43 protein-coding genes and 1 riboswitch (2 of these 44 running past the window's edge) are annotated in these 57,671 nt (G+C 67.2%); of the genes, 20 read left to right on the top strand and 23 right to left on the bottom strand.

The window, feature by feature from the left end; all coding sequences use genetic code 11:
* Both AC07U0_RS03215 and AC07U0_RS03210 read right to left on the bottom strand, forming a co-directional pair.
* Window positions 1-14,379, bottom strand: the 5' portion of a protein-coding gene (locus AC07U0_RS03215; RefSeq protein WP_494718582.1) for a YDG domain-containing protein. The gene continues 318 nt to the left of window position 1, outside the view; 14,379 of the gene's 14,697 nt are visible here — the first part of the coding sequence; its start codon is at window positions 14,377-14,379; the stop codon falls past the left edge of the window.
* A gap of 147 nt (window positions 14,380-14,526) precedes the next feature.
* Window positions 14,527-16,587 (bottom strand): M13 family metallopeptidase, encoded by a 2,061-nt coding sequence (locus AC07U0_RS03210; RefSeq protein ID WP_494718581.1) that lies wholly within the window; start codon window positions 16,585-16,587, stop codon window positions 14,527-14,529.
* Window positions 16,588-16,656: 69 nt separating this feature from the next.
* Between AC07U0_RS03210 and AC07U0_RS03205 the strand changes: the two genes are divergently transcribed.
* Window positions 16,657-17,163 (top strand): PadR family transcriptional regulator, encoded by a 507-nt coding sequence (locus AC07U0_RS03205; protein WP_494718580.1) that lies wholly within the window; start codon window positions 16,657-16,659, stop codon window positions 17,161-17,163.
* Window positions 17,164-17,166: 3 nt separating this feature from the next.
* Here AC07U0_RS03205 and AC07U0_RS03200 read toward each other — a convergent pair whose 3' ends face one another.
* From AC07U0_RS03200 to AC07U0_RS03185, 4 genes are read right to left on the bottom strand one after another with little or no spacing between them, the layout of a single operon-like run.
* Window positions 17,167-17,643, bottom strand: coding sequence for a hypothetical protein (locus tag AC07U0_RS03200; RefSeq protein WP_494718579.1), 477 nt, complete (start codon window positions 17,641-17,643; stop codon window positions 17,167-17,169).
* Window positions 17,640-18,212 carry a response regulator gene (locus AC07U0_RS03195; protein ID WP_494718578.1) on the bottom strand — a complete coding sequence of 191 codons (573 nt, stop codon included), beginning with the start codon at window positions 18,210-18,212 and terminating at the stop codon, window positions 17,640-17,642. Before AC07U0_RS03195 ends, AC07U0_RS03200 begins: the two co-directional genes overlap by 4 nt.
* A 30-nt stretch (window positions 18,213-18,242) precedes the next feature.
* Window positions 18,243-18,575, bottom strand: coding sequence for a hypothetical protein (locus AC07U0_RS03190; protein WP_494718577.1), 333 nt, complete (start codon window positions 18,573-18,575; stop codon window positions 18,243-18,245).
* Entirely contained in the window at window positions 18,575-18,961 is a 387-nt protein-coding gene (locus AC07U0_RS03185; protein WP_494718576.1) for a response regulator, read from the bottom strand. Before AC07U0_RS03185 ends, AC07U0_RS03190 begins: the two co-directional genes overlap by 1 nt.
* A 381-nt stretch (window positions 18,962-19,342) precedes the next feature.
* On the opposite strand from AC07U0_RS03185, the gene AC07U0_RS03180 reads away from it, so the two are divergent.
* The 7 genes from AC07U0_RS03180 (at window position 19,343) to AC07U0_RS03150 (ending at window position 28,481) form a co-directional block, all read left to right on the top strand.
* Complete coding sequence (locus AC07U0_RS03180) at window positions 19,343-22,267, top strand: chemotaxis protein CheW (protein WP_494718575.1); 2,925 nt, start codon at window positions 19,343-19,345, stop codon at window positions 22,265-22,267.
* Complete coding sequence (locus AC07U0_RS03175; RefSeq protein WP_494718574.1) at window positions 22,264-22,752, top strand: chemotaxis protein CheW; 489 nt, start codon at window positions 22,264-22,266, stop codon at window positions 22,750-22,752. The genes AC07U0_RS03180 and AC07U0_RS03175 overlap by 4 nt, the downstream gene beginning before the upstream one ends.
* Before the next feature lie 34 nt (window positions 22,753-22,786).
* Complete coding sequence (locus AC07U0_RS03170; RefSeq protein WP_494718573.1) at window positions 22,787-24,388, top strand: methyl-accepting chemotaxis protein; 1,602 nt, start codon at window positions 22,787-22,789, stop codon at window positions 24,386-24,388.
* A 69-nt stretch (window positions 24,389-24,457) separates the two neighbouring features.
* Window positions 24,458-25,576, top strand: a complete 1,119-nt coding sequence (locus tag AC07U0_RS03165; protein WP_494718572.1) for a protein-glutamate methylesterase/protein-glutamine glutaminase — start codon at window positions 24,458-24,460, stop codon at window positions 25,574-25,576.
* Window positions 25,573-26,403: a CheR family methyltransferase gene (locus tag AC07U0_RS03160; protein ID WP_494718571.1), complete on the top strand. Its 831-nt coding sequence runs from the start codon at window positions 25,573-25,575 to the stop codon at window positions 26,401-26,403. Before AC07U0_RS03165 ends, AC07U0_RS03160 begins: the two co-directional genes overlap by 4 nt.
* Window positions 26,404-26,499: 96 nt before the next feature.
* Window positions 26,500-27,255 carry a BLUF domain-containing protein gene (locus tag AC07U0_RS03155; RefSeq protein WP_494718570.1) on the top strand — a complete coding sequence of 252 codons (756 nt, stop codon included), beginning with the start codon at window positions 26,500-26,502 and terminating at the stop codon, window positions 27,253-27,255.
* Window positions 27,256-27,392: 137 nt separating this feature from the next.
* Window positions 27,393-28,481: a branched-chain amino acid aminotransferase gene (locus AC07U0_RS03150; RefSeq protein ID WP_494718569.1), complete on the top strand. Its 1,089-nt coding sequence runs from the start codon at window positions 27,393-27,395 to the stop codon at window positions 28,479-28,481.
* Here AC07U0_RS03150 and AC07U0_RS03145 read toward each other — a convergent pair.
* The 4 genes from AC07U0_RS03145 to AC07U0_RS03130 all read right to left on the bottom strand — a co-directional run bounded on the left by AC07U0_RS03145 (window position 28,478) and on the right by AC07U0_RS03130 (window position 34,535).
* Window positions 28,478-29,683 carry a winged helix-turn-helix domain-containing protein gene (locus tag AC07U0_RS03145; protein WP_494718568.1) on the bottom strand — a complete coding sequence of 402 codons (1,206 nt, stop codon included), beginning with the start codon at window positions 29,681-29,683 and terminating at the stop codon, window positions 28,478-28,480. The two genes, AC07U0_RS03150 and AC07U0_RS03145, sit on opposite strands and share 4 nt — an antisense overlap.
* Window positions 29,684-29,868: 185 nt before the next feature.
* A complete protein-coding gene (gene cysN / locus AC07U0_RS03140; protein ID WP_494718567.1) occupies window positions 29,869-31,830 on the bottom strand; it encodes a sulfate adenylyltransferase subunit CysN in 1,962 nt (653 codons plus the stop codon).
* Window positions 31,830-32,732, bottom strand: a complete 903-nt coding sequence (cysD, locus tag AC07U0_RS03135) for a sulfate adenylyltransferase subunit CysD (protein ID WP_494718566.1) — start codon at window positions 32,730-32,732, stop codon at window positions 31,830-31,832. The genes cysN and cysD overlap by 1 nt, the downstream gene beginning before the upstream one ends.
* Window positions 32,733-32,822: 90 nt before the next feature.
* The gene (locus AC07U0_RS03130) at window positions 32,823-34,535 is read right to left on the bottom strand and encodes a phosphatidylglycerol lysyltransferase domain-containing protein (RefSeq protein WP_494718565.1); all 1,713 of its coding nucleotides are present in this window, start codon (window positions 34,533-34,535) and stop codon (window positions 32,823-32,825) included.
* A 138-nt stretch (window positions 34,536-34,673) separates the two neighbouring features.
* Here AC07U0_RS03130 and AC07U0_RS03125 point away from each other — a divergent pair, with 138 nt between their 5' ends.
* Together AC07U0_RS03125 and AC07U0_RS03120 are read left to right on the top strand one after the other, a co-directional pair.
* Window positions 34,674-35,228 (top strand): hypothetical protein, encoded by a 555-nt coding sequence (locus AC07U0_RS03125; RefSeq protein ID WP_494718564.1) that lies wholly within the window; start codon window positions 34,674-34,676, stop codon window positions 35,226-35,228.
* Window positions 35,229-35,336: 108 nt separating this feature from the next.
* On the top strand, window positions 35,337-35,867 hold the full coding sequence (locus tag AC07U0_RS03120; RefSeq protein WP_494718563.1) for a hypothetical protein: 531 nt from the start codon (window positions 35,337-35,339) through the stop codon (window positions 35,865-35,867).
* Window positions 35,868-35,936: 69 nt separating this feature from the next.
* On the opposite strand, the gene AC07U0_RS03115 is transcribed toward AC07U0_RS03120, so the two are convergent.
* Window positions 35,937-36,179 carry a GlsB/YeaQ/YmgE family stress response membrane protein gene (locus tag AC07U0_RS03115; RefSeq protein WP_494718562.1) on the bottom strand — a complete coding sequence of 81 codons (243 nt, stop codon included), beginning with the start codon at window positions 36,177-36,179 and terminating at the stop codon, window positions 35,937-35,939.
* A gap of 231 nt (window positions 36,180-36,410) precedes the next feature.
* On the opposite strand from AC07U0_RS03115, the gene AC07U0_RS03110 reads away from it, so the two are divergent.
* On the top strand, window positions 36,411-36,791 hold the full coding sequence (locus tag AC07U0_RS03110) for a helix-turn-helix domain-containing protein (RefSeq protein WP_207868832.1): 381 nt from the start codon (window positions 36,411-36,413) through the stop codon (window positions 36,789-36,791).
* Between the two features lie 148 nt (window positions 36,792-36,939).
* Complete coding sequence (gene hisN, locus AC07U0_RS03105) at window positions 36,940-37,725, top strand: histidinol-phosphatase (protein ID WP_494718561.1); 786 nt, start codon at window positions 36,940-36,942, stop codon at window positions 37,723-37,725.
* A gap of 62 nt (window positions 37,726-37,787) precedes the next feature.
* Here hisN and AC07U0_RS03100 read toward each other — a convergent pair whose 3' ends face one another.
* The 3 genes from AC07U0_RS03100 to AC07U0_RS03090 form a co-directional block, all read right to left on the bottom strand.
* Window positions 37,788-38,822, bottom strand: a complete 1,035-nt coding sequence (locus AC07U0_RS03100; RefSeq protein WP_494718560.1) for an alpha/beta fold hydrolase — start codon at window positions 38,820-38,822, stop codon at window positions 37,788-37,790.
* Window positions 38,819-39,727, bottom strand: a complete 909-nt coding sequence (locus tag AC07U0_RS03095; protein WP_494719180.1) for a class I SAM-dependent methyltransferase — start codon at window positions 39,725-39,727, stop codon at window positions 38,819-38,821. Before AC07U0_RS03095 ends, AC07U0_RS03100 begins: the two co-directional genes overlap by 4 nt.
* A 180-nt stretch (window positions 39,728-39,907) precedes the next feature.
* Complete coding sequence (locus AC07U0_RS03090; RefSeq protein ID WP_494718559.1) at window positions 39,908-40,720, bottom strand: class I SAM-dependent methyltransferase; 813 nt, start codon at window positions 40,718-40,720, stop codon at window positions 39,908-39,910.
* A gap of 244 nt (window positions 40,721-40,964) precedes the next feature.
* On the opposite strand from AC07U0_RS03090, the gene AC07U0_RS03085 reads away from it, so the two are divergent.
* Window positions 40,965-41,432: an Hsp20 family protein gene (locus tag AC07U0_RS03085; RefSeq protein WP_494718558.1), complete on the top strand. Its 468-nt coding sequence runs from the start codon at window positions 40,965-40,967 to the stop codon at window positions 41,430-41,432.
* A 64-nt stretch (window positions 41,433-41,496) separates the two neighbouring features.
* Here AC07U0_RS03085 and AC07U0_RS03080 read toward each other — a convergent pair whose 3' ends face one another.
* From AC07U0_RS03080 to gpmA, 4 genes are all read right to left on the bottom strand, one after another.
* Window positions 41,497-42,747: a pentapeptide repeat-containing protein gene (locus AC07U0_RS03080; RefSeq protein ID WP_494718557.1), complete on the bottom strand. Its 1,251-nt coding sequence runs from the start codon at window positions 42,745-42,747 to the stop codon at window positions 41,497-41,499.
* On the bottom strand, window positions 42,744-44,012 hold the full coding sequence (locus tag AC07U0_RS03075) for a pentapeptide repeat-containing protein (RefSeq protein ID WP_494718556.1): 1,269 nt from the start codon (window positions 44,010-44,012) through the stop codon (window positions 42,744-42,746). Before AC07U0_RS03075 ends, AC07U0_RS03080 begins: the two co-directional genes overlap by 4 nt.
* Before the next feature lie 117 nt (window positions 44,013-44,129).
* Window positions 44,130-44,762, bottom strand: coding sequence for a bifunctional diaminohydroxyphosphoribosylaminopyrimidine deaminase/5-amino-6-(5-phosphoribosylamino)uracil reductase RibD (locus AC07U0_RS03070; protein WP_494718555.1), 633 nt, complete (start codon window positions 44,760-44,762; stop codon window positions 44,130-44,132).
* Entirely contained in the window at window positions 44,759-45,472 is a 714-nt protein-coding gene (gene gpmA, locus AC07U0_RS03065) for a 2,3-diphosphoglycerate-dependent phosphoglycerate mutase (RefSeq protein WP_494718554.1), read from the bottom strand. Before gpmA ends, AC07U0_RS03070 begins: the two co-directional genes overlap by 4 nt.
* Window positions 45,473-45,754: 282 nt before the next feature.
* Here gpmA and AC07U0_RS03060 point away from each other — a divergent pair, with 282 nt between their 5' ends.
* On the top strand, window positions 45,755-47,251 hold the full coding sequence (locus AC07U0_RS03060; protein ID WP_494718553.1) for a phosphomannomutase/phosphoglucomutase: 1,497 nt from the start codon (window positions 45,755-45,757) through the stop codon (window positions 47,249-47,251).
* Window positions 47,252-47,324: 73 nt separating this feature from the next.
* Window positions 47,325-48,626, top strand: a complete 1,302-nt coding sequence (locus tag AC07U0_RS03055; protein ID WP_494718552.1) for an FAD/NAD(P)-binding protein — start codon at window positions 47,325-47,327, stop codon at window positions 48,624-48,626.
* Here the strand turns inward: AC07U0_RS03055 and AC07U0_RS03050 are convergent, their stop codons facing one another.
* From AC07U0_RS03050 to thiC, 5 genes are all read right to left on the bottom strand, one after another.
* Entirely contained in the window at window positions 48,627-48,980 is a 354-nt protein-coding gene (locus AC07U0_RS03050) for a hypothetical protein (RefSeq protein WP_494718551.1), read from the bottom strand.
* A 67-nt stretch (window positions 48,981-49,047) separates the two neighbouring features.
* Entirely contained in the window at window positions 49,048-49,881 is an 834-nt protein-coding gene (locus AC07U0_RS03045; protein WP_494718550.1) for a DUF2461 domain-containing protein, read from the bottom strand.
* 4 nt (window positions 49,882-49,885) lie between these two features.
* On the bottom strand, window positions 49,886-50,200 hold the full coding sequence (locus AC07U0_RS03040; protein WP_494718549.1) for a hypothetical protein: 315 nt from the start codon (window positions 50,198-50,200) through the stop codon (window positions 49,886-49,888).
* A gap of 821 nt (window positions 50,201-51,021) precedes the next feature.
* On the bottom strand, window positions 51,022-52,269 hold the full coding sequence (locus AC07U0_RS03035) for a hypothetical protein (protein WP_494718548.1): 1,248 nt from the start codon (window positions 52,267-52,269) through the stop codon (window positions 51,022-51,024).
* 63 nt (window positions 52,270-52,332) lie between these two features.
* A complete protein-coding gene (thiC, locus tag AC07U0_RS03030; RefSeq protein ID WP_494719179.1) occupies window positions 52,333-54,162 on the bottom strand; it encodes a phosphomethylpyrimidine synthase ThiC in 1,830 nt (609 codons plus the stop codon).
* Between the two features lie 158 nt (window positions 54,163-54,320).
* A riboswitch (TPP riboswitch) is annotated at window positions 54,321-54,429 on the bottom strand.
* A 207-nt stretch (window positions 54,430-54,636) separates the two neighbouring features.
* Here thiC and AC07U0_RS03025 point away from each other — a divergent pair.
* From AC07U0_RS03025 to cuyB, 5 genes are all read left to right on the top strand, one after another.
* Window positions 54,637-55,065, top strand: coding sequence for a BLUF domain-containing protein (locus tag AC07U0_RS03025; protein WP_494718547.1), 429 nt, complete (start codon window positions 54,637-54,639; stop codon window positions 55,063-55,065).
* A 103-nt stretch (window positions 55,066-55,168) separates the two neighbouring features.
* A complete protein-coding gene (locus AC07U0_RS03020) occupies window positions 55,169-55,666 on the top strand; it encodes a hypothetical protein (RefSeq protein ID WP_494718546.1) in 498 nt (165 codons plus the stop codon).
* Complete coding sequence (locus AC07U0_RS03015; protein WP_494718545.1) at window positions 55,663-56,340, top strand: hypothetical protein; 678 nt, start codon at window positions 55,663-55,665, stop codon at window positions 56,338-56,340. Before AC07U0_RS03020 ends, AC07U0_RS03015 begins: the two co-directional genes overlap by 4 nt.
* 101 nt (window positions 56,341-56,441) lie before the next feature.
* Window positions 56,442-57,440, top strand: a complete 999-nt coding sequence (gene cuyA / locus AC07U0_RS03010) for a D-cysteate sulfo-lyase (protein ID WP_494718544.1) — start codon at window positions 56,442-56,444, stop codon at window positions 57,438-57,440.
* Window positions 57,440-57,671: the start of a cysteate racemase gene (gene cuyB, locus AC07U0_RS03005; RefSeq protein ID WP_494718543.1), read on the top strand. 428 nt of this gene lie beyond the right edge of the window; the window shows 232 of its 660 coding nt (coding positions 1-232); it begins with the start codon at window positions 57,440-57,442; its stop codon lies beyond the right edge, outside the window. Before cuyA ends, cuyB begins: the two co-directional genes overlap by 1 nt.

Genomic DNA, 57,671 nt, shown 5'->3' with positions numbered 1-57,671 from the left:
CGGCGGCGGCGGAGGGGCGGCCGCGATGATGTGGCCCTCGCCGGTCGCGCCGGTCGGCAGCACGTAGTTGGCCAGCAGGGTCCCGTCGTTCGCGCGGTAGTCGGCGGCGGCCAGAACGGCGGTGACCATGTGGGCGCCGACCTCGGGATCGGAATAGGCGCCGACGCCCTGGGTGACCGCCGCGCTCTCGCCGCCGACGAAGCCCGACAGGCTGTAGTTGGCCTCGGTCAGGGTGGCGACGGTGGAGCCGTCGAAGGTCTTGGTCGGATCGCCGATGATGGTCGCCGTCAGGATCGCCTGATTGATCGTCCCGCCGCCCGATGCGCTGGTCGGCAGGACATAGTTGGTCAGCAGGGTTGAGCCGGTGGCGGCGAAGTCATTGGCGCCGAGCGCGACGGTCACAGTGCGCCCTCCGGCATTGGCGCTGTCGTAAACGCCCACCGTCTCGGTGACCGTAGCGCCTTCCGCGCCGACGAAGCCGGTCAGCTGATAGTTGCTCGCGGTCAGGGTCGCGGCGGCGGTGGCGTTATAGGTCCGGGACGGATTGCCGACGATGGCGGCCTGCAGCAGGGCCCGGTTGATCGTCCCCGCCCCGGTCGCGGTCGTCGGCAGGATGTAGTTGGAGAGTTGGGTCGGACCGGCGGCGCTGAAGTCGCCCGCGTCGAGAGCGGCGGTCACTGTGCGTGCGCCGGCATTGGGACTGTCGTAAATGCCCGCCGTCTCGGTGACCGTCGCGCCCTCCCCGGCGACGAAGCCCGTCAGACTGTAGTTGGCCGAGGTCAGGACCGCGGTCGTTGTCGCGTCATAGGTCCGGGTGGGGTTGCCGGTGATGGCGGCGGTCAGGGAGGCGGGGGTGATCTGGCCAATACCCAGGGCCGAGGTCGGCAGGACATAGTTGGAAAGAAGCGTCGACCCGGTCGCGGCGAAGTCGCCGGCGCCGAGGCTGGCGGTGACGACATGCGACCCGGCATTGGGCGAGGTGTAGGCGCCGACCGTTTCGGTGACCGTGGCGCCTTCGGAGCCGACGAAGCCGCTGAGGGTATAGTTGGCTGCGCCGAGAAGGGCGGCGGTCGTGCCGTTATAGGTCTTGCCGACATCGATCAGGGCGGCGGTCAGGATCTTCTGATCGATCTGGCCGGCGCCCGAGGCCATCGTCGGCAGCACATAGTTGGACAGGAGTGTCGAGCCGGCGGCGGTGAAGTCGCCGCTGTCGAGGCTGGCGGTGATCGTCCGGGCCCCGGCGTTGGCGCTGTCATAGGTCCCGGCCGTTTCGGTGACGGTGGCGCTCTCTGTGCCGATGAAGCCGGTGAGGGCGTAGTTGCCGCTCGTCAGCGCGGCGCCTGGGTTGGCGTCATAGACCTTGGTCGGGTTGCCGATGAGGGCGGCGGTCAGGGTCGCCTGATTGATATGGCCGAGGCCGAGAGCGGTGATCGGCAGGATGTAGTTCGACAGCAGGGTTCCGCCGTCCGCGGTGAAGTCGCCGCTGTCGAGCGTCGCGGTCACCGTGCGCAGTCCGGCGTTGGCCGAGGCGTAGACCCCGGTCGTCTCGGTGACTGTCGCGCCTTCGCCAGCGACGAAACCTGTGAGGCTGTAGTTGGCGCTGGTCAGGGCGGCGACCGTGGTGGCGTCATAGACCTTGGTGGGGTCGCCAATGATGGCCGCCGCCAGCGTCTTCTGGTCGATCCGGCCGACCCCAATGGCGGTGGTCGGCAGGACGTAGTTGGACAGCAGGGTCGCGCCGTCGGCCGTGAAGTCTCCGGCGCCGAGGCTGGCGGTGACGGCGCGGGTTCCGGCATTGGCCGAGCCATAGGTCCCGGCGGTCTGGCTGACACTGGCGCCCTCGCCCGCGATGAAGCCGATCAGGCTGTAGTCGCTCGCGGCCAGGGTCGCATCGGTCGTGCCGTCATAGACCTTCGTCGGGCTTCCGACGATCGCGGCGAACAGGGTCTTCTGGTCGATATGACCAATGCCGGAGGCCGAGGTCGGCAGGATATAGTTGGACAGTTGGGTCGCGCCGTCGGCCGCGAAGTCCCCGGCCGCGAGGCTGGCGGTGACGAGGCGCGCTCCGGCGTTCGGCGAGCCATAGCTGCCCACCGTCCGGGTGACGCTGGCGCTCTCGCCCGCGACGAAGCCGGTGAGGCTGTAGTTGGCCGCGCTGAGCGTGGCGGTCGTGGTGGCGTCATAGGTTTTGGTGGGGTCCCCGATGATCGCCGCGACCAGCAGCGCCTGACTGATCTGGCCGATGCCGAGGGCGCCGGTCGGCAGGATGTAGTTGGACAGAAGCGTCGATCCGGTCGCGGTGAAGTCGCCGCTGTCGAGGGTGGCCGCGACGACATGGGATCCGACATTGGGCGAGGCATAGGTCCCGGCGGTCTCGGTAACCGTCGCGCCCTCCGAACCCACGAACCCCAAGAGGCTGTAGTTGCTCGCGGCGAGCCGGGCGTCGGTCGTGCCGTCATAGGTCTTCGCGACGCCGACGAGGGTGGCGGTCAGGGCTTTTTGATCGATCTGACCTGCGCCCGAGGCCGATGTCGGCAGGACATAGTTGAAGAGCAGGGTCCCGCCCGCGGCGGTGAAGTCGGCGCCGTCAAGCGTCGCGGTGACGGTGCGCGATCCGGCGTTCGGGCTGTCGTAGACGCCGGCGGTCTCGGTGACCGTGGCGCCTTCGGACCCGATGAAGCCGGTCAGGACGTAGTTGGCCGAGGTCAGGGTTGCGCCCGTCGTGGCGTCATAGGTCCGGGTGGGGTTGCCGATGATCGCCGCCGTCAGGGCCGCCGGATTGATCTGGCCGATGCCGAGAGCCGAGGTCGGGAGGATGTAGTTGGACAGGGCGGTCGAGCCCGTGGCCGTGAAGTCCCCGGCGTCCAGGCTGGCTGTGACGACATGGGATCCGGCGTTGGGCGAGGCATAGGTTCCGGCCGTCTCGGTGACCGTCGCGCCTTCCGGGCCGACGAAACCGGCCAGGCTGTAGTTGTTCGCGGCCAGCAGGGCGGCGGTCGTGGCGTCATAGGTTTTGGACACGCCGACGAGTGAGGCCGTCAGGGTCTTCTGGTCGATCTGGCCGGCGCCCGCGGCGGTCGTGGGCAGGACGTAGTTCGACAGCAGGGTGGAGCCGGTGGCGGTGAAGTCTGCGCTGTCCAGCGCGGCGGTGACTGTGCGGGCGCCGGCGTTCTGGCTGTCGTAGGTCCCGACCGTTTCGGTGACGGTGGCGCCCTCGGACCCGATGAAGCCGGCGAGGGTGTAGTTGACCGACGCCAGGGTCGCGCCCGTCGTGGCGTCATAGACCTTGGTCGGGTTGCCGATGATGGCGGCGGTGAGCGTCGCCTGGGTGATGTGCCCCGCCCCGGCCGCGCTTGTGGGCAGGATGTAGTTGGACAGCTGGGTCGATCCGGTGGCGGTGAAGTCGCCGGCGTCGAGGGCGGCGGTCACGGTGCGCAGCCCGGCGTTGGGCGAGCCATAGGCGCCGACCGTTTCGGTCACGGTGGCGCCTTCTGTGCCGATGAAGCCCGTGAGGCTGTAGTTGGCCGAGGTCAGGATCGCGCCGGTGGTGGCGTCATAAATCCTGGTCGGATCGCCGATGATGGCGGCGATCAGGGCCGCCTGGGTAATGTGGCCGAGGCCCAGTGCGCTGGTCGGCAGGATGTAGTTCGACAGAAGCGTCGAGCCGGTGGCGGTGAAATCGCCGCTGTCGAGGACGGCGCTGACGCTGCGCGCGCCGACATTGGCCGAAGCATAGGTTCCGGCGGTCTCGGTAACAGTCGCGCCTTCCGTCCCGACGAAGCCCGAGAGGCTGTAGTTGGCCGAGGACAGGGTGGCGGTTGTGGCGGCGTCATAGGTCTTGGTCGGGTCGCCGATGATGGCCGCGGTCAAGGTCTTCTGATTGATCTGGCCGGCGCCGGAAGCCGTCGTCGGCAGGACGTAGTTTGAGAGCAAGGTGCCGCCGCCTGCGCTGAAGTCGGAGACATCCAAGGCTGCGGTGACGGTGCGGGCGCCCGCATTGGCGCTGTCGTAAACGCCGGCCGTTTCGGTGACCGTGGCGCTCTCGGAGCCGATGAAGCCGCTGAGGCTGTAGTTGGCGCCGGTCAGGGCCGCGCCCGTGGTGGCGTCATAGACCTTGGTCGGGTTGCCGATGAGGGCGGCGGTCAGGGACGCCTGATTGATATGGCCCAGGCCGGTCGCGCTGGTCGGCAGGACGTAATTCGACAGAAGCGTCGCGCCGTCTGCGGTGAAGTCGGCGCTGTCGAGCGTCGCGGTCACCGTGCGCGATCCGGCGTTGGGCGATCCGTAGGTTCCGACCGTCTCGGTGATGGTCGCGCCCTCGCCGGCGACGAAGCCCGTCAGGCTGTAGTTGGCGCTGGTCAGGGCGGCGAGGGTAGTGGCGTCATAGGTTCTGGTCGGATCGCCGATGATCGCCGCGATCAGCTGGGCCTGACCGATCTGGCCGATGCCGAGCGCGGTGGTCGGCAGGATGTAGTTGGAGAGCGAGGTCGAGCCCGTGGCGGCGAAGTCGCCGCTGTCGAGACTGGCTGTGACGGTATGCGACCCGACATTGGGCGAGGCGTAGGTCCCCGCCGTTTCAGTGACGGTCGCGCCTTCCGATCCGACGAAGCCCGAGAGGCTGTAGTTGCTCGCGGCGAGCAGGGCGGCGGTCGTGCCGTCATAGGTCCTGGCCACCCCGACGAGGGCGGCGGTGAGGGTCTTCTGGTCGATCTGCCCGGCGCCGGATGCGGTGGTCGGCAGGACATAGTTGGAGAGCAAGGTTCCGCCCGCGGCGGTGAAGTCGGCGCCGTCCAGAGCGGCGGTGACGGTGCGCCCCCCGGCGTTGGCGCTGTCATAGGTCCCGAGCGTTTCGGTGACGCTGGCGCTCTCGGAACCGACGAAGCCGGTCAGGCTGTAGTTGCTGCTCGTTAACGCAGCGCCGGTGGTGGCGTCATAGGTTTTGGTCGGATTGCCGATGATGGCGGCGGTCAGGGTCGCCTGGTCGATATGGCCGACGCCGCTCGCCGAGGTCGGCAGGATGTAGTTGGACAGAAGGGTGCCGCCGTCGGCGGCGAAGTCCGCCCCGGTCAGCGTCGCGGTGACGGTGCGCAGTCCGGCGTTGGGCGAACCATAGGCGCCGACCGTCTCGGTGACCGTTGCGCCTTCCGTACTGACAAAGCCGGTCAGGGCGTAGTTGGCGCTGGTCAGGACAGCAACGGCGGTGGCGTCATAGGTCTTTGTCGGGTCGCCGATAATCGCGGCCGTCAGGGACTTCTGATCGATAGTCCCCGCGCCCGAGGCCGTTGTCGGCAGGACGTAGTTCGACAGCAGGGTCGAGCCGGTGGCAGTGAAGTCGCCGCTGTCCAGGGCCGCAGTGACGGTGCGCGACCCCGCATTGGCGCTGTTGTAGGCGCCGACAGTCTCGGTGACCGTGACTCCTTCCGAACCGATGAAGCCGGTCAGGCTGTAGTTGGCCGAGGTCAGGCTGGCGAGGGTGGTCGCGTCATAGGTCCTGGTCGGATTGCCGATGATGGCGGCGATCAGACTCGCCTGGGTGATGTGGCCGATCCCCGATGCGGTCGTCGGCAGGCTGTAGTTGGCCAGCAGGGTGCCGCTGTTGGCCGTGAAGTCGCCGCTGCCCAGGGCGGCGCTGACCGTCCGCGCCCCGACGTCCTTGCCGCTGTAGGTCCCGACCGTCTCGGTGACCGTGGCGCCCTGACCGGCGACGAAGCCGGTCAGCTGATAGTTGACCGAGGTCAGGGAGGCGACGGTGGTGCCGTCATAGGCCCGGGTCGGATCGCCGATGACGGCGGCCGTCAGCAGGGCCTTCAGTATGACCCCGCCGCCCGAGGCGCTGGCCGGCAGGACGTAGTTCGACAGCAGGGTCGAGCCGGTGGCCGTGAAGTCGCCGCTGGTCAGGGTGGTCGAGACATTGCGGATGCCGGCGTCGGCCGAGACATAGACGCCGGTCGTCTTCGTCACATCGGCGCCCTCGCCGGCGACGAAGCCGGTGAGGCTGTAGTTGGCCGTGGTCAGGGCCGCGGCGGTCGTGGCGTCATAGACCTTGGTCGGCAGGCCGACGATGGCGGCGGTCAGGACGGCCTGGGTGATGGTTCCCAGCCCGGCGGCGCTGGTCGGCAGGATGTAGTTTGAAAGCGAGGTCCCGCTTCCGGCCAGGAAGTCGCTGGTCAGCAGGTTCGCGGTCACCGCATGCGGCCCGGCGTTGACCCCGGCATAGGTTCCGACGGTATGGGTGACGCTGGCGCTTTCGGATCCGACGAAGCCAGTCAGACTGTAGTTGGCCGAGGTCAGGGCGGCGACATCGGTCCCGTTATAGGTCCGGGTCGGATTGCCGATGATGATGGCCGCCAGGCTCTTCTGGTCGATCTGGCCGGCCCCGGCGGCGGAGGTCGGCAGGATGTAATTGGACAGCAGGGTCCCGCCGTCGGCCGTGAAGTCTCCCGCTCCGAGGGTCGCGGTGACCGTCCGTGTCCCGGCGTTGGCGCTGTCGTAGACGCCGACGGTTTCGGTGACGGAGGCACCTTCCGAACCGACGAAGCCGGTCAGGCTGTAGTTGGCGTTGGTCAGGGCCGCGCCGGTCGCGGCGTCATAGATCTTTGTCGGCGTCCCGATGATCGCTGCGGTCAGGGTCGCCTGGCTGATATGGCCGACGCCGCTGGCCGAGGTCGGCAGAATGTAGTTGGCCAGCAGGGTCGTGCCGGTGGCGGTGAAGTCTCCGGCGGTCAGGGTCGCGGTGACCGTGCGGGCTCCGGCATTGGCGCTGTCATAGGAGCCGATCGTCCCGGTGATGAGGGCGCCTTCGGAACCGACGAAGCCGGTCAGCTGGTAGTTGGCGTTGGTCAGGGCCGCAGCCGTCGTGGCGTCATAGGTCCGGGTCGGATCGCCGATGATGGCGGCGGTCAGGGCCTTCTGGTCGATCTGCCCCGCACCGCTCGCCGAGGTCGGCAGGATGTAGTTCGAAAGCAGGGTTCCGCTTCCGGCGGTGAAGTCGCCGGCGGTCAGGGTCGCGGTCACCGTGCGGGCGCCGGCGTTGGGGCTGTCGTAGGCGCCGACGGTCTCGGTGACGGTGGCGTTCTCCGGGCCGATGAAGCCGGTGAGGCTGTAGTTGCTCGCGATCAGGGTCGCGAGGGTGGTCGCGTCATAGGTCCGGGTCGGGGTTCCGACGATGGCGGCCGACAGGGCTTTCGGGTCGATGGTCGCCGAGATGCCGCCGGGCTGGGTCAGGACATAGTTGCCCGCGTCAACGCCGGTCAGCAGATAGCCCGAGGCGGCGACCGAATAGGTCCCCACGTTCGGCGATCCGAATACGGCGCTGGAGCCTGCGCTGTTCACGCCCAGGTCGTCGCTGCCCAAGGTCCCGACCACGGTCGTGCCGGTGTTGTTCAGCGTCAGACCGGTCGTGCCGTCATAGACTTTGGTGTTGGCCAGCATGCCGGCCAGGGTGACCGTCGCCGGGGTGATCTCGCCGATCGCCGCATTGGTCAGGGCCGTGGCGATCAAATAGTTGCCTGCATCGGCGCCGGTCAGGGCCAGGCCGGTAAAGGTCACATTGATGTTGGTCCCGACATTCTTGGCGGCATAGTCGCCGACGATGCCGCCCGCGTTCACCGAGACGTCGTCGCCCGAGACGATCCCGCCCAGACTATAGGCCGCGCCGTCGGTCGGCAGGGGAGTGAAGGCGGTATAGATCCGCGTGACCTTGAGCAGGGTCAGCAGGGCCTGGGTGATGTCGGCGGTCAGATAGTTGGGCTGTTGCAGGATGTAGTTCGGCGCGTCGGTCCCGGAGATCGAATAGCCGTTGGTGGTCACGCTTTTGGCGGTCCCGACATTGGGGTCGGCGAACTGGCCCGTTGTGGCGTTGGTCAGGCTGACGGCGTCGCTGCCCAAGACCCCGACCAGCGACGTGCCGGTATTGGTGATCGTGGCATTGGTCGTGCCGTCATAGACCTTGTTGTCGGCGACCGCGCCCGCGACGGTCAGCAGGGCTTGATTGATCTGGCCCGCGCCCGTGGCGCTGGTCGGCAGGACATAGTTGGTCAGCAGGGTCCCGCCGTCGGCCGTGAAGTCGCCGCCGCCGAGCGATGCGGTGACCGTGCGAGCGCCTGCGTTCTTGCTGTCATAGGCCCCGACCGTCTCGGTGACCGTGGCGCCCTCGCCCGCGACGAAGCCGGTCAGGCTGTAGTTTGCCGAAGTCAGGGTGGCGGTGGTGGTGGTGTCATAGGTCCTGGTCGGGTTGCCGATGATCGCCGCGATCAGGGCCCGGGGCGAGATCACCCCGATGGCCTGATTGACCACGTCGGAGACGAAGTAGTTGCCCGCGTCGGTTCCCGACAGGCTGAGGTTGGCGACGCTGACGTTGATGCCGCCGGTGACCACCCCGCCCGACAGGCTGCCGCCCACGTTCTTGTCGACATAGGCGCCGGTCGCCCCGGCCGGACTTGCCGAAACCGCATCGCCTGAGAACACGCCGCTGAAGCCATAGGCGGAGCCGGAGGTCGGCAGGTCGGTGGTCCCGTCATAGGTCTTGCTGACGGAGGTCAGGAAGATTTCGAACGGGGTGATGTCGGCGGTCAGATAGTTGGGCTGCTGCAGGACGTAGTTGCCGGCATCGACGCCGCTGACGCTGTAGCCGGTGGTGGTGACGGGCTTGGCCGTGCCCACATTCTTGTCGGTGAACTGGCCGGCGTTCGAGATAATCAGGCTGACGTCATCCGCCAGCAGGACGCCGTTCAGGGTCGTGCCTGAGTTATCGATCGTGGCGTTGGTGGTCTGGTCATAGACCCGGTCGTTGGCCAGGGCGCCGGCGGTTGTCAGCTGGGCCGGGGTGATCGTCCCGATCGGGGCGTTGGTGGTGGTGGGCGAGATCAGATAGTTGCCGGCGTCCGCCCCGGCGATGGCCACCCCCGCCAGGGTGACCAGCTTGCCCGAGCCGACGTTCTTGGTGTCGTAGTTTCCGGTGATGCCCGCCGCGTTCACGCTCACGACGTCGGCGCCGAACACTCCGGACAGGGCATAGGCGCTGTCGTTGGTCGGGGCGGTGGTCGTCGCCGTATAGACCCGGGTCACCGAGGCCAGGGCCAGGGTCGCCTGGCTGATGTCGGCGGCGAGGCCGGTCGGCTGGACCACCACATAGTTCCCGGCGTCGGCGCCCGCGAGCGCATAGCCCGTGGCGGTCACCGCGATATTGGTTCCGACGTTCTTCGTCGCGAAGACTGCGCTGGCGCCGCTGGAATTCACCGTGACTGCGTCGGTTCCGAGAATCCCGAAAAGGTCGGTGTTGGTGTTGTCGAGCCCGGCGACGGTGGTGCCGTCATAGACCTTGTCCAGGGCGACGACGTCGATGACGCTGAGGCTGGCCGGGCTGATGGTCCCGAGGCCCCGGGCGAGCGCGGGCAGATTGTAGTTGGCGAGATTGGTCGAGCCGGTCGCGGTGAAATCGCCGTCGGTCAGCAGGGCCGACACCTGATGGGTCCCCACGTTGCGGCTGGTGTAGAGGCCCGAGGTCTGGCTGACGGTTGCGCCCTGTCCGGCGACGAATCCGCTGAGCGAATAGTTGGCGCTGGTCAGGGTCGCGGTCTGGGTCGCGTCATAGACCTTGGTCGGATTGCCGGCGATCGCCGCGGCCAGGCTCAGGCGGTTGATCAGGCCGGGACCGACGAGGCTGGTCGGCAGGATGTAGTTGGACAGGTCGGTGCCCGACGCGGCCTGGAAGTCGGAGACCACCACGGTGGCGGTGACGGTGCGCGCGCCCGCATCGGCGTTGTCGTAGGTCGCACCCGCCGCCTGGGTGACCGTCGCGCTCTGGCCCGCTACGAAGCCGCCGACGCTGTAGTTGGCGGCGGTCAGGAAGGCCTGGGTCGTGGCGTCATAGGTCTTGGTCGGCGTGCCGATGATCGCGCCGGTCAGCTGTTTCGGCGTGATGGCGGCCGTCAGATAGGAGGGCTGGCTCAGGGCGTAGTTGCCGGCGTCCGCCCCGGTCAGGACGAAGCCCGAGGCGTTGACCCGAAGGCCCGTGCCGACGTGGCTCTGGGTGAAGGCCCCGGCTGCGCCGGTCGAACTGAAGCCGACCGCGTCACCGGCGAAGGCGCCGTCCAGCGTGGCGCCGCCCAGGTTCAGGGTCGCGGCGGTCGTGGCGTCATAGATTTTGTCGAGGGCGATGACGCCGAGGACCTGAACCCCCTTGGGGGTGATGTCGGCGGTCAATCCCTGAGGCTGGGTGAGGATGTAGTTGGCCTGATCCGCTCCGGTCAGGACATAGCCGGCGGCCGTCACCGCGATGCCGTTTCCGACATTGCGGGTCGCGAAGGTCCCGGTCGCCGATCCGCCATCGAGCCCGACGACATCGCCCGCCACCAGTCCGAACAGGGCGGCGCTTCCTGTCAGCTGGGCGGTGGTGGTTGTGTCATAGACCTTGTCGACCGCCGAGACGTTGAGGATGGTCACCGGCGCCTGGTTGATCGTTCCGGGCCCAAGCGCGACGGTCGGCAGGTTGTAGTTGCTCAGCAGGGTCCCGGCGTTGGCGACGAAGGCCGTCGGGCTCAGGGCCTTGGCGATGGTCCGCGCGCCCGCGTCCTTGCTGGAGTAGGAGCCCAGACCGTCCGGGAGACTGGCGCCTTCACCCGCGACGAAGCCGGTGAAGCTGAAATTCGCCGAGGTCAGGATGGCGTTGGTCGAGCCGTTGTAGATCTTGGTCGGGTTGCCGATGATCGCGGCGGTCAGTTGGGCGCGCAGGATGGTGCCGATGCCCGTCGCCTCCGTCGGCAGGTTGTAGTTGTCCAGATTGGTGCCGGGGTCGGCCGTGAAGTCCGTGGGCGCCAGATAGGCGATGACCGACTGCTGTCCGGCGTTCTTGTCACCATAGGTCCCGACCGTCTGGGTGATGATCGCGCCTTCACCCGCGATAAAGCCGGTCATGGTGTAGTCGGACGAGGTCAGGGTGGCGACCGTGGTGCCGTCATAGGTCTTGGTCGGGTTGCCGGTGATGTCGGCATAGAGGGTTCCGGGTCCGATATCGCGCCGGGTGATCGTCCCGACGCCGGTGACCGGCGAGGGGATGATGTAGTTCGACATCAGGGTGCCGCTGTCGGGATCGAAGTCGCTCGTGTCCAGATTTGCGGTGACGGTGCGTGTTCCGGCGTCGGCCGAACTGTAGGTCCCGCCGGTCTCGGTGACCGTGGCGCCTTCGCCGGGGATGAAGCCGTCGATCGCGAAATTGCCCGGGCCGAGTGCGGCGCTTGCGTTGCCGTCATAGGCCTTCGTGGGGTTGCCGATGATCGTGATCGTCAGCAGGGCGGGGTCGATGGTCCCGAAGCCGGTCGCGAGCGTCGGCAGGATGTAGTTGGACAGGGCAGTGCCTGCATCGGCGACATAGTCGGGCGGGGTCAGACTGGCGGAGACCAGCCATGACCCGGCGTTCTCCGAGGCGTAGGTCGCGTCCGTGGTCTGGAAGATGCTGGCGTTCTCGCCCGCCACGAAGCCGGTCAAGGCGTAGTTTTGCGGCGCCACGAACGCCCGGTCGTTGCCGTCATAGACCTTGGTCGGATTGCCGGTGATCGAGGCGGTCAGCGGCGCCGGGGTGATGTCCGCCGCGAAGGGGACCAAGGCCACGACATTGTAGTTGCCGCCATCCGCGCCGCCGATCTGCACGTTCGAGGCGTGGACGGCGATGTCGTTGCCGACGTCCTTGCTGTCGAAGGTGAAGGCGCCCGAGGTGACCGAGACATCGTCGCCCGAGATCAGCCCAAGGAAGGTCGCGCTGGAGGTGTCGGCGGTGGCGTTTCGGGTGCCGTCATAGACCTTGTCGCTGATCGTCACCGAGGTGACCTGCAGCGTCGCCCTGGTGATGTCGGCGGAGAGACCTGTCGGCTGGATAACCTGATAGTTGGCGGCGCCCGCGCCGCTGACCGAGAAGCCGGAGGCCGTCACGGCGATGCCGGTCCCGACGTTTTTCGTGGAAAAGGTCCCGGTCGCGCCCCCGGTGCCCAGGGTCACGTCTTCGGAGCCGATGACGCCGAACAGGGCGGCCGAGCCGGTGTTCAGCGCGGCGGTGGTGGTTCCGTCATAGACCTTGTTGTTCGCACTGACGTTGAGCACGGTCAGCGGCGCCTGGGTGATCAGACCGGCGCCGGTCGCACTGGTCGGCAGGACGTAGTTGTCGAGACTGGTCGCGGCGCCGGCTACGAAATTGGTGCCGCCGAAGGTCGCGTTGACGGTGCGGGCGCCGGCGTTGGGGCTGTCGTAGGTGGTGGTCGCCGCGCCGTTGACGGTGATGGTCTCGCCGGCCACCACGCCTGTCAGGGCGACGTTGTTGGGGACCAGCTGGGCCAGGGCGCTGGCGTTGTAGACCTTGGTCGGGGTGTTGACGATCGCGGCGGTCAGGATGGCGCGGGTGATCTCCGCGGCGCTGGTCGTCGCGACCGGGTTCGAGACGGCATAGCCGAAGACGGGGATGCCGCCATTGGTCGCCTGGAAATTGCTGGCGGTGACTGTCAGGCCGGTTCCGGCGTCCTTGGTCGAATAGGCGCCATCCAGACTCCAGTCGTCGCCGCCGATCATGCCGGTGACCGTGGTGTTCGTCCCGTTCAGAATCGCCGTGGTCGTGCCGTCATAGACCTTGGTGATTGCGCCGAGCGTGACTGTGGCCGTGGGCGCGACCCGGTACATCACCCCGTTCCCCGGCGCCGCTGCGGTCTGGGTGGTCAGGAAGTCGTACTGGAAATAGTCGGGGGTCAGGCCGCCCAGGGTGGTCGCGCTCGGTCCGTCGGTCAGGATGAACCAGTCGCCGGAGCTGCTGATGGCTCCCGCGCCGGCCTGGTTCACGAACGATCCGCCGACGACCCCGACCCCGAGGGCACCCGTCAGGGATCCGCCCGCCGCGATGGTGTAGGTCCCGGCCACCCCGGCCAGGGCTGGTGAACCGGTTGCGATGGCCACGGCGCTCACCGGGGCGGCGATGGTGGCGTTGCGCCCGGCCTCGAAGGTCACCCAGCCGCCGCCCGTGATCGCGGCGTTGACCGCCAGATCCCGATAGGCGGTGAGGGTGAGGTCGCCGGTCCCGGTCCAGACGATGGGCGCCGCCACCGTCAGGTCGCCACTGCCGCCCGTGCCCCCGGCCGTCGTGGTCGGGTTGACGTTGCTTCCTCCGTCTAGCGTGGAAACGATGGTCGCGGCGGCGGCCGCATCGATGGTCAGATCGTCGGGATCGAGCAGCCACAGCCCGCCCTTGCCGGGGTCGATGCGGGCGCCGGCGAAGGCGATGCGCCTCCCCGAGGTTTCGATCCGTCCTCCGCCCGCCGGTCCGCCCGCGCGTATCGTCGCGCCTTCGGCGATCATGGTGTGCGCGGCGAGATCCGCGGCGGTTCCAAAAGCCGAGGTCCCGACCAGAACCTCGCCGCCCTTCGTGCCGGTGGCGGCGACCTCCGCCGTCGTCTCCAGGGTGACCGTCTCGCCGTTGATCAGGATATGGCCGCCGCTTCCGTCGGCTGCGTTGGCGGCGAGCGCGCCCGAGACGCGGACCTCACCCTTAGGCGCGGTTAGCCACAATTGGCCGTCGATGGTCTCGGAGCCGGTCGCCTGGGTCAGGCCGTCGCGGTTGCCGGCCAGGGCGAAGATGTTGCCGCCCGCCGCATGCAACCGGACGGCGGCGGCCTGGATCCGGCCGGTCTGGGTGACATCGCCTTCTCCGCCATCCGCCACCGAAACGAACAGATCCTTGCCCTCGGCATCGTTGGTGGTCAGGAGGACGTCGTTGGCGGCGGCCAGGGTCACGCGGCCCTGCGCGGCCTGCACCGTCCCCGCATTGGTCACCGAGCGCGCGATCATCACCACGCTGCCGCTCTGCGACTGGAGCTGGCCCTCGTTGAGGATGGTCCCGTAGGAGGTTCCCGAGGCCGCCAGGGGACCGCCGCCCATGAAGGCGTCGGGGTTCATGGGCCGTGTCGAGACGACCAGATTGCCGCCGGACAGGATCTTGCCGTCCGTGCCGACGATCACCCCGCTGGGGTTCATCAGCCAGACGGATCCCGTCGCACTCAGCCGCCCGTCGATCTGTGAAATCTGTCCGCCCAGAACGCGGTTCAGGGTGGCGCCGGCGCCGTTGTTGATATCGACCTTGCCGTCCTTGCCGATCGAGAAGCTGCTCCAGTCGATCACCCCGCGCATGCTGGACTGGGTGATGACCATGGCGCCCGGCGCGGTCTGATCGATCTGGCCGTCGCCGCGCACGAAGGCGCCGTCGGTGGGCAGGGTCTGCGGTGTGGTCTGGGCGAGGGCCGGGGCGGCGCTGGCCGCGAGGGCGACTGTCCCGAGCAGGGCGTAGCGGCGGGCGATCCCCAGCATGCTGGTGGAAAACAGAACGGATTTCAGCCGGCGAACACGCACTCGGGCCCTCGTTTCCCGGACCCTCTTCCTGCCTTGGAGGGTCGAGAAATTTAGAGCACCCGCCTGACCTTCCGAACTATCGGGCCAAACCCCGAACCCCTCGGAAAGATCAGCCGTCTTCCCAGAGAGAAGCGTATGCCGGCTGACCTACCACAGCCGGATCCGATCCTCAGGCGCGACGTACATCGGGTCGCCGGGGCGGACGTCGAAGGCGGCCTGGAAGGCGTCCAGATGCACGACGATCCCGTTCACCCGATACCGTTCGGGCGCATGGGGATTGGATTTGAGCAGGGCGACCAAGGCGGCCTCACGCCGCTTGCCCATGAAACTCTGGGCATAGCCGATGAAGAAGCGCTGCTCACCGGTCAGGCCGTCGATGACCGGAGGCTCCGCGCCGTTCAGAGAGGCCCGCCAGGCGTCGTGTGCGAGCTGCAGCCCCGCCAGATCGGCCATGTTCTCGCCGAGCGTGAGGGTCCCGTTGACGTGCTGTCCGGGCAGGGGCTCGAAGCCGTCGAACTCGTGCGTCAGCCGGTCGGACAGGGCCTGATACCGGGCGCGATCCTCGGGCGTCCACCAGTCGCGCAGATTGCCGTCGCCGTCGTAACGGCTGCCCCGCACGTCGAAGCCGTGGCTGATCTCATGTCCGATCGTCGCGCCGGTGGCGCCGTAGTTGTACGCGTCGTCCGAGGCCGGATCGAACATCGGGGGCTGAAGCACGCCCGCCGGGAAGGCGATCTCGTTTGTGGCCGGGCTGTAGTAGGCGTCGACCGTCGGGGTGGTCATGCGCCATTCGTGGCGGTCGACCGGCGCGGACAGAAGCGCCCGTTTGCGGCGCCATTCGAAGGCGCGGGCGCGGAACACGTCGCCCAGCAGATCGTCGCGTCGGATCTCCAACGCCGAATAGTCGCGCCAGTGGTCGGGATAGCCGATCTTCACATCGATCTTCGCCAGCTTGGCCAGGGCCTCGGCGCGGGTCGAGGGGCTCATCCAGAAGGCGTCGTTCAGGCTGCGCGCCTGGGTGGCGATGAGGTTCTGCACGAGGGCGTCGATGCGCGCCTTGGCCTCGGGCGGGAACTCCCGCTCCACATAGAGCCGGCCCGAGATGTCGCCGAGCAACTGGTCGACCAGGGCCGCGCCGCGCTTCCAGCGTTCGCTGTTGGCCGCGGTCCCGCGCAGGACGCCCTCGTTGAAGCTGAAAGCGGCGTCGGCGAAGGCGTGCGGCAGGAAGGGCGCCGAGGCGTCCAGCACGCGCAGTCTCAGCCAGGCGCGCCAGACCGGCAGGGGCGTGTCCGCCGCCAGCCGTGAGAGCCCCTCGAAGAAGTCGGGCTCCCTCACGACAATCAGGGGCTCGGGCCCGGTCAGGCCCTGGGCGGTCATCCAGCCAGCCCAGTCGAGGTTCGGCGCCGATCGTTCAAGTTCGGCGATGGTGCGGGGATTGTAGGTCTTGTCGGGGTCGCGGGCGTCAACGGGGGACCAGTAGAGCCGGGCGAGGGCGGTCTCCAGCACCAGAACAGCCCGGGCGTCGACGTCGGCCTGCTCCGGCGCCGCTCCGGCCAGCACCAGCATCCGGGCGGCATAGGTCCGGTACTGGTCCCGGACCGCGACGAACCGGGGCTCGGCGCTCAGATAATAGTCGCGGTCGGGCAGGCCGAGCCCGCTCTCATAGAGCCACAGGGCGTTGCGGCCGGCGTCCCTGGCGTCCGGATCCACGAATACGCCGATGGGGGTCGTGACCCCGATCGCATCCAGCCGCGCCATCAGCGGGGCCAGGTCCCGGATCGTGGAAAGACTGTCGATCGCCCGTAGTTCGGACTGGAGTGGGGCCAGACCCGCCGCCTCGATCCCGGCCTCGGCCATGAAGGCGGCATAGAGGTCGCCGACCTTGCGCGCTTCCGGGTCGGCCGCGGTCTGCGCCGCCTCGGACACGGCTCGCTGCCGGACCAGCGACCGCTCCGCCATCATCGAATCCACGCCATAGCGCGAGCGGTCGTCGGGGATCGCAGTCTCCCGCAGCCAGCGGCCGTTGGCGAAGGCGAAGAAGTCATCCTGCGGCCGCACCGCCGTATCCATGTCCGCCGTCTGGACGCCCGATCGAAGCGCGGGAGTTGGGGAGGCGAGGGGGGCGACGGTTTGGGGCTCGGCCTGGCCCGCGCAGCCCGCTAAAGCCAGCAGGGAGGCGCCGAGAAGCGCGGAAATGGAGGTTCGCATGGCCGCAATCCGTGTGAATAGTCTTTTTCGTACTATCATGGCGGACGGTTCGCGCAAGGGAGGCTCGCGATGCTGACGGAACTGGAGGGCTCGGTGTTGTCCGAACTGCATCACCGCGGCCGCCAGACCGCGTTTCAGGTGCGACGCTCCTTCTCGACCTCGCCGTCGATCGAATGGCGGGGCAGCGCCGGGGCGGTCTATCCCGCGATCAAGCGGATGGAGCGGGACGGGCTGATCGCGGCCGAGGCCAAGGGCGACGGGCGGGCGACGCGGCTGCTGTCGGTGACGGCGGCCGGCGTCGAGGCGATGATGCAATGGGCCTGCGATCCCGGCCGGGCCACAAGCGTCGGCATTGATCCGTTCAGGATGCGGGCGGGGATCTGGATGCAGCTCGACGGCGCGCGCCGGGCCGAGGTTCTGACCGCCGTCCGGCAGGAACTGCTGGAGGGGGTGGAGCGGCTGGCGGGCTGGTCGCGGCACGGGGACGCCATCGAGCGCGCCAGCGTTGATCTCAGCCTCAGGCTTCAGCGCGCCCGGCTGGACTGGCTGGACGACGTCGCAGCCCGGGAAGCCTGAGCCCTATTCCAGCACCCCGATAGAAGCGCGTGCGCTGCGCAGGCCGGACAGCAGGACGCCGACATTGGGCTTCTGGCTGCGGTTCATGACCAGACCCAGGGCCGCGGCGTGGACGTGGATCAAATCCCCGCGCCAGCCGTCGTCGGCGTTCAGGTGCTGGATCAGGACGGCGATGCCCTTGGCGATGTCGCCGATCGCATCGGGCCGACCGGCCCCCGCCACCTCGGCCAGAAGGGAGGCTTCCGTGAAAAGGGACAGGCGGGCTTCGGGTGTCGTCGGCGCCGGGCCGGCCATGGCGCGCAGCAGGGCCACGGAACGGTCCGCCACATAGAGGTTGACGGCCGGAGCCATAGCTTCGACCCGGCGAGCGGCGTCGCGAAGCATATCATGGACATCAGCAGCCCCGGGGGCGTCGATCCCACGCGCGAGGGTGTTCTCGGGTACGAAGACCCGGGCGGTAGCGAGGTCGGCGGCGCTCATCCGAACAGCGAGTCCAGATCGGCCTGGGACATTTCCCGGGTGGCGTCCGCGGTCAGGGCCAGGGCCTCGGCGCGACGTTCGTCGGTTCCTTGCGGCGGCCCGGCCTTGCGGAAGCGCCGGTCGGGCCCGGAATAGTTGTCGGCGACGACGAAGGCGCGGTCGTTGCGGGCGATCCACTCGATCCGGCTGAGCAGGGCCGCCGGCGACACCGGCTTGGAGACCACCATATTGACCCCGTTGTCACGCGCCTCACGGACCGTCGTCGGCGGGGTGAAGGCCGTCACGATCATGATCGGGGTAGTGAAGTTGGTCTGGTCCACCCGCGAACGGACGTAGCGGCTCAGGTCGATGCCGCTCTGGGCGGGCATTTCTCCGTCGATCAGCAGCAGGTCGAACGGCTCCTCGTCGATCGCCTTGCGGGCTTCCTCGGCGGAGCTGCATTCCCTGAGGTGTTTGATCCTGAAGCCGTTCAGGATCTGCTTCAGCAGGTCCATGGACATCGGGTTGTCGTCGACGGCGAGGACGGAGGCCTGACGCAGGTTCAGGCGACGGGTCGTTTGGGATGACATATCGCGCGCACACTCTTCACTAGAGGGAAATCAGAACCTCAGCAGCTGGTCGGCGGCCTGCTGGTCGAGACCGCCGGTCAGGGCCGGTCCGTTGAGCAGGGGATCGGTGGTGTCCGCCTTCGGGGTCGGATCGATCAGCCCGCCCAGCACCGTCAGTCGCTGACCGGTCAGATCCTGGAAGGCGCAGGCCTCCATGATCTGGCACAGCTGCTGCTCCAGCCGGTCGATCGCTTCGGGCGAACCGCCGCGAACCGCCGCCATTTCGCGAAGGCAGGCTTCGGCGCCGTTCAGAACCTGATCGACGCCGGCTTCGACCTCGCCGCGGATGGCGGCGATGATCGCCGCTGGATCCAGAAGCGTCATCACAGCTCTCCGAGGACGGTGGTCAGCTTCTGTTTCAGAACAGCCAGGGTGAAGGGCTTGATGATGTAGTTGTTCACGCCCGCCTGACGCGCGGCGACGACATTCTCGGTCTTGGCTTCGGCGGTGACCATGACGAAGGGAGTCTTCGCTGTCCGGGCCTCTGATCTGACCTGCGTCAGCAACTCCAGCCCGGTCATCGGAACCATGTTCCAGTCTGACAGTATCAGGCCGTACTCCTGACTCCGGATCTTCTCCAGAGCGCTGGGACCGTCCATCGCTTCATCGACATTCTTGAATCCGAGTTGTTCGAGGAGGCCTCGAACGATGCGGATCATTGTCTTGTAATCGTCCACGACCAGTACGGGCATGTTTTTGTCTACGGCCATTTGCAACGTTCCTGCTGATGCGGTGCGTATCGCTGGGAGATAGCAATATTGGCGGAATGAGAGCCTCAAAATGGTTCCTGTATGGTTAAGCGTATAGTTTTCATCAGAATTCAGGAAATTGTCTGAAATTGCGTGACAATAGAAATTCGCAACATAATGCACCTCAGGTGCAAAAGTATCCGTTTTTTGGGTAATCAATTCACCAGATCGTTCATAATGATGCGTATAATCTCCAGTTGTATTAAGGCAGTTCGAACAAGGACTTTCGTGATCCATCAATCGCTCAGTAATGAATGCCCACGTTAACCGTTAAGTAACAAGATTAACCCTCAATAACAGTGGGGTATCAAGCAATGCGCTTGGTCATTGAGGGGCAGGCGTTTGGACGAGCTGGTCAGCGATTTCATTGCCGAGACGCGCGAAGGGCTGGAAACGCTCGACAGCGAACTGGTGCGGTTCGAGAAGAACCCCGGCGACCCCGAGGTGCTGGGTGGCGTCTTCCGCCTGATCCACACCATCAAGGGGACCTGCGGCTTCCTCGGCCTCATGCGATTGCAGACCGTGGCCCATGCCGCCGAAAATGTGCTGGGTGAATTCCGCGACGGGTCGCTGGCCGTTACGCCTGCGGCGGTTTCGGCCATTCTGGATACGGTCGATCTGATCCGTGATCTGGTCGATGGCCTGGCCCGCACCGGGGTCGAACCGGCGGGCGACGACAGTGATCTCATCGGTCGTCTCGAAAGCGTCCTTGCCGGGGCCGGGGCCGGCGCCGGCGCTACGGCGGACGGTCCGCCCGCCGTTTCCGAAGCGCCCGCCGCCGCGCGCGACACCCGTCCCCTGCTGCAAAGACTGGGCGGGGAGGCGACGCTGGATGCGGCCGTCGAATCCACCCTGTCGCGCCTGCATGCCTGGCCGAGCGTCAGCGCGGTCTTCCTTTCGGTCGATCCCGACCGGCTGCAGGGCGACCTGCGCGCCTGTCTGGTGGCCGGCGCGTCCGGCAGCGCCGCCGCCGTCTCCCTGTCCGACACCGTTCAGTCGCTGGTCCAGGCGCCGGTCGCGTCCGATATCCTCGACGCCCTGATGGACATCATCGTGCTCAGCCTGGCCGAACTGGACATCGACGATGCGTCGCTGGCGGATCTGTCGGCCCTGTTCACCAGCGCGCCGCTTCCTGTCTGCGAGGTTCCGCCGTCAGACCCCGTCGAGGCCCCGGCAGTCCTCGCCGTTGCGGCCGTACCGGCGCAGGCGGCGCCCGCGCCCCGCGCCCGGACCGTGATCCCCGAAGCCTCCGACGTCGAACTGGCCGGTCCGGCCCAGACCATCCGCGTCAGTGTCGACGCCCTCGAACATCTGATGACCGTGGCCAGCGAACTGGTCCTGATCCGCAACCAGCTGATCCAGGTCCTCAGGCTGGATCCCGAAAGCCCGTTCGCGGCGCCGCTCAACCGCCTGAACCAGGTCACGACCGAACTGCAGGAAGGGGTGATGACCACCCGGATGCAGCCGATCTCTGGCGCCTGGGCCAAGCTGCCGCGACTGGTTCGCGACCTGGCGCAGGATCTGGGCAAGTCGATCGAGCTGACGATGCACGGTCAGGAGACCGAGCTGGACCGTCAGGTCCTGGAGCTGATCAAGGATCCACTGACCCACATGATCCGCAACGCCGCGGACCACGGCATCGAGACCCCCGCCGACCGTCTGGCGACAGGCAAGTCAGAGGCGGGACGCATCACCCTGCAGGCCCGCCACGAAGGCGGCGCCATCGTCATCGAGGTGATGGACGACGGCCGGGGTCTGTCGGCGGCGAAACTGCGCGCCAAGGGCGTCTCGCAGGGGCTGATCACCGCCGCCCAGGCGGAGGCCATGTCGGATTCCGAAGCGCGGCACCTGATCTTCCGGCCCGGCTTCTCGACGGCGCCGGAGATCACCGCCGTCTCCGGCCGCGGCGTCGGCATGGACGTGGTCCGCACCAATATCGAGCGCATCGGCGGCGCCATCGAGATGACCTCGACCGAGGGCGCCGGCACCCGTTTCACCATCCGCATTCCCCTGACCCTGACCATCGTCTCGGCCCTGATCGTGGAATGCTGCGGCGAGCGGTTCGCCATGCCCCAGTCCTGCGTCATCGAGCTGGTCAGCGCCAGCGACGGCTCGGGCCGGGTAGTCGAATATGTGGATGACGCTGCCGTTCTGAGACTGCGCGACCGGCTCCTGCCGCTGGTGTCGCTCGGGGCGTTGCTGGGCCTGCCCGCCAATGCCGAGGTGACCGGCGAATCCTGCATCGTGGTGGCCCAGGTCGGGGCCTTCACCTTCGGGGTCATCGTCGACCGGGTGTTCGATACCGAGGAGATCGTGGTCAAGCCGGTGGCCTCGGTCCTGCGCCATCTGAAGCTCTATTCCGGCGCGACCATCCTGGGCGACGGTTCGGTGATCCTGATCCTGGACTTCAAGGGCATTTCTCAGGAGGCCGGCGCGCAGCAAAGCGCGGACGGCGCCCGTGACGAGCTCGAGATGGCGGCATCGACATCGATGGAGCGCACCGCGCTCCTGACCTTCCATGCCGGCGACGCCACGCCGCGCGCCGTGCCCCTGTCGCGCGTCGCCAGGATCGAGGAACTGCTGTCGCATCAGATCGAGACCGTGGAGGGGCGAACGGTCATCCAGTATCGCGGCGGCCTGATGCCCGTGGTCGATGTCGATGCGCGGCCCGTCCAGCCCTGGACGGGGGAGACGACCCGACCGCTGCTGGTCTTCGCCCGCGGCGAACACGCTATCGGCCTGCTGGTCGACGAGATCGTGGACATCGTCGAAGACGAACCGGCGAAGGCCGGCGATGCCGATACCGCCGGCCTGATCGTCGCCGGCCGCGCCACCGAGATGGTCGATATCGACCGCTACTGGGGCGACGCGCCCGCCGCGTCGCGAACCGGCTCTGGCACGAAGATCACCGCCCCTGTCGCGGGACTGAAACGGCTGCTGCTCATCGACGACAGTCCGTTCAGCCGCCTGCTGCTGCAACCCCTGCTGGCCCAGTCCGGCTATGAGGTGGTCGTCGCCGAGGGCGCCGTCGAGGCCCTGACCTTCTATGAGGCGGGCGAACAGTTCGACCTGATCATGGCCGAGACCGATCCCCAGGGGGAGGAGGCCCGTCGCTTCGCTCACGCCTTCGGCAAGGCGACCCGTTGGCACGCCACGCCGCTCATGGGCCTCTCGCTGCAGGGCCGCGATCGCGGCGTCGCGCAGTTCGACGGCTCGCGCCTGCTCGACGCCGTCAACTCGGCCTTCAACACGAGGCAAGCCGCATGACCGCTTCCGATCCCGGCCTCGTTTCCCTCTCGTCCGGAACGGGCGACACCGAAGGTCTCGTCTCCATCCGCGTCGGCGCCCAGACCTTTGGCGTCCCGGTGCTCAAGGTCCAGGACGTCATCGCCCAGACCACCATCAATCGCGTGCCCCTGGCCCCGCCCGAGGTCGCCGGATCGCTGAACCTGCGCGGCCGGATCGTCACCGCCGTCGACATGCGCCTGCGTCTGCGCATGGCGCCGCGTGAGGCCGGGGAGGGCTTCATGTGCGTGATCGTCGAGCGCGGTGGCGAGCTCTACGCCCTTCTGGTGGACGACGTCGGCGACGTCCTGTGGCTGCCGCCCGAGACGCGCGAGACCCCGCCCGTGACCCTGTCCAACCGGTGGCAGTCCGTCTGCACCGGCCTGTACCTGCTCGAGACCGAGCTCCTGATCGTGATGGACATCGACCAGGTGCTGACGCTCGCGCCCGTTCCCATCGCCGCCTGATCCTCACACTGAAATTTCTTCAAAGGACAACGACATGCCCAGCAGCAACGCGGCCCTGAAAATCGACTCCGAGGCCGAGGAGTTCGACCTCCTGTTCCAGGACTACCGCGGCAAGGTCGCCGCCATCGAGCGGTCGCAGGCCGTGATCGAGTTCGAACTGGACGGCAAGATCACCACCGCCAACGAGAATTTCCTGACGGCCCTCGGCTACTCCCTGTCGGAAATCCAGGGGCAGCATCACTCGATGTTCGTCGACGCCGCCGAGCGTTCGGGCCCTGAGTATCAGGCGTTCTGGTCGCGTCTGGGACGGGGTGAGTTCGACGCCGGACAATACAAGCGCATCGGCAAGGGCGGTCGCGAGATCTGGATCCAGGCCAGCTACAACCCGGTCTTCGACGCCGACGGCAAGCCGGTGAAGGTCGTCAAGTTCGCCACCGACATCACGGCCCAGAAGGTTCAGGCCGCCGACTACGAGGGCCAGCTGGACGCCATCAGCAAGGCACAGGCGGTCATCTCCTTCTCGCTGGACGGCAAGATCCTCGACGCCAACGAAAACTTCCTGGCCGTGTTGGGCTACAGCCTCGATGAGATCCGCGGCCAGCACCACTCGATGTTCGCTGAGCCGGCCTATCGCCAGAGCCCCGAGTACCAGGCCTTCTGGGCCAAGCTGGGTCGTGGCGAATACGACTCCGGCCAGTACAAGCGCGTCGCCAAGGGCGGGCGCGAGGTCTGGATCCAGGCCAGCTACAACCCCATCCTCGATCTGAACGGCCGCCCCTACAAGGTCGTGAAATACGCCACCGACATCACCGCCCAGCGCGACCAGCGCAAGCTGGCCGAACGGGTCGGCGAAATCTCCAACATCGTCGCCTCGGCCGCCACCCAGATGCAGGCGACCGCTGAATCCATGGCCCGCTCGGCCGAGGACGCCACCCGTCAGGCCGGCGCGGTCTCCTCGGCCGCCCAGGTCGCCTCGGCCAACGTCCAGACCGTCGCGGCGGCGGGCGAGGAACTGTCGGCCTCGATCAACGAGATCGCCCGTCAGGTCGCGGAATCGACCAGCATCACCCGTCAGGCCGTGTCCGAAACCGACAAGACCAGCGCCGCCATCCAGTCCCTGGCCGAGGCCGCCCAGAAGATCGGCAACGTCGTCACCCTGATCAATAACATCGCGGGCCAGACCAAGCTTCTGGCCCTCAATGCGACCATCGAGGCGGCGCGCGCCGGCGATGCGGGCAAGGGCTTCGCGGTCGTGGCGTCGGAGGTGAAGAGCCTGTCGGACCAGACCGCCAAGGCGACCCAGGAAATCTCGTCCCAGATCACGGCCATGCAGGCCGCGACCGCGACCTCCGTCGGCGCCATCCAGGGCATCGCGGGCACGATCAACAAGGTCGCCGAGATCGCCGCCGCCATCGCCAGCGCGGTCGAGGAACAATCGGCCGCGACCGGCGAAATCTCCGCCAGCGTTGTCGAGGCCGCGGCCAGCACCCGCGAGGTGACCACCAACATCATCGGGGTCAACGAGGCCATCGCCCAGACCAACACCGCCTGCGGCGAGGTCACCACCTCCTCGGGCGAGCTGTCGGTCCAGGCCGAGGCCCTGCGCCGCGAGATGGACGCCCTGCTGGCCGCCTGACCCGGCGCCTGATCTTCCCGGCCGGGGCGCTGTGTCCCGGCCGGTCCTGCTTTCCCGAGGTATAAGACTGTGACTTTAGCCAGCCCGGCCATGACGACGGAGGCTTCGGCCATCCGGGTCATGGTCGTCGACGATTCCGCCGTGGTCCGGGGAATGATCTCGCGTCAGCTCGGCGCCGATCCCGAGCTGACGGTGGTGGCGACGGCGGCCAACGGCGAGCTGGCCCTGGCCGAGCTGGACCGGCGGCCGGTCGACGTCGTGGTGCTGGATATCGAGATGCCGGTGATGGACGGGATGGCCGCCCTGGCCGAGATGCGTGCCCGTCATCCGACGGTGAAGGTGGTCATGGCCTCGACCTACACCCGCCGCAACGCCGAGATCAGCCTTAAGGCCCTGCGTCTGGGCGCCGGCGACTATGTGGCCAAGCCGGAGACCGGCTTGGGCGCCGCCGAGGCCTTCCAGCAGGAGCTTCTGGCCAAGGTGAAGGCGCTGGGCCGGGCCCGGGCCCGCGCGCCTCAAGCCCCGTCGGCCTCTCTCCCACCCGCGCCCGTAGCCATTGTCCCGGCGGCCCCGACACTCCGTCCGCACACCGGCAAGTTCGTCCGTCCGGCGGTCGTCGCCATCGGGGCCTCGACCGGCGGCCCGCCGGCGCTGCTCAAGGTGTTTGAGGCGATCCGGGGTTCAGTAGAGCAGCCGATCCTTCTGACCCAGCACATGCCCGCCGCCTTCACCGGGCCGTTCGCCGAACAACTGGCCCGGGCAGGAGACCGCCCTTGCGCCGAAGCCGTCGACGGTGAGCCCGTCCTGCCCGGCCGCTGCTACGTCGCCCCGGGCGGCTGGCACATGACGGTCGAAAGCCCGGGCATCGGCGTTCCGCCCGTCATCCGCCTGAACCAGGAGGCGCCCGAGAATTTCTGCCGTCCTGCCGTCGATCCCATGCTGCGCAGCATCGCCCGGGTCTATGGCGCAGCCGTCGTCACCCTGATCCTGACGGGCATGGGGGCGGACGGCGCCAAGGGCGTCGACGCCATCGCCAGGGCCGGCGGCCGCGTCGTGGCCCAGGACGAGGCCACCAGCGTGGTCTGGGGCATGCCCGGCGCCGTCGCCGCCACGGGCCTGGCCGAAACCCTTCTTCCCCTCGACGAGGTCGGCCCCTGGCTGGTCCGGATCTCGGAGCAACGCGCATGACCGGCCCTGATTTCGATTACTTCTGCAAGCTGATGCGCGACCGGTCCGGTCTCGTCCTGTCCGCGTCCAAGGGCTATCTGGTGCGCGGCCGGCTGGAGCCCGTGGCGCGGGCCGCGGGTCTGGCCGACGTCGAAGCCCTTCTGGCGAAGCTGCGCTCGGGCGCGCCCGACGATCTGATCCGCCAGTGCGTGGACGCCATGGCGACACACGAGTCCTCCTTCTTCCGCGACGGGGCGCCCTTCGAACAGCTCGGCAAGACCATCCTGCCCGCGCTGATCGCCCAGCGCCGTGCCTCGCGGCGGTTGCGGATCTGGTGCGCGGCCTGTTCCAGCGGCCAGGAGCCGTGGTCCGTGGCCATGATCCTGAAGGAAAACCCCCAACTGGCGGGCTGGAACCTCGAGATCGTCGCGACCGACATGTCCGAGGCTATCCTGAGCAAGGCCCGCAACGCCCTGTACAGCGATTTCGAAGTTCGTCGCGGTCTCGCGCCCGAGCGTCTGGCCCGCTGGTTCCAGCCCGAGGACGGCGAGTGGCGTGTCCTACCCGTGCTGAGGGAAATCGTTTCGTTCCGGCCCCACAACCTGCTGCAAGGGGTGTCGGGGCTCGGCGTTTTCGACGTCATTCTGTGCCGCAATGTGCTCATCTACTTCGATGTGGAGCGCAAGCGGGAGGTGTTCGTCCATCTGCATCGCGCCCTGGCGGACGATGGAATCCTGTGTCTCGGCAGCTCGGAGACGGTGCTCGGCGTCGTTGAAACCTTCCTCCCGGCCGAAGGGGCGAGGGGCTTGTATTGCAAGGCCGATCAACGTCACGCGGTGGCGTCGTAAATGGTTCCCGTAAGGCGTGTTTGTCAAAAAACGATCATATCTCAGAATTGAAACGGCCGTGTTATTGCGTCGCAGTCTCTCTCCCCCGGAGCCAACGTGTACGTCGATGAATATTCAATCAGTGGTGAGCAGGTCCGCGCGGCCCGCGCCCTGCTGAGGGTCGATCAGAAGCAGATCGCGCTCGCCGCCGGCGTCAGTCTTGAGACGATCAAGAGGCTCGAGGCGGTCGAAGGACCGATCAACGTGACCTCCCGGACGCTGTCCGCCCTGCGCAACGCCTTCCTGAAGTTCGGGGTCGTCTTCGATGGCCGCGAGGATGCCGACCTGGCGGTCGGATGGGCGCGGCGCGACGTGGGCTCCATGCTGCGCCCCGTCGTACCGCGGTCGCGACGTCCGCGGGCCGAACCGGTGGCCCTGACGCGCCTTCTGTTCTGGAGCAAACTTCCCACTGACACCGGTATCGACGCGGGCCTGGGCAAGGGGCCCGGGCAAGGCGGCGTTCCCCGCTGGCTGAAGCAGCAACTGAAGGCCGACGTCACCGGCGCCGAGCTCGAACACGCCGGCTATCGGATGCAGGCTCTGGAAGGCCCGACGGATGTGGTGCTGGCCATGTTCGAGTCCATTCGCGACGAGGGCGTCCATGACGAAGCGACCCTGATCCAGTCGCGTACGGTGACGGGTCGGCTGTTCGACACCTGGAGCGTGCTCAGCGACGACCCGCATATGGTCGAAGACATCCTGTTCAAGGATGTCGGTATGAGCGGCCGGTTTCATCCCCGGGACCTTTCGCCCGCGGCTGTCCTGGGACTGTTCATCCTGTTGCTGGTCGCCCAGGCGCCCCACCGACGGTAACGACGGCCTTTCGCCCCAAGGCTGCGCGTCAGGATCGTCGAAAGAATCGACCTTGGCGGTAAAAACCGGCTAGTTGTCGTGGCTGTGCGCGGGTATTCCATGCGCGCCCAAGCTCCTCTGCCGCGAGAGACCGCCTCATGACCGCCGCCTTCACCCGCGTCCCCCATCCTTCGCTGGTCACCGCCGCCGATCGCGCCGTGCTCATGGAAGATCCGGGCTTCGGCCGGGTGTTCACCGACCATATGGTGACCATCCGCTACACGGCGGGTCAGGGCTGGCACTCGCACAAGGTCGAGCCGCGCGGTCCGATCCCGCTCGATCCCGCCGCCTCGGTCCTGCACTACGCCCAGGAAATTTTCGAGGGCATGAAGGCCTACAAGACCGACGATGGCCGCGTGGCCCTGTTCCGCCCCGAGCAGAACGCCCGCCGCTTCGCCGCCTCGGCCGAGCGTCTGGCCATGCCTGTCCTGCCGGAAGACCTGTTCCTCGAAGCCGTCGCCGAACTGGTCAAGACCGACGCCGACTGGATCCCGGAAGGCGAGGGCAGCCTCTATCTGCGCCCCTTCATGATCGCGACCGAGGCCTTTCTCGGCGTGCGCGCGGCCAATGAGTATCTGTTCGTCGTCCTGGCCTCGCCCGTCGGCGGCTATTTCAAGGGCGGCAAGAACAGCGTCACCATCCGCGTTTCCGAGCACTACACCCGCGCTGCACGCGGCGGCACCGGTGCGGCCAAATGCGGCGGCAACTACGCCGCCAGCCTGATCGCCCAGGCCGAGGCCGTGGCCAACGGCTGCGACCAGGTCGTCTTCCTCGACGCCGCCGAGGGCAAGTGGATCGAGGAACTGGGGGGCATGAATGTCTTCTTCGTCTTCAAGGACGGCTCGCTGCAGACGCCGCCGCTGGGCGGCACCATCCTGCCGGGCGTGACCCGCGCCTCGATCATCCAGTTGGCAAGGGACGCGGGCGTCACCGTGCGTGAGGCGCCCTACGCTTTCGAACAGTGGCGTGCCGATGTGGCCTCGGGTGAGGTCGTCGAAGCCTTCGCCTGCGGCACCGCCGCGGTCCTGACGGCCATCTCGAAAGTGGTCGCGCCGGACGGCGACTTCGTCATCGGCGACGGCAAGCCCGGCCCGGTGACTACCGACATGCTGGGCAAGCTGGTCGGCATCCAGCGCGGCCGTGTCGCCGACCCTCATGGCTGGGTTCAGACGATCATCGAAGCCTAGGTCGTTTCAAACCGAAGCGCTTCCGAAAGGGCGGCCGAAAGGTCGCCCTTTTCCATGACCTCGACCCGTTCCAGCCCCAGCCAGCCGGCCATGGACCGCAGCTGTTCGGCGAGGATGCGCGGCGTGTCGGCATCGGCGTCCGGCTCGCGCCACGCCGCCTGAACCAGCAGCGCCGAGCCCTTGCGGTCGCTTTTCAGATCGACCCGGGCGGTGATGGCCTCGTCCTGCAGCAGGGGAAGGACGTAGTAGCCGTGCTCGCGCTTGTGGGCCGGTGTGTAGATTTCCAGCCGGACCCGCACCCCGAACAGCCGCTCCGTCCGCTCGCGGAACCAGATCAGATTGTCGAACGGCGACAGCAGGGCCGCGTCTTCGATGCGGCGGGGTTTGCGCACGGCGGGGTCGAGGAAGGCCGGCTTGTTCCAGCCCCTGACGGTCACCGGGATCAGTTCGCCCGCCTCGACCAGTTCATGGATCCGCGCCCGGCTGTCGGCGAGCGGCAGGCGGAAATAGTCGCGCAGGTCGGCGGCGGTGGCGATCCCCATGGCCCGGGCCGAGATCCGGACCAGTTCGCGCTGGGCGTCCTCGGGGCTCGGCGTCGGCGCCTCTACCACGGCACGGGGCAGGGCGCGCTCGGGCAGGTCATAGACGCGCTCGAAGCCGCGCCGGGTCAGGGTGGTGATACGACCGGTCCAGAACAGCCATTCCAGCGCCCGCTTGCCGTCCGACCAGGACCACCAGCCGGGCGCGCCCCGCGGTCCCTCGGCGAAGTCCCCGCCTGTGACGCCGCGCCGTTTGCCGATCTCGGTCAGGATGCCGTCGACATAGTCGCTTTTCTCATGGCCGAACCGGGCGATGGAGCCCCAGATGCCTTCCCCGGCCTCGGCCGCCGCCATCCGCCAGCGGAACAGGGGCTGGGCCTCGACGGGCAGAAGCGACGCCTCATGCCCCCAGTATTCGAACAGGCTGCGCTTCTTCCCCCAGGCCTCGCTCTCCAGCACTTCGCGCGGATAGGCACCCAAACGCGAGAAGGCGGGTAGATAGTGGGTGCGGGTCACCACATTGACACTGTCGATCTGGATGACGCCGAGCTTGCGCGCCGCGCGGCGAAAGGCGGCGGCGTTCAGGGCACCCGGTGTGGTCCCGAACCCCTGTGCGGCCAGGGCGATGCGGCGGGCCTGGGCGGCGGAGAGGGTTTCGGTCATCTGGCGCTCCGCGACTCGGTCCGACAGTGAACGACAGACGGCCCTGGAACGCAAAGGGAACGGCGACGCTTGCGATCCGGTCCATCGTGCATAGATGGGTTACGGACGCTTCGGCGTCCCACCCTCCTTCCAGGGTGTTTCCTCCCAAGAAAACTTCGGCCGTGTCGTCTGACGCGGCCTTTTTTCTAGACCCCGCCGCCCTCGGAGAACTCCGGATCGGGTCGCAGATAGCCGCCCTTACGCAGGCGTTCCACGATCATCTCCGCCGCCTGTTCCGGTGTCATCGAGGCCGTATCGACCACGATCTCGGAGCTTTCCGGCGCCTCATAGGGGCTATCGACCCCGGTAAAGTTCTTGAGCGCGCCCGATCGGGCCTTGGCATAGAGGCCCTTGACGTCGCGCGCCTCGGCGACGGCCAGGGGCGTGTCAACATGGACCTCGAAGAACTCGCCCGGCCCCAGCAGTTCGCGCGCCAGCCGCCGCTCTGAGCGGAAGGGCGAGATGAAGGCGGTCAGGACGATCAGGCCGGCGTCCAGCATCAGCTTCGCCACCTCGCCCACGCGGCGGATGTTCTCGACCCGGTCGGCGTCGGTGAAGCCGAGGTCGCGGTTCAGGCCGTGGCGGACATTGTCGCCGTCCAGCAGATAGGTGTGCTTGCCCTCGAAGCGCAGTTTCTTCTCGACCAGATTGGCGATGGTCGACTTGCCCGCACCCGACAGGCCGGTGAACCAGATCACCGCCGGCTTCTGACCAAGATCCGACGCGCGCGAGGCCTTGGTGACATCCAACGCCTGCCAGTGGATGTTTTGGGATCGGCGCAGGGCGAAGCGGATCATCCCCGCCCCGACGGTGGCGTTGGTCATCCGGTCGATCAGGATGAAACCGCCGGTATCCGGAATATCCGTATACGGATCGAAGCCGATCGGCCGGTCGAGCGACAGGTTGCAGACGGCGATGCCGTTCAGCGGAAGGGACTTCGCGGCTCGTTCTTCGAGGGTGTTGACGTTGATCTCGTGCTTGATCTCGGTGATCTGGGCCGAAACCGTCCGGGCGCCGATCTTGAGCAGATAGGGGCGGCCGGGCAGCAGGGGCTCGTCGGCCATCCAGACGAGGGTAGTCTCGAACTGGTCGGCGACCTCGGGGGCCGAGGTCGCGGCGGCCAGGATGTCCCCGCGCGAGCAGTCGACCTCGTCGGTCAGGGTCAGGGTCACCGACTGTCCGGCGACGGCCTGATCCAGATCGCCGTCTCTGGTCACGATCCGCGCGACGGTCGAGGTCCGGCCCGAGGGTTCGACCCGCACCGCGTCGCCGGGTTTGACCACGCCCGAGGCGATCAGACCCGAGAAGCCGCGGAAGTCGAGGTTGGGCCGGTTGACCCACTGGACCGGCATGCGGAAGGGTTTCGACTGCAGCCGGTCGGCGTCCAGCTCGACCGTCTCCAGATGCTCCATCAGGGCGGGGCCGGCGTACCAGGGGGTGGCGTCGCTCTTCGCCGCGATATTGTCGCCGGCCAGGCCCGACAGCGGAATGGCCAGCACGTCCTTCAGTCCGACCTGCGCAGCGAAGGCCGCATAGTCGGCGACGATGGCATCGAAGACCGACTGGTCATAGCCGACCAGATCCATCTTGTTCACCGCCAGCACCACATGGCGGATGCCCATAAGGGAGACGAGGAAACTGTGCCGCCGGGTCTGGGTCAGGATTCCCTTGCGCGCATCCACCAGAATGACGGCGAGGTCGGCGGTCGAGGCGCCGGTGACCATGTTGCGGGTGTACTGCTCATGCCCCGGGGTGTCGGCGACGATGAATTTCCGCCGGTCGGTGGCGAAGAAGCGGTAGGCCACATCGATGGTGATGCCCTGTTCCCGCTCGGCGGTCAGGCCGTCGACCAGAAGGGCGAAGTCGATGTTCTGGCCTTGCGTCCCGACCCGTTTCGAATCCGCCTCCAGCTGCGCCAGCTGGTCCTCGAAGATCTGGCGCGAGTCATAGAGCAGCCGCCCGATCAGGGTCGACTTGCCGTCGTCTACTGAGCCACAGGTGATGAAGCGCAGCAGGGACTTGGTCTGATGAGCCTTCAGATAGGCGTCGATGTCCTGTTCGATCAGGTCCGACGGCTTGTAGGCTTGGGTGACGCTATCGAGGGGCATCAGAAATAGCCCTCCTGCTTCTTCTTCTCCATCGACCCAGCCTGGTCGTGGTCGATGGCCCGGCCCTGACGCTCCGAGGTCGTGGTCAGCAGCATTTCCTGAATAATGGCCGGCAGGGTGTCGGCGGTGCTCTCGACCGCCCCCGTCAGGGGGTAGCAGCCCAGGGTCCTGAACCGCACTGACTTCATTTCAGGCGTCTCGCCCGGCCTCAGCGGCATCCGGTCGTCATCGACCATGATGATCTGGCCATCCCGCTCCACCACGGGCCGCTCGGCGGCGTAGTAGAGCGGCACGATCGGGATGTTCTCCAGATGGATGTATTGCCAGATGTCCAGCTCGGTCCAGTTGGAGATCGGGAAGACGCGGATGCTCTCGCCCGGGCTCTTGCGCGCATTGTAGAGCTTCCACAGCTCGGGCCGCTGCGCCTTGGGGTCCCAGCGGTGGCCTGCCGAGCGGAAGGAGAAGATGCGCTCCTTGGCTCGCGACTTCTCCTCGTCGCGCCGCGCCCCGCCGAAGGCCACGTCGAAGCCGTGCAGGTCCAGCGCCTGCTTCAGCCCCTCGGTCTTCCAGAGATCCGTGTGCAGGGCTGAGCCGTGGTCGAACGGGTTGATGCCCTTCGCCAGCGCTTCCGGGTTCTGATGCACCAGAAGCTCGAAACCCAGCTCCTTCGCCATCCGCTCGCGCATCTCGTACATGGCGCGGAATTTCCACGTCGTATCGACGTGCAGCAGGGGGAAGGGCGGGGGTGAGGGCCAGAAGGCCTTGGCCGCCAGATGCAGCATCACCGCCGAGTCCTTGCCCACGGAATAGAGCATGACCGGGCGCTCGGCCTCGGCGACGACCTCGCGCAGGATGTGGATGCTCTCGGCCTCCAGTCTCTGGAGGTGGGTCAGGGTCGGCAAGGCGAAGTCCTCGGTACTTGAGGGGGCGACATAGCCGGGCTGCCCCCTCGTTCCCTCACGAAATAAGCTGAAGCCAGACCCTAGGGATGCTTATCGCGGCTTTTGTCGGGCCTCAGGTTTCGCACTGTTTCCGAGCCCGAACATTCCCGGCCAGCCGCCGCTGGTCAGCAGGGCGACGTCCAGCAGGGCGAGCGGCAGGGGTGTCGACACCGGGGCGGCGATGAAGCGGGCGCGCCAGTCGGGGGCGAACTTCGACTTGTAGCTGCGCAAGCCCTGGAAGCCGTACAGGGCGCCGCCCTCCTCGAACACCAGGGCGCCGACGCGGGCGAAGACCGGGGCCAGCCGGCGGTCCTCCAGCCCGGCCAGAGGCGCCATGCCCAGATCGAAGGCCTCGAATCCTTCTGCCGCCGCCCACTGGATGGCGCGGATGAACAGATAGTCCATCACCCCCGGAGGCGCGTCGGGCAGGTGGCGCATCAGGTCGATGGCGACCTCTCGCTCATCGCCCTCGCCGGGCAGCAGGTTGGCGAAGGCCACGATCCGTCCCTCCGGCGCCGCCTCGGTGGTCTGGCGCACCACAGCCAGTGGCGTCAGGTCCAGATAGGCGAGGTCGAAACGGCCCAGCGAAAAGGCCTTTTCCGCCCCATTGTGATCCGCAAGCCATGCGTCCGACACAGCCTTCAGTTCGTCAGCGATGGCGCTCGCTGATCCGGCGGGCCGGACTTCGAAGCTCGCCCCCTCGCGCTCGGCCCGATTGATGGCGGTGCGCAGGTTCTGCTTGGACTTGCCCTCCAGCGAGAAGTCCGCGACCGGCACCACGGCGGTCTCACCCACCTTGCGCATGGCCAGACCCATGGTCGCCAGATCGGCCAGCACGCCTTCGCCGACCGAATAGAAGACGGCGGACCCGCCATAGCTGTCGGCCAGTTCGGCGAAGGCCCAGAGCAGGTCCTGCCGCTCGCTCCTCAACCCGGCAGGTTCGCCCATGGCGATCCAGCGCCGCCCGCGTACGCGGTAGGCCAGGAAGCTGCGGCCTGAGGGGCTGAACAACAGGGTCTTGTCACCCAGGGTGGCCAGCCAGGCCTCGGGCGTGGCGTGGTCCGCCTCCGCCAGCGCGGCCAATGCCTTCGCCCGGTCCTGCGGATCGGCGAGCCGCCGCCGTCCCGATCCGGGCGAGGACAACAGGGACACCGCGGCGATGGCGAGGGTCAGGATCGCCAGGATCGCCGCCGCCCTCAGGAAGCCCGAAGCCTCGCGGTCGGTCAGGAAGCTCCACCACAGCTGGTCGGTATAGTCGACGTCGCGATAGGCGAAGAAGCCGAGCCAGATGGCCGCGATCACCGCCGTGGTCAGCAGGATCAGCCAGCCGGGCCGCAAGGGCTCGACCAGTCGCGATCGCCGGTTGAAGGCCGTGCGGCAGGGGATCAGCAGGGCGGCGATGATCGCCAGAGCCAGGGCCTCTTCCCAGTCCAGACCCTTGAGCAGGGAGAAGACCACGCCGGCGCCCATGCCCGCCAGGGCGGTCCAGTAGGCGCCGCGCCTGCGCCGCCACAGACCGGCCGAGAGCAGCAGCAACAGGAAGCCGACCACGCTGGCGGCGAAATGGGACAGTTCGATCAGCACCGGCGACACCGATCCGCTCAGGGCGCGCAGGCGGTCGGAGAAGGCCGGGGTCACCGCCGAAATGATCATCAGGGCGCCGACCGCGAAGACGGCCACGGCAAAGATCTGGGGCGTCGCCTCCTTGGCCAGGCCCGCAAGGCGGCGGGCGACGCCGCGTCGCGGTTCAACTTCGGTGCTCATCCCGACCTGATGCCACGATCCCGTGAATCGTCCAATCGTGTCGGCTCCGGGGTCATTTCTGGGCAGTGGAAACAATCAGAAACATTGCGAGTTTGTAATCCTGCGGCGCCCCGGCCGCGCAGATTTCGGAGAACGGACATGATCCGCAAGACCGCCCTTCTGACTGGTATCGCTGGCCTGATGCTGGCTGCCCCTGCCGCCTTCGCCCAGGACGCCCAACCGGCTCCGGCCCCCACGCCCGCTCCGGCGGCGGCGCCCGCCCCGGCTCCCCAGTCCCAGCCCGGCACCCTGTCGCTGCAGCCCGGCTCTGACGTCAAGGGCTCCGACGGCGCTGTCCTCGGCAAGCTCGAAGGCGTCCGCAACAATGACGCTGGCGCCCAGGAATTGACCGTGCGCGGCGCGGACGGCCAACTGAAGGGCGTGCCGCTGGCGGGTCTGAAGCCCGAAGGTGCTGGCGTGACCGTCGGCTGGACGACGGCCGAGTTCACCGCCGCCCCGGCCATCCCGGGCGCCCCCGACGCGGCGTCGTCCTCGGCTCCGGCCTCGACCGAAGCCCCGGCTCAGCCCGCCCCGGATTCGGCCTCGCCTGAAGCCACGCCGACTACGACGGAAGCTCCGGCGACCGAGCCGACCCCGACCGAAACCCCGGCCCCGGAAGAACCGGCCGCCCCGCCGGTCCAGCCGCAAGGCTGATCTCCGGTTGATCTGACTTCAGATCGTTAACCCATTGAAACGCGCCGGTCTCCGGCGCGTTTCTTTGTATCGGCGCCCTCTAGGCGTCCAATAGTGAGGAAGCAAAAAATGCGTACCCTTCTTTTGACCACTGCGGCCGCCGCCCTTGCGATCGCTCTTCCGGCCTCGGCCCAGGTGCTTGGCGGGACCGTCGGCGCCACTGTCGGCGCGGGCGTAGGCCTGCCGCAGACCGCCCCGATCACCGACCAGGTCGGATCGACCGTGCGCGGCGCCACCGACATGACCCGCAGCACCGTGCGTGACACCACGCGTGAGGCCCGATCGGCCGCGAGCAGCGCCGCCAATACCTCCGCCTCGGCCTCGGTCCAGTCGGACACCCAGGTCGCCGCCGATGGTAACGGCGCCGACGCCAGCCTGAACATCTCGACCGGCGCCATGGTCCACGGCTCCGACGGCAATATGTTGGGTTCGGTCGTGCGGCTGACCCGTAACTCGGCCGGCCGTGTCGAGAGCTTCGTGGTCCGCTCGGCCGACGGGACCCTGCGCTCGGTTCCGGCCTCGGGCGCCAGTGTCCAGGGCGATGCGGTCGTCACGGCCTGGAGCTCCGGCGAGTTCAATCGCGCGCCGCCGGTTCAGTAAGATCGCCTTTCCGGCATGAAGAAGGGGCGGCCCGTGAGGACCGCTCCTTTTTGCCGTCTGACGTTTGGGTCAGGCGCGACGCTTGACCAGACCCAGCAGGAACAGCAGCAGACAGGCGCCGAGCGTGGCCACGATCGTCGAACCGATCCACCCGCCCCACGAGAAGCCCAGCGCCCCCGCGATCCAGCCGCCCAGAATGGCGCCCAGGATGCCGACGACCAGATTGGTCAGCAGGCCGTGGTTCCGGCCCATGATCTTTTCGGCAAGGAAGCCGGCGATGATGCCGACGATGATCCAGAAGATAATGCTCATTGAAACCTCCTCCAAAGCTTGACTGCTCTGGCGACGAAAACTCCTGTGGCGCGTGGAAGTTGCGTCTCGCGATTGGGACAGGCGGCCGCGCCGTGCCTCCTTAGTCTGCGCCCATAAAACGTTCGCCGAACGCGGCTACTCCCTCACTTGGGGAAAGCGGCACATCGTTTGCGGCGATCAAGGCGAGCCGTTCCATTTCGGGACAGCCCGCCAAACGGGGAATATGGGGCCATGGCCACCGACATCGATCTTCACCTGGGCCGCCGCCTGCGTCGCCGCCGTCGCCTGCTGGGCCTGACGCAGCAACAGCTGGCGCTGCAAGTCGGCATCCGCTTCCAGCAGATCCAGAAGTATGAGTGCGGCGCCAACCGCATCTCGGCCGCCCGCCTGTGGCAGCTGGCCGAGGCGCTGGAATCGCCGGTCAACTATTTCTACGACGGCCTGACCGAAGCCATGGAACGCAAGGAAGCGGCCGGGGCCAACGGCGGCGAGATGTTTTCCCGCAAGGAGACCCTCGACCTGATCCAGGCCTATTACCAGCTCGGCGAGCGCCCGCGCCGCCGTCTGCTGGATCTGGCCAAGTCTCTCCACGCCGAAGAGCCGGCGGCCTGAGGCCGTCGTGAGCGCTCCGGGTTCGGGGGCGAGCGGCGAGGGCTGAGTATTGCAGACCCGGCGGCGGCCCTTGGGGGAGGACACCGGCGACCGGGCGGGGTAGAGGTCATCGCGACCCTGACCCCTCAAGACTCGGCGCTCGCCCCTCATGACCGAATTCGAAGCCTTCGCCGTCGAACTGGCCCGTGAAGCGGCCGGTGTGACCCTGCCTTTCTTCCGCGGCGACTATGCCGAGGAGAACAAGGCCGGACCCGGCGCCTTCGACCCGGTCACCCAGGCGGACAAGGACGCCGAGGCCGCCATTCGCCGCCTGATCGCCGCCCGCTATCCCGATCACGGGGTCATCGGCGAGGAATATGGCGAGGATCGTCCGGATGCGGAGCATGTCTGGATTCTTGATCCCATCGACGGCACCCGCGCCTTCATTTCCGGCCTGCCGCTGTGGACCACCCTGATCGGCCTGCGGGTCGCGGGGACGCCGTCTGTCGGCGCGATTTCCCAGCCCTATCTCGGCGAACTGTTTCTGGGTGGCCCTTCGGGGGCCGTGCTGATGAGCCGGGGGCAGACGAAGCCGATCAAGACCCGCGCCTGCGAGCGCCTGACCGATGCGGTGATTTCAACCACCGATCCTGAAATCTTCACCGGCTCGGAACTGGGCGCCTGGACCCAGGTGCGGGCCGCCGCGCGCCTCGCCCGCTACGGCTGCGACGCCTATGCCTATGCGATGGTGGCGGCCGGACGCATGGATCTGGTCGCCGAAACCAGCCTGAAGCTGTGGGACTGGTCGGCCCTGATCCCGGTGGTCGAGGCGGCGGGCGGCGAGGTCACGAACTGGCGCGGCGAACCGGTCGACGGCACAGGCCAGATCCTCGCCGTCGGCGACGTCCGCATCCGCGAACAGGCGCTGGTCACGCTGAAACGCGCGGCGCTCTAGCTAAAACAACACAGAACACGCTCAAGCAGCGAGCGACCGCGTCGCTCGCGGTAGCGCCCTGACTATGCCGCGCCGACTTCGACGTCGTCGGGCTGGGGCAGGGGACGCAGGTCCTGGGTCGGGGCGACATAGTCGGCCATGGCGTCGAATTCGCTGAGGAAATGCGCCCTCAGGTCGTCCGTCTCCATGATGATCTCGTGCTTGGCGCCCGGGACCTCGACATAACGGCCGCGGCCCAGACGTTTGGCCGCCCATTTGTTGGTCTGTTTCCAGACGCGATCATCCTCGCCAGCCTGGACGAAGGTGCAGGGAATCTTGACGTTCTTCAGCGCCTTGGGCTTGAGCGCCCGCTCGCCGGCGTCGAGACCGAAGGCCAGCCAGCCCCAGGTCGGGCCGCCCACTGCGAGATGCGGGCAGGCGTAAAGCTGCTGCCGCCACAGTTCGTAGCGGGTCTCGTCCGTGGTCAGGGCGTCCTTCTCGAAGGTGTGGTCGAAGGGATCGTCCGGATCGTCCAGAACGAAATCCCCGGCCTTGCCGTGACGCAGGTTCCAGCGCACGGCCAGCTTGACCGACCACATCGAGCGCTTGCCCGTCTTGATACGGAGCATCGGGCCCGAGAGCACCGCGCCCGAGAACCGCTCTTCGCCGTTTTCCAGCGTCAGCAGGTTGAGGGCCGCGCCCATCGAATGGCCGACCATGATCCACGGCTTGGGCGCTCGGGCCTCAAACGCATCGAGCAGGCGGTGATAGTCGTCAAGGAACTCCTCGACCGCGCGGGCATGGCCCTTCAGGCGGTCAGGCAGCAGGCGGGCCGACAGGCCCTGGCCACGCCAGTCGTGGGCCAGGACGCAGAAACCGCGCGCCAGGAAATTGCCGATGACTTCGAAATATTTCTCGATCGGTTCGGTGCGGCCGGGCGACAGGATGACGGTTCCGCGCGGCTTGGCGGCGACCAGGGCCGAGGGCGTCCAGAAGGCGGCGCGCAGCCGCAGGCCGCCGGCTCCACGGAACCAGTCGCCCTGGCCTCCGGGCGGCGACGAGGCGCCGGGCACGCCCATCAGCGGGGCGTTGGCGGCGAAGGCTTGGGCGCGGTTCACTCAGGTTTCCTGAACTTCAAGGTCATGCGGTCGCTCTCGCCGATCGCATCGTATTTGCTGCGATCGAACGTTGGATCGGGCGCTTTCCCCTGCGGGGCCGTGAGGCTTTGCGGGGGCAGGGTTCCGACACCGAACGGATGATCCTTGGTATCTGTTTCATTCGCGTTGATTTCTGACGACGCGACGAAAACAAATCCGGCCTCGGCGGCCAGCTGTTTGACGAAGGCTTCCTGCACATAGCCGTTGGCGGCGGCGGGATCCTGATCCTCGTCCGGGGCCAGACGATGCTGTTCGATGCCCAGAACCCCGCCGGGCCTCAGGGCCTGGAAGGCGTCGGCGAAGGCCTTTTCGGCGATACCGGTGGCCATCCAGGCATTGATGTTGCGCATGAACAGGACGAGGTCCGCCGTGCCCGGAGGGGCCACATCGCCCGACGACGGTCCAAATGCGGAGAATTTGATGTCGCCGTACAGCTTCTTGTCGGCGGTGAAGCGGGTTTGGTAGTTGGCCATCAGGGCCGCCTGGGCCGGATCGGCCCCAGGCCCGGTGCTGAAGCCCGCCGCGAAATAGGTCCCGCCGCCGCGCGACAGATAGGGGGCCAGGATTTCGGTGTACCAGCCGCTGCCGGGCCAGAAGTCGACCACGGTCATGTTCGGCTGCAGGCCGAAGAAGCGCAGCGTCTCCATCGGATGGCGCCAAGGATCGCGCGTGCGGTCGGCGGCGCGCCAAGGGCCCTGGATCGCCCATTCCAGAGAGCCTTCGGGCGGGCCGGCCGGAGCGGTCGGCGCGGGCGTCTCGACCTTGGGCGCGGGCTTGGGTTTGCGGTCGCAGGCGGCCAGTCCCAGCGGCGCGACGGCGACGCAGGCGCACAGGCCCGCCAGCAGGGATCGACGCGATCCCGTCATCGCCTGTGGTTTCCGCTCGGACGGCTCGCGTTTCTGCATACGGGTCTCCCGCCGAGCCGCCCCCAAACCTTGCGGTCCTGAACCTTGCGGTCCTGCTCGGGTTGAACGGGCTTAACGAGCTTCGTGGCGGTCGTCAAAGCCGCACGCGAAGGCGTGATCGCCGCCTTGGGGACGGTCGTCTCAGAACGGCTTTCGGAAGCGCAGGGTCATGCGGTCGCTCTCGCCGATGGCGTCCAGCGCGGCCCGTTGATCCGGGGTCAGGGCGCCGGTTCCATCGCGCGCCTGCGACTGGCGAACGGGCGGCAGGCTCCAGACGCCGAACGGATGGTCGTGGTCGTCCTTCGGGTTGGCGTTCACCTCGCTGCGCGCCTCCAGCACGAAGCCGGCGGCCTGGGCCGCGCGGATGACGTAGCTTTCGGGCACATAGCCGGTGGGGGCTGTGGTCGCGACGTTCAGGCCCTCGGCGCTGCGGTGCTGTTCGACGGCCAGAATCCCGCCGGGCTTCAGGGCCTTGAAGAAGGCCGCCAGATAGGGCTCGGTGCGGCCGTCGCGGGACCAGTTGTGGAAGGCGCGGGCCACCACGACCATGTCGGCGGTCCCGTCGGCGACGCCCATTCCCTCCAGTGGCTTGTTGACCGGAACATAGGTCCCGCCGGTCGCGGCGGCATAGGGTTCCAGGATGTGACGCCACCAGCTGGCCGAGCCGGGCTCGATCTCGATCACCGTCAGGCCGGGCGTCAGGCCCCAGAAGGTCAGGGTCTCAAGCGGATGGCGCTGACCGTCGCGGGCGACATCGGCGGCGGGACGGGTGGCCGCTCCGATCGCGGATTGCAGCGCCTCGTCCTCCTGCAGCACGGGCGGGGGCATGGCGGCCCGACGGGCGGCGCGCTGGGCCGGGGTTTCGCCGACGCTCGGCGCGTCCTGCGCCAGAACCGGAGCCGCCATCCCCACGAGAGGCAGGGCGGCCGAGAGGGCGAGGGCGATCAGGCGCATGGTCGTCTCCAGAAGGGTCCCGCCATCCCTAACGGCTCGGGTGGCCGAAGCAAGGCGACGAAACGTCCGGAAATCCGTCCCCCTTGCGCGTCCGAAACCGCATCCCACATCGGTAACCGAAGGCGCCGATCACCGGGCCTTCTCAGACCCTCGGGGCCCGACAGGGACCGCGGACCTGACCACCCACCGCCTTCCCGGGCAAAACGCGGGAAGGTTCAGTCTTGCTGATCATCAGGAGATCGACATGCGTACCATCGACTTCACCCCCCTCTATCGTTCGGCCGTCGGCTTCGACCGTCTGGCCCGTCAGCTGGAAAGCGCCGCGCGCACCAGCGAAGCCGCCGGCTGGCCGCCCTACAACATCGAGACGACTGCCGAGAACGAATACCGCGTCGAGATCGCCGTCGCCGGCTTCAAGCCGGAAGAGCTGAACATCGAGGTCAAGGAAAACCTGCTGACCGTCACCGGCCGCAAGACCGCCAATGACGATACGGCGCCGCAGAAGACCTATCTGCACCGCGGCCTGGCCGAGCGCGACTTCGAGCGCCGCTTCCAGCTGGCCGACTATGTCGTCGTGACCGACGCCAACCTGGACAACGGCCTGCTCGCCATCAGCCTGAAGCGCGAACTGCCCGAGGCCCTCAAGCCCCGCCGCATCGAGATCGGCACGGCCAAAACCCCGCTGATCGAAGGCGAAGCCGCCGCCGCGTAAGCGACAGGCCGTTAGTCAAAGAGCGGAAAGGGCGGCGCGTTGCGTCGCCCTTTTTGCTGTGAGGTCAGGCGGCCTCGACGGATGCGATGCCGTTGGAGTGATCCACCCGGGCGTCCTTGAAAGTGACCCCGGTCAGGACCGCACCGCGCAGATCGGCGCCCGAAAGGTCGACGCGGTCCATACAGGCGCGGTTCAGATCGGCGTTTCGCACACAGGCGTAGCGCAGGCGACTGTCGGCCAGGGTCGAGGGCAGGGAGCGGCCGCCGCCCATCGGCAGCGGGCTCAACTGGGCGCCGGTCAGATTGGCCTTGTTGAGCAGGGCCCCGACCAGACGCGCGCCGCGCAGATCCGCACCGGACAGGTCTGCGCCGCGCAGATCGGCCTTTTCAAGATTGGCGCCCTGAAGCGCGATTCCCTTCAGATCCATCCCGACCATACAGGCGCCCCTTGCGCTCAGGGCAGGCAGCTTGAGCGAGTTCAGCCGCGTGCCGAGGGCGCGCAAATCCTCGCCGTCGAACACCGCAGGCGTGCCCAGCACCCCACCGCTCTCGGCCCAGGCGTTTGCGTCCAGCGCCAGGGACATCAGGGTCTCGGCCCGTTCGACCGCCGCCGCCGTCGGGGTTCTCAGGGTTCCGGACAGATCGGTCTTGTCCAGCCGGGCGCCTTCCATCTTGACGCCCGACAGGTCGGCGCCGATCAGTCGTGCGCCGGCGAGGTTGGCGCCCGAGACCTGGGCGTTCTCCAGCATGGCGCCGGACAGGTCGGCGTCCTTCAGATTGGCGCGGGTCAGGACGGCGCCGCGCATCGAACAGTCGGTGAAGTCGGCCTTGTGGGCGCTGACCCCGTCGAAGCGCGAGCCGTCCAGGGTGGCCCCGGCGAAGCTGGCTCCGTCGGCCAGGCCGGTGCGCTTCTCGTGCTTGACCTCGGACAGGCCCTGCGTCGCGTGCGGGACGGCGATGACGCCCTCGCGGAAGTCGGCCTGGGTCAGGTCGGCGTTTTCCAGACTGGCGCCCTGAAGGCAGACGCCGCGGATGTCGGCGCGGATCAGGACGGTGTCGGACAGATCGGCGCCGCGCAGGTCGCAGCCGAACAGGATGGCCCGTTCCATCCGCGCGCCCTTGAGCTTCGCGTTTTCCAGCGAGGCGCCGGTGAAGTCGGCGTCGTCCAGCAGGCGGCCACGCAGGTCCAGCCCGTTCAGGTCCATGAATTTCAGCGACAGCCGTCGGCCGTTGGCCTTGCCCTCGACGAAGCGGGCGTGGGCGGCCATCAGCACGTCCAGATCGCCCTGGGGCAGTTTGCGGCGGGCCACGGTCATGCGGCGTGGTCCTTGGGATCGTAGCCGCGTGTCCCGATCAGGGTCGCGCCGGTGAAATCGGCGAGCCTGGCGTGGGCGCCGTGCAGGCTGGCCCGGCTGAGATCGGCGTCGCACAGGATGGCGCGGCGCAGGTCGGCGCCCGAAAGGTCGGCGCCGCGCAGCGAGGCGCCGGTGAGGTCGGCGGGCAGCAGACGGTCGGGCCCCAGCATCAGCGGCCCCAACTGGGCCTCGCGCAGATCCGCCCCGCCCAGACGCGCGCCCGTCAGCCGGGCCCCGCGCAGGTCCGCGCGCCGTAGCTTGGTCGAGCGCAGATCGGCGCCCTGGAGCTGGGCGCCCTGGAGCTGAACCCCCTCCATGTCGAGGCCGTAGAAGACACCGCCCTTGGCCGACAGGGCCGTCAGGTTCAGGCCGGTGATCGAGCCCAGACCGCGCAGGTCGACACCGTCGAACACCGAGGGTTGACCCTTGGCGCCGCCGCTTTCGCACCAGATCGCGTGTTCATGCAGCATGTCGGCGGCGGGCATTTTGGCGACGGGAGCGCCGGCCGAGGCCTTGTCGGTCAGGGCGCCCTCCATATTGGCGCCGTCGGCGCGCCACATGGTGGCGGTGATGCCCACGAGAACCGCGTCGCGCAGGTCGGCGCCGGTGAGGTCCGCGCCCGACAGGTCGGCGCCGGCCAGATCCGCGCCGCGGAAATTGGCCGACTTCAGATTGGCCCGGACCAGCTTGCAGTCCTTCATGATGGCGTCGGAGAAGTCCGCCGACTGGGCCGCGACGCCCGACAGGCGCGACCGCTGCAGATTGGCGCCGGCCAGACAGGCGCCCTGGGCTTGGGTCTGGTTGCGCTTTGGCTCGACGATGCGGAAACCGTCCTTGGCGTTGGCGGTGGCCAGGGTGCCTTCGCGCAGATCGGCCTCGAACAGGTCGGCGCCCGACAGGTCCGCGCCGCGCAGGCAGGCGCCGCGCAGGTCCGCGCGCCTCAGGCTGGCGTCGACCAGAATGGCTTCCTGCATGTCGCTGCCGAAGAAGGTGGCGTTGTCGAGCTTGCAGCCGGTGAGATCGCAGCCGCGCATCTCGGCGGCGGAGAAGTCGGCGTCGGTGAGGTTGCGGCCGCTGAGGTCGAGGCCCGACAGATCCATCCAGGCGAAAACCGCGCGCGCGCCGCCCGGCCGCGCCTGCCACAGGCGGTCGTGTCGGGCGCAGATGACGTTCAGCTCTTGCTGGCTGATCCGCTTGCGAAGTTGGTCCTCGGACAGGGCTCCCATGGCGCCCAATATCCGCTCGCCCGCTTAAGGAAGCCTTGAGAAAACGGGGGTTTCGCCGGGACCGATACTGTCCGAAGGCGCACAAAAACCTGAACGCTGATCAGTCAAGACGGAGCCTCAGGAGGTCAGCAGGCCCTGTTCGGCGAGGGCGTCGGCGAGCTCGCCCGGTCCCGTCCACAGGCGGGTGTATCCGGCTTCGCCCAGTCGCTTGAGCTCGGTCACCAGATCGGCGCGCGGCGAGGCGACGAAACGGGCGTCGAAGCCCTGGCCGTCCTCACTGATGCGGACCATCGGGCGGCCGGTCTCCAGCCGGTGCAGGAAGCCCTCGCACAGGACCTTGCCCTCGTCGCACATCAGGCCGGTCTCGACGATCAGTCCGGCCTGACGCAGCCGTTCCGTTCCCCGGCCGGACGCGAAGGGCGAGGGGTCCAGGCAGGCCACGACCACGCGCGCCACGCCGGCCTCGGCCAGATAGTGGGCGCAGGACTGGCGGCCGGATGAGCGTGCGCCGCAGGGCTCAAGGGTCACATAGGCGGTCGATCCGGCGACGTCCGGCCCGGCGGCGGGCACGGCCTGTTCTTCGGCATGGGGGCGACCGCCGGGCGCCGTGGCGGCTTCTGACAGCACGCGCCCGTCCTTGACGATGACGCAGCCGACCGCCGGGTTCGGCCAGGTCTCGCCCATCCGTCCCATGGCCAGTTCAATGGCACGGGCCATGAAACGGGCGTCGTCGGTTTCCGACGTGCTCACGCGATGGCCGGCAGGCTTTCGGCCCGTCCCGCGTCCAGGTAACGCGCCGAGACCGGCTTCAGGTCGGCGTCCAGATCGATCTCCAGCGGATTGCCGGTCGGAATCTCGACACCGACGATCTTGTCGTCCGGTACGTCGAACAGGTGTTTGACGATGGCCCGCAGCGAGTTGCCGTGGGCGGCGATCAGCACATCCTCGCCGGCCTTCAGACGCGGGGCGATGGCGCTGTCCCAATAGGGCAGGACGCGATCCAGCGTGGTCTTGAGGCTCTCGGTGTCTGGAATGTCCTGGCCGGCGTAGCGAGGATCGGCGGTGAAGTCCCATTCGCCGCCGGGGGGCAGCGGGGGGGGCGGCACGTCATAGCTGCGGCGCCAGACCTTGACCTGGTCCTCGCCGTGCAGCTTCGCCGTCTCGGCCTTGTCGAGGCCCGTGAGGCCGCCGTAGTGACGCTCGTTCAGCCGCCAGTCCTCAATGGTCGGGACGTCTTTCAAACCTGCCGATTGAAGCGCCAGGGCGCCCGTGCGTTTCGCCCGGGTCAGGACAGAAGTGAACATCACCGCGGGTTTGAAGCCGGCCTCGGCGATCAGTTCGCCGCCGCGACGCGCCTGGGCCTCGCCCTCCGCCGTCAGGTCGACGTCGACCCAGCCGGTGAAGCGGTTCTCGAGGTTCCACTGGCTCTGGCCGTGACGAAGAAGGATCAGACGGGGCATGGGCGGCTCCGGCGTCACACCGGTAGGGAGCCGGTCGCGCGGTTGGGAATTTTCTGGACCCTCGGCCTAGGACGCGACCCCTCAGGGGTCAAGCCGCGACCGTGACGGAATGATGAACCGTGATACGCCGGGCCCTCGACCGGTTGTTCCCGGCTCAGCCTCTCGTTATAGCTCGGCCTATGTCAGATCGCGTCTTCTTCGCCCTGGCCGCAGTGATCGCGGCGGCCATGACGGCGCTTGCTCTGGTCTGGCCTTGATCTCCCTTTTCCGTTGGAAACCCGCATGTTGAAGCCCCGCCAGGATCTGGTTCCGAACACGGCCGACTATGAAACGATCCCCTTGGTGAAGCCGACCGGGTTCCGCGAATACGATGCGCGCTGGATCCTGGAAAAAGAGATCAACCTGCTGGGCATCCAGGCTTTGGGCCTGGCTCTCGCGACCTATGTTCACGAGATCGGGGTGCAGCCGCGCATCGTCGTGGGGCACGACTTCCGCTCCTATTCGCTCAGCGTCAAACAGGCCCTGATCCTGGGTCTGCTGGACGGCGGGATGGAGGTGCTGGACATCGGCCTGGCGCTGTCGCCGATGGCTTACTATGGCCAGTTCGCCCTGAACGCCCCCTGCGTCGCCATGGTCACCGCCTCGCACAACGAGAACGGCTGGACCGGGGTCAAGATGGGCGCCCAGCCGCCCCTGACCTTCGGCCCGGATGAAATGGGCCGGCTCAAGACCCTGGTGCTGGAAGGGCAGGGCGTCTCGCGTCCCGGCGGCCGCCTGGAACGGGTCGAGGGCTTCCGCGAGCAATATATCGCCGACGTCGCCGCCAAGACGAAGCTGACCCGTCCGCTGAAGGTCGTCTGCGCCTGCGGCAACGGCACCGCCGGCGTCTTCGCGCCCGAGGCCTTGCGCCTGATGGGCTGCGAGGTGATCGAGATGGACACCGCCCTCGACTACACCTTCCCCAAATACAATCCGAACCCGGAAGACCATGCCATGCTCGTCCAGATGGCCGAGAAGGTGAAGGAGACGGGCGCCGACCTCGCTCTCGGCTTCGACGGCGATGGCGACCGCTGCGGCGTGGTCGACAATACGGGCGAAGAGATCTTCGCCGACAAGATCGGCCTGATGCTGGCCCGCGACCTGTCGGCGATTCACAAGGACGCGACCTTCGTCGTCGATGTGAAGTCGACCGGCCTCTACAAGACCGACGAGGTTCTCAAGGCCAACGGCGCCACGACCGTCTACTGGAAGACGGGCCATTCCTACATCAAGCGCAAGACCGCCGAACTGGGGGCGCTGGCCGGGTTCGAGAAGTCGGGCCACTTCTTCCTCTCGGGCCCGTTGGGCCACGGCTATGACGACGGCATCGTCGCGGCCGGCGCCGTTCTGGCCATGCTGGATCGCAACCCGGGCAAGAGCCTGTCGGAGCTGAAGACGGCCCTGCCGGACGCCTGGACCTCGCTGACGATGTCGCCGCATTGCTCGGACGAGACCAAATACCAGGTGCTCGAAAAGCTGGTCGCCGAATACGAGGCCCTGTTCGCCGCCGGCGGTTCGATCCTGGGCCGCAAGATCGTCGAGGTGATCACCGTCAACGGCGCCCGCGTCCATCTGGAAGACGGCTCCTGGGTCCTGATCCGTGCGTCGTCGAACAAGCCGGAGATGGTTGTAGTGGTCGAGAGCATGCGCTCGGCCGACGACATGCGGGATCTGTTCCGTCAGGAGATGAAGCCGCGCCTCGCCGCCCACGGCGTCACCGACTACAATCAGGAAATCTAGACCTTGAGCCGGGGCCTGCGGTTTGACGCCGCAGGCGACCCGGTCCAGAACCGGGGCATGAGCCGGAGCGGTCGTGACTGAGTCTGTGAAGCGGATCGCGATCGTCGGCGGCGGGTTTTCCGGCGCCATGCTGGCTGCCCGTCTGGCTGAAAGCGGCCTGTCCTGCGTCCTGATCAACGCCGCGCCCGAGGTCGGTCTCGGCGTCGCCTATTCGACGCCGTTCGAGGGGCATCTGCTCAATGTCCGGTCCAACCGGATGACGGCTGTCGAGGGCAGGCCCGACGACTTCGTCGACTGGCTGAGGGCGAACCGGCCCGAGCTGGCGGACCCTTCCGACTTCGCCCCGCGCAAGGTCTATGGCGACTATGTCCGCGCCCGGTTGACCGCCATCGAGGCCGCACATCCGGGGATGATCGAGCGCCGCGTGGCGCAGGCCGCCACCGTGACGCTTTCCGGTCTGACCCTGTCGGATGGGGCGACCGTCGAGGCGGATACGGTCGTCCTGTGCACGGGCAATCCGGCGCCCAATGCGGGCGAGGGCAGGGGCGAGCGCGTCATCGGCGATCCGTGGGCGCCGGGGGCGCTGGACCGGATCGGCCTTGCGGACGACGTCATCATCGTCGGCACGGGGCTGACCATGGTCGATATGGTGCAGGGGCTGGTCGCACGCGGCTGGACCGGCAAGGCGACGGCCCTGTCGCGGCGGGGACTGATGCCCCGGCCGCATAATCTGTTTCCCGACACGCCGACGCCCTTGCCGCCCGAGGCTCTGTCGGGGCCGCTGTCCCGGAGGCTGAAGGCAGTGCGCGAGCTCGCGCGTCAGGGGTGCTGGCGCTGCGTGATGGAGGCCTATCGTCCGATTACGGCCGATCTCTGGATCGCCGCAACGGCTGACCAGCGCGCCCGGATGGTTCGCCATCTGCGGCCCTGGTGGGACGTGCATCGCCACCGGATCGCGGCCCGGATCGGACATGCGCTCGATGCGCTGAAGGCTCAGGGGCGGCTGGCCGTTGTCGCCGGACGGCTGGACCAGGTCGAGAGCGGCGAGGACGCGGTTACGGTTCACTGGTCTCCTCGTGGGGGAGGGGAGGCGGCGCCCCTCACCGCTGGCTGGATGATCGACTGCACCGGCCCGGCCCATTCGGCGGCGACCGATCCGCTGACCAGCCCCCTGATCGAGAGCGGCCGGGCGCGGATGGATCCGTTGCGGCTCGGGCTTGAGCTCGACGCCTCGGGGCGGGTGCTGCGTGCCGACGGGACGCCGGATCCGTCGTTGTTCGTTCTGGGGCCTCCGGCGCGGGCGGCCTTCTGGGAGACCATCGCCGTGCCGGATATCCGTAAACGGATCGAGGCCGTCGTCGCGGCCCTGATCTGACTACTGCGGCCGCGCCGGGAAGCTGGGCAGGCGGCCTTCGGGCGCAGCCACGTCGTAGGAGATGGGCACGGAGCACTGGCCGATGCGGCGCTCCAGCAAGAGGGTCATCTGCACCGGATCGCCCTGACGGAACATCAGGTCGCCGGCGCCGACGCGGGCCCCGCGCTGGAGGGCGGCCGGGTTTGCGGCCTGCTGAAACTGGCCGTTGCGGCACTGCGCCCGGGCGGCGTCGACGGTCTGGTTCACCGCGCGCATCGTCCCCTCGGCGTCGATGATACGGACGCCTGGGGCGGCGGGCGCGACCGGAGCCGGCGTCAGGGGATCGGCGACCAGCATCAGCATCAGGGGCAGCATGGGACCTCTCCGTTGCGACGGCCCAAACTAGGCCGGTTGCGGGCGATCGGCCAATCACAACTGCGGGTCATGTCGCCGCATTCCCGAGCGCCTTCCAGCCGAACTCCAGCAACGGTCGGGCGTCGGCGGCGAAGGCGGCGAGGACCCCGGGCAGGCGGTCCGAGCCGATCTCGGCGCCGGTCAGCCGGCGGCGGACGATCCAGCGGGTCCGCTTCAGGGCGGGGTCGAGCGGGCCGCCGGACTGGTCGGCGAAATCCCTCGGCATCTTCTTGACCGGATCGCCGGGCGCGAGCTCGAGGCCCGCCTTGTCCAGCGCCTCGACCATCGCGAAGTACGCGGCCGGATTGGCGACCATGGCGCGGCGGACCGCGTCGATATTGGGCCGTTCCGACAGCCAGAAGCCGGCGGCGACGAAGGGGCCTGAGCCGGAGTAGTCGTTTTCGTCGGTCGCCGGTTTCGCCTCCGCCGTGATCCCGCGCGCCGAGGGCAGGGTGGACGGATCCAGCGGGTCGATGGTGTCGGGATCGAAGTCCAGCACCGGCGCCCGCGAGCCGCCCTCGGGCTCGATATGGATATAGACCATGCCCGGCGACATCTTGCGCCACTCGCCGTCGGGGCCGGTGCGGCTGACGGTGGCGGCGACATGGACCTTGTACGGACGTTTGTCGTTGGAGAAGCGCACGTCGCGGTGAATGCGGAACTGGCTCTTCTTCGCATCACCGCGCAGGGGCAGGCCGCGCGCCGCCAGCAGCGGATTGAGATCCTCGATCAGGGCCGCCAGCCCGGGCTTGAGCCCCTCGTCATAGGCGGCGCGATGGGCGGTGAACCAGTCGCGGTCGTTGTTGGCCGCCAGACCGGTCAGAAAGGCCAGGTCGGCGGCGGCGAAGCCGTTGAAACTCATGCGTTCAGTCGTGGTCCAGAGGTTCGATGCGGCCGAGGCGCAGGCGGTCGACGGTCAGCTCGCCGATATGCAGCCGCGCGAACCGTCCGCGTTTGACCGACAGCCGGCCGATGGCGAGGGCGCCGATGGCCAAGGCTCCGATCGCCATGGCCCCTATGGCCAGCGATCCCAGCCCGAGGGTCCCGACGGCGCCCGCGCCCACCGCCCCGGCTCCGGCCGAGGCCTTCGCGACGTGATGCGCGCCGGTCGAGGGGCGTTTGTGGCCGGGGACCGCGCCCCGGGCCCGGGATCGGGCTTCGCGGTCGAAGACGTTGCTCATGGGCTGGAGGGTAGCATGGAACTCCGTTTCCTTCTCCCCTTGCGGGAGAAGGTGCCCCGGAGGGGCGGATGAGGGGTCGTGCCGACGTCTGACGCTCCACGCCTTCAATCCTTCCCAACACGACAGGCCTGCATGACCCCTCATCCGTCGCGCTCCGCGCGCCACCTTCTCCCGCAAGGGGAGAAGGCACAGAAAGTCACCCTCACGCGCGCCTGCGCTGAAGTTCGGGGGCCTTGGCGGAGCGACGGGCCTTCGCCCGGGACCGTGGGGTTATGTGTGTTTCGGCAAAGGCACTTCGCTCCGCACGGACGGTTTTCGACTGCGCCGAGGGCCTGGCTTCGCTCTTAACGAACGCCCCGTCTGCGCGCCGTGGGCGGCGGAGGCGACGACCTCCTGCCGGACCGGTACGGGTACTCCTCCCCGCCCCTGAGCCTGCCGGACTCGCACCGGCTCGACTTCGCGTCCCCTTCGGCGTCTCCGCCCCCGGGGCGCGCCCACTCCCTCCGTTCCCGCCGCCGCTTCGGATCGCCGGCCGAGCGAGCCCCCTGACGACAGGACGCGAGCATTATAGGCGCGGTTTCGGGCGTGCTGGGTTGAGGCGGGTGAGAAAGGCGGAAACCCGGGAAATCATTGGGATTGGGGAGGCGGATTGCGATGGCTGGGCGGGTCGGGTTCGCATCATCTCCCGCGATGAAAGCTTCTGCCCTCCTTGCACATTGCGGGATCGTCGTGCGGCATGTGTGGCTCAGAAGCGATATCCTGTATCCCGCGATCTCCGGGTTTTGTGACCCAGCCCGAGCTCAGCTGCGGTGTGGACTAGATCACGTAGATCTGGCTTCAGAATCGCCTATGATGATCTTTTCCGCTATATATTGCATAAGCGGTATTTCGCGCCTCAAAATTATATTGGCCTCTTCGCCCGGAACATATTTTGCTTTTCTTTCGTGACGATCAGAGGAATGAACAAGCGCGTTCCTTATGGTCTTTATTCTTTTGGCCAAAGGCCCGAAGACGTGCGACTTCTGCAAAGTCATTTTTTCCAGATCATATCCAAAACAAGTGGATTTAGACGTGTAAATTTTTTCTTTTTGATATTTCTCAATTCTTGCTATTTCTGCAATCAGCTCGTTCTCATCCAAATATTCCGAAAGAACCCCCTTTAACATTTCTTCTTCCCTGGACTCCGCCTTATGATCTGATACCGCCTGTATCAGCCGATCGAGGTCGGGTTTTGTGGGTTTGAATTTCCTATCGTTTAGTATGGACTGCATTCTCTTGTACAAATTCTTGTCAGAAATTTCCAAGAAATAGTGTTCTGCCACGTGATAAAACGATAGAAATTGTATATAAGGGTCGTAGCTAATTCCCCTTCTGTAGAACCTAGTTAGGTCTATATTGTATTTCGGAGGGAGGCTTGGGTACGATACATCCGTATCATCGTCGTCATCATCTTCCTCAATTCCGGTAGAAATTGCCAAAGATGACTGTGGCCATCTGTTTATTCTGGAAAGTGCTAGGCCTTTGTCATAGGATAAGTCAAAAAAGGAAGAATCAATAATGTTGTTCGTTTCTTCTTTGAGCTTATCGTCAGACATCAACCCAAGATTTCCAACCCGGGCAGTTTGGATATTCGAAAGGTAGCGATGCAGATCAAATCTTTTGTTTCTGGAAAACCGACCTAGGTAATAGTCGACTAGAGGCTTTGAAAAGAGAAACGACGCCCAAAAAATTGTCGTGGCATTGCCGATTTCGACGTAGGGATCTCCAGACGATTTATCTCCGAATGTGAAATTCGGATCGCTCGTATAAAATAAGCCTCCATCTGTATTCCCGACCCTAACTTCTCTATACCCTATTGATGTTAACTCTGGGAATTCTGGAGATGCTGTATAGGAACCTAGGATGTCTCCGATGCTGGCGTAATCGGATATGAGGCCTTTGGAAATTTGTATCGGATTTGGCGAAGATTCGTGAGCAAAGTTCAACGATTCGGCGTCTTCTGAGTCCAAAGCAAATCCGGCTTCCAAAAAGCCCGTTCTGATGGCGTCTTTTGCGTCTGAAAAGTTCATCTCTGCCCTGTCTTCAACTCTCCCGAGTAACAAAGCTGATCTGACGATTTTGTCCAGCCTCCCTCACACCTTCACCTCCACCACCCCGCCCCCGGCGCGGAACTTGGCCGACATCTCCGCCATCCCGGCTTCCGCCTCGACCAGGCTCGCCCCTGCATCATTCTGCGCCGCCGCGTCCCGGCGGATGTCCTGGCTGATCTTCATCGAGCAGAATTTCGGGCCGCACATGGAGCAGAAGTGGGCGGTCTTGTGGGCTTCTTTCGGGAGGGTCTCGTCGTGGTATTTCCTCGCCGTCTCGGGGTCGAGGCCGAGGTTGAACTGGTCTTCCCAGCGGAACTCGAACCGGGCGCGTGACAGGGCGTCGTCGTGCATCCGGGCGGCCGGGTGGCCCTTGGCGAGGTCGGCGGCGTGGGCGGCGATCTTGTAGGTGATGACCCCGTCCTTGACGTCCTGACGGTCGGGCAGGCCGAGGTGTTCCTTGGGCGTGACGTAGCAGAGCATGGCCGTGCCGAACCAGCCGATCATGGCCGCGCCGATGGCCGAGGTGATGTGGTCATAGCCGGGGGCGATGTCGGTGGTCAGCGGGCCCAAGGTGTAGAAGGGCGCCTCGTGGCAGTGTTTGAGCTGCTCATCCATATTGGCCTTGATCTTGTGCATCGGCACGTGGCCGGGGCCCTCGATCATCACCTGACAGCCCCTGGCCCAGGCGATCTTGGTCAGCTCGCCCAGGGTGCGCAGTTCGGCGAACTGGGCCTCGTCATTGGCGTCGGCGATCGAGCCGGGACGCAGGCCGTCGCCGAGGCTGAACGACACGTCGTAGGCCCGCATGATGTCGCAGATCTCTTCGAAATGCTCGTAGAGGAAGCTCTCCTTGTGGTGGCTCAGGCACCACTTGGCCATGATCGAGCCGCCGCGCGAGACGATGCCGGTGACGCGTTTGGCGGTCATCGGGATGAAGGGCAGGCGGACGCCGGCGTGGATGGTGAAATAATCGACGCCCTGTTCGCACTGCTCGATCAGGGTGTCGCGATAGACCTCCCAGGTCAGGTCCTCGGCGATGCCGTTGACCTTCTCCAGCGCCTGATAGATGGGCACCGTGCCGATGGGCACCGACGAGTTGCGGATGATCCAGTCGCGGATGTTATGGATGTTGCGGCCGGTCGACAGGTCCATGACGTTGTCGGCGCCCCAACGGGTGGCCCAGACCAGTTTGTCGACCTCGTCATCGACGGAGCTGAGGACCGCCGAGTTGCCGATGTTGGCGTTGATCTTCACCAGGAAGTTGCGGCCGATGATCATCGGCTCGACCTCGGGGTGGTTGATGTTGTGCGGGATGATGGCCCGGCCGCGGGCGATTTCCTGACGCACGAACTCAGGCGTGACGAAGTCGGGGATCGAGGCGCCGAAGTCCTCGCCGTCGCGGATGCAGGGGGCGTTCTGCTCGCGGCGCAGGTTCTCGCGGATGGCGACATATTCCATCTCGGGCGTGATGATCCCGGCCTTCGCATATTCGTACTGGGTGACCGGGCGACCCTCGACGCCCTTGAACACCTTGTGGTTCGAGACGTCGAAGCGCGGGGCGAGGTGGCGGCCGGAGGCGTGGCCGTTGTCCTCGGGCTTGACCTCGCGGGGCTCGAGGACGGGGGCGATGTCGCCGCGGTCCAGCTGCCAGGAGGTCTTCACCAGCGGCAGGCCGCGCTTGATGTCGATGGTGACGGTCGGGTCGGTGTAGGGGCCGGAGGAATCGTAGATCGTCACCGGCGGCTCATTGGCGCTCGGGTGGACGGCGACCTCGCGGAAGGGGACGCGGATGTCGGGGAAGAGCTCGCCCGAGACATAGACCTTCTTCGACCCGGCGCGCTCGCCGGTCGGGATGGTCCCGGTCTCCGCCATCACCTGTTCGCGGGCGTCTTTCAGAGCCAGTTCGACGTTCGGCTCTTCCGGCAGGGCGGCCAGAGTCTGGGATGGGGTGACTTGAATGTTCATGGCGGCCTCAGGTGTTGAGGGCTCCGCCGACGTCGGGAATTACAAATTGGTCCTGTGGCGTGTGCGGACCGGAAGCGTACTCATCCCTTCGCCGGCATGACCCGGATCAGGTTCGGCCGGTCAGAGGGCTACCTCAATCTCAGCGGCTCGAATGCCGCCCCCGGGAGAACGCGATGACCCTAGGGCAATCGCGCGCGGGGCTCAACCGGCGACGTTAAGGTGGTGGGGTGGCGAATTGTGGCGCGTTTAAGGCGAATTTCACTCACCTGCAAGCGAGGGTTGCAGGATTTCCCTTCGCGTTCAGGGTCTTATGGGTTTGGAAAGGTTTACAGGAAATGGTCGTTTCCCAGTAAACCCGCTTCCCCCTCCCCCAGGAACGCCATGACAAAGACGCTCCAACGACTGGTGTATCGCAGCACTGCCACCGGTAGCACGACCTCCCTGCTCAACCTCGTTTCCATCCTCGGCGAAAGCCAGCGCAACAACGACCGCGACGAGCTGACCGGCGCCCTGGCCGCGCACGGCGGCCGCTATGTGCAGGTGGTCGAGGGTGCAGCGACCACGCTGGACGGCCTGCTGCGCCGGCTGGAGCGGGACCCGCGCCACAAGGACATCAAGCTGCTGGAGCGCGAGAACATCACGTCGCGCGAGTTCGGCCGCTGGGCCATGGCCAACGCCGTGGTGACGCCCGAGGCGGCGCCGGTGCTGGAAGACCTGATGGCGTCGGACTTCCCCTCGGCGGCCCTGATCGTCGAGGCGCTCAAGGCGGCGGTCAGCCTGCAGCAGGCCGAGGCGCTGCAGCCGTCCTGACCGGCTCCTGACGGCGCCCGAACCCCCGCGAGCGCCGGGCGGAACACCTCTCCCCGGTTGTATTTTACGGCGAACGTCGTAATCTCGACGACGGAGGGTGGAGATGGATCAGAGGAAGCTGCTGACGGCCGTGGTGCTGGTCCTGCTGGCTCTGTTCACCCTGCCGTCGTGGATCGGTCTGCTCGCCCTCGTCACCGGACAGTTCAAGCCGGTCGCCACGCCGGACGGCGAAGCCATCGTCGGCGGCCTGGGCAACGCCTTCTTCCAGCTGCTCTTCCAGGATTCCCCGCTGTGGGATCTGGTCAAGACCGCCCTGGTGGCGACGGTCGCGGCGCTGGCGGCCCTGGGGTTGAACGACAAGGTGACCCTGAACGGCGGCGTGGTCACCATCGCCCTGATCTGCGCCTTCGTCCCGGCGATTATCCTCGCCCTCTACATGATCATGGGCGAGCCCTCGGTGTTCTGGGAAAACACCCGGGGCGTGAGCCTGTCCAAGGCCGACTTCCTCAGGGGCTGGAACAGCTACGTCACCAATCAGGCCCAGGTGCTGGCGGCCCAGTTGGCCCTGTTCCTGGGCCTCTACAAGAAGGGCCAGTCATGAAGCGTCTGGGTCTGAGCCTTGTTCTCGTCCTCGTCTGTCTCGCGCCGACCGTTTCGCGTTCCGACCAGCCGTGGGTCGTCGAGGCGGTGGTTGAAAACTATCTGGACACCCAGGGACCGGCCGAGCCGATGCAGTGGGCGAGGGTGGAATATTCGGAGGGGCAGCCCTCCGTGACCCTGAAGGAAATCAGGGATCCCAAGACCGGCATCGTCTATCGCCAGATCCTGTCCGCCAGCCAGCCGCGTCGCGCCGTTCTGGTCGGCGGGGTGAGCAGCGGCCGGTGGGTCAGTCTGCCGATTACAGTGTCACCGTCATCGCCGGGGGTCACGACGCCGGGGGCGAACTTCACCCTGGTGATCGGCGCGGATCCCGAGTGCAGCTATGAAACCCGCCAGAAGATCAGCATGACGCATGATCGCCTCCGGGCGAAGCTGGACGCCTATTTCATCGCGCGCAAACTGGTCGAGAAAAACGTCTGCCGCAACGATGCGAACCGGCGTCGGGTGCTGCGATACTATGTCGAGCGGTCGTGCGATCTCTCGCGCAGCCATCCGGCGATCCGGATCGACCAGGACGCCCTTTCCCTTCTTCGGCTTCAGCATCAGCCGGAACTGACCGCGCTGGCCAATCGCGCCGAGGACCGGTGCCGGTATGAGAAGAACGGCCCGATCTAGCGGGCGGTGACGTTCGGCGCCGCCGCGCGTCGATGCGAACATTTCCGTCGCTTTCCACCGTGCGGGCGCTAGACAGACGGGGTCATCGACGGAGCCCGCTCATGCATCTCGCCCGCTTCCCCCGCGTCCGACTGGCCCATCTGCCCACGCCGCTGGAGCCTCTGCCGCGCCTGTCCGAGGCGCTGGGCGTCGAGCTCTGGATCAAGCGCGACGACTGCACGGGTCTGGCCGGCGGCGGCAACAAGACGCGCAAGCTCGAGTTCCTGCTCGGCGACGCCTTCGAACAGGGCGCCGATACGCTGGTGACCCAGGGCGCTGTCCAGTCCAACCATGTGCGCCAGACGGCGGCGGCCGCGGCGGCCCACGGGCTGAAGTGCGAGATCATTCTCGAGGAACGCACCGGGTCGAAGGCCACCGACTACACCCGCAACGGCAATGTCCTGCTGGACCGGCTGTTCGACGCGCAGATCCGCACCGTGCCGGGCGGTTCCGACATGGTCGCCGAGCTGGAGATCACCGCCGAGGCGGTGCGCAAGCGCGGCGGCAAGCCCTATGTCATCCCGGGCGGCGGCTCCAATCCGATCGGAGCGCTCGGCTATGCCGACTGCGCGCGCGAGATCGTGGTGCAGGCCGATGAGCTGGACATGCCGATCGACCGGATCGTGACGGCGACGGGCAGCGCCGGGACCCATGCGGGTCTGGTCGCCGGTCTGGCGGTCATGGGCGCCGACATTCCGGTTCTGGGTATCGGGGTGCGGGCACCCAAGGAGAAGCAGGAAGCCAATGTCCTGAAGCTCGCGAAGGAAACCGCAGCTCTGCTGGGCCGTCCGGACGCCGTGACCGACGGCATGGTGGTCGCCGACTGCGACTATGTCGGCGCCGGATACGGTCTGGTCGATGAGGCGGTCATCGAGGCGCTCAAGCTGGCGGCGCGGACGGACGGTATCGTTCTGGATCCCGTCTATACCGGCAAGGCGATGAAGGGGCTGATCGCTTTGGCCCGCGCCGGCCGGTTCGAGAACGAGACGGTCGTCTTCCTGCACACCGGCGGGGCGCAGGGGCTGTTCGGCTATCAGGGCGAGATCGAGGGCTCGCTCTGATGAAGGTGTTGGGCGTGCTCGGCGGGATGGGGCCGGCGGCGACGGTGGCGTTTCTGGCGCGGGTCCAGGCCCTGACGCCCGCCGAGGGCGACGCCGATCACATCCGCGTCCTGATGGACATGAACCCGCAGGTGCCGGACCGGAACAGGACGCCCGATCAGGCCGAGGCGGTGCTGGGCGAGATGGCGGCGCGGCTGCGCGACGCCGGCGCGGAGGTCATCGCCATGCCGT

The sequence above is a fragment of the Brevundimonas sp. GW821-FHT02A10 genome, assembly GCF_059422025.1.
This window is presented reverse-complemented; position numbering and strand designations above follow the sequence as displayed.

What these genes read in the sequence shown, in the direction of transcription:
- AC07U0_RS03210 (WP_494718581.1), bottom strand. Translation starts at nt 16,587, where the DNA reads ATGCGAACCTCCATTTCCGCGCTTCTCGGCGCCTCCCTGCTGGCTTTA.
- AC07U0_RS03205 (WP_494718580.1), top strand. Translation starts at nt 16,657, where the DNA reads ATGCTGACGGAACTGGAGGGCTCGGTGTTGTCCGAACTGCATCACCGC.
- AC07U0_RS03200 (WP_494718579.1), bottom strand. Translation starts at nt 17,643, where the DNA reads ATGAGCGCCGCCGACCTCGCTACCGCCCGGGTCTTCGTACCCGAGAAC.
- AC07U0_RS03195 (WP_494718578.1), bottom strand. Translation starts at nt 18,212, where the DNA reads ATGTCATCCCAAACGACCCGTCGCCTGAACCTGCGTCAGGCCTCCGTC.
- AC07U0_RS03190 (WP_494718577.1), bottom strand. Translation starts at nt 18,575, where the DNA reads ATGACGCTTCTGGATCCAGCGGCGATCATCGCCGCCATCCGCGGCGAG.
- AC07U0_RS03185 (WP_494718576.1), bottom strand. Translation starts at nt 18,961, where the DNA reads ATGGCCGTAGACAAAAACATGCCCGTACTGGTCGTGGACGATTACAAG.
- AC07U0_RS03175 (WP_494718574.1), top strand. Translation starts at nt 22,264, where the DNA reads ATGACCGCTTCCGATCCCGGCCTCGTTTCCCTCTCGTCCGGAACGGGC.
- AC07U0_RS03170 (WP_494718573.1), top strand. Translation starts at nt 22,787, where the DNA reads ATGCCCAGCAGCAACGCGGCCCTGAAAATCGACTCCGAGGCCGAGGAG.
- AC07U0_RS03160 (WP_494718571.1), top strand. Translation starts at nt 25,573, where the DNA reads ATGACCGGCCCTGATTTCGATTACTTCTGCAAGCTGATGCGCGACCGG.
- AC07U0_RS03150 (WP_494718569.1), top strand. Translation starts at nt 27,393, where the DNA reads ATGACCGCCGCCTTCACCCGCGTCCCCCATCCTTCGCTGGTCACCGCC.
- AC07U0_RS03145 (WP_494718568.1), bottom strand. Translation starts at nt 29,683, where the DNA reads ATGACCGAAACCCTCTCCGCCGCCCAGGCCCGCCGCATCGCCCTGGCC.
- cysN (WP_494718567.1), bottom strand. Translation starts at nt 31,830, where the DNA reads ATGCCCCTCGATAGCGTCACCCAAGCCTACAAGCCGTCGGACCTGATC.
- AC07U0_RS03130 (WP_494718565.1), bottom strand. Translation starts at nt 34,535, where the DNA reads ATGAGCACCGAAGTTGAACCGCGACGCGGCGTCGCCCGCCGCCTTGCG.
- AC07U0_RS03125 (WP_494718564.1), top strand. Translation starts at nt 34,674, where the DNA reads ATGATCCGCAAGACCGCCCTTCTGACTGGTATCGCTGGCCTGATGCTG.
- AC07U0_RS03120 (WP_494718563.1), top strand. Translation starts at nt 35,337, where the DNA reads ATGCGTACCCTTCTTTTGACCACTGCGGCCGCCGCCCTTGCGATCGCT.
- AC07U0_RS03115 (WP_494718562.1), bottom strand. Translation starts at nt 36,179, where the DNA reads ATGAGCATTATCTTCTGGATCATCGTCGGCATCATCGCCGGCTTCCTT.
- AC07U0_RS03110 (WP_207868832.1), top strand. Translation starts at nt 36,411, where the DNA reads ATGGCCACCGACATCGATCTTCACCTGGGCCGCCGCCTGCGTCGCCGC.
- hisN (WP_494718561.1), top strand. Translation starts at nt 36,940, where the DNA reads ATGACCGAATTCGAAGCCTTCGCCGTCGAACTGGCCCGTGAAGCGGCC.
- AC07U0_RS03095 (WP_494719180.1), bottom strand. Translation starts at nt 39,727, where the DNA reads ATGACGGGATCGCGTCGATCCCTGCTGGCGGGCCTGTGCGCCTGCGTC.
- AC07U0_RS03090 (WP_494718559.1), bottom strand. Translation starts at nt 40,720, where the DNA reads ATGCGCCTGATCGCCCTCGCCCTCTCGGCCGCCCTGCCTCTCGTGGGG.
- AC07U0_RS03085 (WP_494718558.1), top strand. Translation starts at nt 40,965, where the DNA reads ATGCGTACCATCGACTTCACCCCCCTCTATCGTTCGGCCGTCGGCTTC.
- AC07U0_RS03080 (WP_494718557.1), bottom strand. Translation starts at nt 42,747, where the DNA reads ATGACCGTGGCCCGCCGCAAACTGCCCCAGGGCGATCTGGACGTGCTG.
- AC07U0_RS03075 (WP_494718556.1), bottom strand. Translation starts at nt 44,012, where the DNA reads ATGGGAGCCCTGTCCGAGGACCAACTTCGCAAGCGGATCAGCCAGCAA.
- gpmA (WP_494718554.1), bottom strand. Translation starts at nt 45,472, where the DNA reads ATGCCCCGTCTGATCCTTCTTCGTCACGGCCAGAGCCAGTGGAACCTC.
- AC07U0_RS03060 (WP_494718553.1), top strand. Translation starts at nt 45,755, where the DNA reads ATGTTGAAGCCCCGCCAGGATCTGGTTCCGAACACGGCCGACTATGAA.
- AC07U0_RS03050 (WP_494718551.1), bottom strand. Translation starts at nt 48,980, where the DNA reads ATGCTGCCCCTGATGCTGATGCTGGTCGCCGATCCCCTGACGCCGGCT.
- AC07U0_RS03045 (WP_494718550.1), bottom strand. Translation starts at nt 49,881, where the DNA reads ATGAGTTTCAACGGCTTCGCCGCCGCCGACCTGGCCTTTCTGACCGGT.
- AC07U0_RS03040 (WP_494718549.1), bottom strand. Translation starts at nt 50,200, where the DNA reads ATGAGCAACGTCTTCGACCGCGAAGCCCGATCCCGGGCCCGGGGCGCG.
- AC07U0_RS03035 (WP_494718548.1), bottom strand. Translation starts at nt 52,269, where the DNA reads ATGAACTTTTCAGACGCAAAAGACGCCATCAGAACGGGCTTTTTGGAA.
- thiC (WP_494719179.1), bottom strand. Translation starts at nt 54,162, where the DNA reads ATGGCGGAGACCGGGACCATCCCGACCGGCGAGCGCGCCGGGTCGAAG.
- AC07U0_RS03025 (WP_494718547.1), top strand. Translation starts at nt 54,637, where the DNA reads ATGACAAAGACGCTCCAACGACTGGTGTATCGCAGCACTGCCACCGGT.
- AC07U0_RS03020 (WP_494718546.1), top strand. Translation starts at nt 55,169, where the DNA reads ATGGATCAGAGGAAGCTGCTGACGGCCGTGGTGCTGGTCCTGCTGGCT.
- AC07U0_RS03015 (WP_494718545.1), top strand. Translation starts at nt 55,663, where the DNA reads ATGAAGCGTCTGGGTCTGAGCCTTGTTCTCGTCCTCGTCTGTCTCGCG.
- cuyA (WP_494718544.1), top strand. Translation starts at nt 56,442, where the DNA reads ATGCATCTCGCCCGCTTCCCCCGCGTCCGACTGGCCCATCTGCCCACG.